Genomic DNA, 57671 nt, shown 5'->3' with positions numbered 1-57671 from the left:
TGCCTAGTACACATTCGCAACTGGAAATTAAATTATTAGCCGAAGAGATAATAAAAACTGAATTAATATGTTAACTTTATTTAAGCAAATTTTAAAAAATAGCATTATGTCATTAAAACCAGGACCAAAACCGAAAGCTGAGTCAACCGGAAAACTTGACCAAAGACGTCGTGATAATAAAAATACGCCAGGGAATACAACTAAGTTGAAACCGTCAAAGAATTCTAAAAAGTAGTTCTAATAGTCTTTTTGGAAGTTGATAAAAAAGAGGGGTAGAAATTAGGGCACTGAAAAAGTCTCTTAAATAAAAAAAAGCAGTAAATAATTGAATTAATCAATTGTTTACTGCTTTTTTTACTTATTAGTAAACTTCACATAGATTAATCACATATCCCTGTAGCACTGCTCAATACATATTTTATGTCATCAAGTTTACTCAATGCTTTTTTTGTGTAATCATATGCTTCTTCTAAAGAGTCAGATGTATTTACATTAACAAAAAGATAAGTTGCCTCTCTTGCTAATGTTTGTATCCTTTGAGAATAATCCTCTCCATCACTACAATTGCAGTTTGATGCATGAAATTCTGATAGTGTTGCACAGATTTCAATTCCAATAGTGTTTTCCATATTCTGACTAGCATTAGTGTATAGTCTTTGTAAGTCATTTGATTCACATGCCCTATATGTTATTGATTTCGCCAAGCTTATGTAAGATGAAACTGTACTAATAACCTGCTTATAATTCATTGATTCAATAGTTGGGTTAATTTCATTTGATATTGCTTTATCACAGATATATTCAGCACTATTTAAAAAATATTTAATATCATCTAATTTACCCATTGCTTCTTCAGAATATTCATACGTTTCGTCAAATGAGTTTGAAGCATTAGAGTTAATAAAACTATATGTTGCTGCTCTAGCTAAGGTTTGAATTCTTTGAGAATAATCCACTCCATCACTACAGTCACAATTAGAAGCATATATTTCTGATAAAGTTGCACTAATTTCTATTCCAATGGTATTTACAAGATTTTGATGCGAATTAGAACATATTCTTCGAAAATCATTTGAATTATATGCATTCTTGGTTATAGATTCTGATAAATTGATGTATGATGAAATTGTATTAATACTATTCTTATAATTATATGATTGACAGATTGAGTTAAAAGCAAAAAGGCAAATTAATATTAATGATAAAATTATTTTCTTCATAACTGGTGTTTAATTTAGATTTTATATTGTTCTTTTAAAATTCATGAGATTTTTCAATTCATCTTTCAAATTAAAGATTCTCTATGTTATAAATATTCAGAGCAACCTAGTTTTAGATAAGCTAACGAAAGAATTAGTCTTTGTATTTTCAGTATTTTATTTTTCACCGTATGCCTAATATATTAATCGGTCTAAGGCAAATTGCATATAACTAGTTAATAACAAGCATATGGCTGTTATTTCTCCTATATCTTTATAAAAGGTCTTGTTATACCTAAGTTTTGTAGGGCTAGGAGCACCTTATTATGATAGGAAACAAAGCTATGAAAACTAGTTTAATATTTTCACTGTTAGTTAGCATGATTTTTATTCAGGTGCATTCCATCTTATGGCTTAGAAACAAAAAATCCTCCTAAGAATGAACTCAGGAGGATTATTGCTTTGGCTGACTTGAATCAGCTATTTCTTAGTTGATTCCACCTTTTTGTTTCACCAGCTTTGGCCACCACTATAAAGTAAAAGGGCTGATTCCTTTGGAGAAACAGCCCTTTATTTAATTTTTAACAGCTCGGCTATGCGTAGTATGTCTGTGATGTGCCTGCGGCAAGCCTATGCTTTATGAGCCTTTGTTATGCTTTTGTTCTTTTTTACTACATATTATTTTCAACTTCGATAATTAAAGATTTTAAACAATTATATCCATCTTCATATGAAGTAATTTTCCAACCATACCACCAATCATTATTTTCAAAACCTTCTATTAATGATTCTACTTTTGAAGATACAGTTTTAATTATATCATTAGATGCATTATGAATACCAATTCCATATGTTAATTGAGTTTCTTCATCTTCTATTAATACAGAAAATTTTGATTTTCTATTTAACTCAATAATCACCCCAATTTTCTTTAATTTATCATCATCTGTGTTATCAAAAATTTTATGATCTGGAAATTCCCTTTTGAGAGTTTCGATCCAATTCTTCCAACATTTTTTCTGTGTTTTTTGTACAAGTTTATCTATTTGTTCATTAACTTTATTTATGTCTTCTAGTTTATTTGTCAATAGAGATAAATTATTAACTGGGTCAGCATTAAAATCAAGTTCTTGTTCTATATAATTTTGTAGTTGTAAATTCATATTATCTTGTATTTTTCTTTGATTAAACATCCCATCTAAATAATCTATATATTGTTCTAGTGCAGTTTCTAAATAGTTATCATTTCCCTTATACTTTGGTTTAATTTTTGCTTTCAACCATGGCAAAACATCTCTCTTGTATGATATCTCAAAATATCTGTCTTCAAAATCTTTTTTGTAATTTCTTTCATTAAAGTCCCAGCTAATATCTTCACATACTTTATTTCCATCACGTGTTAGATAGGCAATAAAAATTTGTGCTTCTTTATAACCTTTTTGTTTGACCTTTTCTATATAGCTAGCTATTTGTCCATTCCGGTCTGATGCATTATGAATTTTATTCTCAATTATTAATGCATATTTTTCATCTAAAACCAATAAATCTATTCGATTTTTTTCTGATGTTATTGTTGGCTTTATTAGTTTTAAATTATGTGTTGAATCTAATCCTAAGTATTCAAAAAAGCTTTCTAAAATCTCATGTCTTTTGTGTTTTTCTTGCTTTAGGAGCTCTGTAAATATACGAGAATGAGCATTTTCATTTGCCCATAAAATATCTAGTAAATTGATATGATAGGGTAGTTTATCATTTTCGTTATTATAAATTTCCTTGAATTTATTAATGAATTTAATATTTCGATCAAATATTTCTTCATTATTTGTAATCGAATCATCACTTAGTAAAAGTGTTTCTTCTAAAACTTGATTTTTATCATCCATATTATTTTATTGTTAGTTTATCTTTTTACACCAGTATTTCAATGAAGTCTCCGAATAAAGCATAACTAGTTAATAACAAGCATATGGCTGTTATTTCTCCTGTATCTTTATAAAAGGCCTTGTTATACCTTAGTATTGTAGGGGTAGGGCACCTTATTATGTTGCAGAGTAAAGCTATTAAAATTAGTTTAATATTTCTACTGTTAGATAGCAGAGTTTTTATTCAGATGCATTCCACCTTATGGGTTTAGAAACAAAAAATCCTCGCAAGTGTGAACTCACGAGGATGATGTGTTTTGCTGATTTGGATCAGCTATTTCTTAATTGATCTATCCCGAAAGCTTTCGGGATCAAGCTACTTGTCAGCGCCCATGAAATTCAACTTTTGTTATAGGCTTTATTTTGTTTTCCTTTTCTATTCATCCATATTTTCATGAAAAAACCAAAACCCAAGCCTCCAATAAGCCAGATTGGAATTCCTATTAACATGCTCTTTTGTGAAATTTCTTCTTGTTCAATGAGAGGGAGTATAAAAATCATGAATACATACATGAACAATCCCCAAAAAAAGCCCATTTTCAACCAATCTTTCGTTGTGTTTTTCTTCTCAATAATTTCAAGATTTAAGTTTTTATATCTTTCAGGTTGCTTGTCTAACCACTTTTGTTTTATTGATTGTTTAAACCACCCCCAAATAGGAAAAGTAATTGTCAATATAATTAATGAAGTCAGATTTCTCTGAACTGGAATTATTTCTTTGCAATTGTCACAGTAAAAACCAAACCAGTTTTTAAACGCGGTCTTGTTTTGTTCAGAAAATTTTAATCCTGAATGTAATTCTCCACAGTGAGGACATGGAACTAATGAACGTTGGTAAAAAGGTTTGTTTCCTTCTCGCTCAATTAACATCACTTTCGGAATTGTTTGTCCTAAAATCAGCTCATTAATAACTAATCCTGGATTAATGATCCAATGTAAAATCACTGGACTTTTCCAATTCCAAATTTTGTATTTCGTTTTGTCGTAGTTCATCTTTTTTTCTTTTTCAATATTGCCCATAACTCGGTTAAAACAACCACATGCTTACTATTTCTTATATATCTTTTGAAAAGGTGTTGTTATACCATCATATTGGAGGGCTAAGAGCAGCTTATTATGATAGGGAGTAAAGTTATAAAAACCAGCTTAATATTTTTACTGTTAGTTAGTATGGTTTTTATTCATATACATTCCACTTTATGGGCTTAGAAATAAAAAATCCTCCTAAGTGTGAACTCACGAGGCTTATTGCTTTGGCTGAATTGAATATCGCTTTTTTTTTAAAGCTTGAAAGTATACGGTTCTTTATTGCATTGTTCAACTTCAGGATTTTTTCCATATATCTGTAATTTTCATAAATAAGGTTTTGTTATGATAATAAAAAGTCTTAACTTTTTGGGCACCAAAGAATTCTAAGAAAACCCAAACCCTAATAAACTTTTATATGAACAATGAATTTTCAAGAAGAGACTTTATCCGAACAGGATCTTTCTCTCTAGCGGGAATGGCAATTTTGCCCTCATTCTTAAGTATGGGATGTAATCGTATTACCGAACAATCGGGCTTAGAAGAGTATTACGCTCATTTTAATGTTGACAGAGAAATGCTTCAAAAGGTACTTGCTGAAGCCTTATCAAGAGGAGGAGATTATTGTGATCTGTATTTCGAACATTCTCTTTCAAACAATGTTGCGCTTCAAGATAAGCAAGTAAATCGTGCTGGATCCAACATTGACTATGGAGTAGGAGTGCGTGTATTGAAAGGGGATCAGACCGGTTATGCTTTCTCAGAAGAGATTACTTTGGATGCTATGAAGAAAGTAGCAAAAACGGCAGCAAGTATTGCAACTGAAAACAAAAAGTTTCCACCTATTAATTTGCAAGAAAGTGTACATCCCGAATTCTGTAAAATTAAAACTTCTTGGGAGGATGTATCTATCAAACAAAAAATACCATATCTCCAAAAATTGAACGATAAGGTGTTCAGTTTGGATGATAAAGTGGCTAAGGTTCAGGTTTATCTCAACGATAGTTCTTCATATATTCTTTTTGCCAATTCAGAAGGCGTGGTCAGTTTTGATTATCGCCCTATGGTTAGTTTTGTTGCAGTTTGTGTTATGGAAAAAGGAGATAGACGAGAAGATTTCTTTGCATCACGTTCCATGAGAAAAGGATATGAATATTTGAATGACGAGCTAATAGATGAAATAGCGAATGAAGTTGTAGAGGGAGCCAATAGACAATTTGAAGCTGTGAAACCGAAAGCAGGACAAATGGAGGTGGTTTTGGCTGCCGGAGGAGCTGGGATTTTGTTACATGAGGCAATGGGGCACGCATTCGAAGCTGATTTTAATCGCAAGGGAACATCAATCTTTAGTGATAAAATGGGGCAAAAGGTTGGAGAAGATTTTGTGACCATAATTGATGATGGAACTAATCCAAATTATAGGGGAACTCTGAATGTTGATGATGAGGGAATTCTTACCCAGAAAACAAAAATGGTGGAAAATGGTGTGTTAACCAGTTATCTGCACGATAGAATTAGTGCAAAACATTACAATGTGGCGCCAACAGGAAATGGGCGTCGTGAGTCCTTCCGATATGCACCAATTCCTCGTATGAGGAATACGTACATGGAAGCTGGCCCTCACAGCAAAGAAGATATTATTTCAAGTGTAAAGGAAGGTATCTATGTCGATACATTTACAAACGGACAAGTTAAAATTGGAGCCGGTGATTTTACTTTCTATGTGAAATCTGGTTATTTAATTGAAAATGGTAAACTGACCCAACCGATAAAAGATGTCAATCTGATTGGTAATGGGCCTGAAGCTCTTCGTCAAATCTCAATGGTAGGTAATGATTTGAAAATTGATTGTGGTACAGGAACTTGTGGTAAGGGAGGACAGGGTGTTCCCGTTTCTATGGGATTGCCAACAGTTAAAGTAACACAGCTGACTGTTGGTGGTGTTAATGCTTAATGAAGCATTAGAGTTTACTTTTAATCAATTAAAAAGAAGTTTCGATGAAAGACAATAAAAAAGTGGAATTGGCCCAATGGGCTTCCAAATATGCCAAAGAAAATGGCGCAAAAGAAGTTTCAGTTTCGGTTTCTGATTCTAAGGAATCGGAAGTAGAGGTAAGAAACCAGAAAATAGATAAAATACAGGAATCAATTCAAAGTGGATTAAGCCTTAAGCTTTATGTGAACGGAAAATATTCGACACATTCCACTAATCGACTTGATAGGAATGATCTTGAGAAATTTATCAAGGAGGCTATTCTAGGAACGAATTATTTAGCTGAAGATCAATATCGTTCTTTACCAGATCGTCATCTTTGTTATGATGGGACCGAAAAGGATTTGAAACTATTTGATTCACGTTATGACTCAATTGATCCTCGTCAGAAAATTGATTTGGCAATGCAAGTTGAGGCTGAAACTACAGGTATGGATGAAAGAATTATTAGCGTTTCCGGATCTTATAATGATGGATTTTACCGTAGTTATTTAGTGTTGAGTAATGGTGTTGAGGGTTTCAAAGAATCAACATCATATTCTGTTAGCGCAAGCGCATCTATAAATGGTGGAGATAGCCGTCCAAGTGATTATCATTATAATGCCGCAAGATTTTGGGATCAATTATCAGGAGAAGGTGTTGGGAAATATGCTGTTGAAAGAGCTTTAAGGAAAATTGGAGCCAAGACAATTAAGTCGGGAAAAATGGAAATGCTGATTGAAAACAGATCAGTAGGCCGTGTACTTAGTTCTCTTCTTCAACCCATGTATGCTTATAATATTCAGCAAAAAAGATCCTTTTTAGAAGGAAAGATTGGTCATAAAATAGCTTCTGATTTATTGAGTATTACCGATAATCCATTTATTGAATCAGGACGTAACTCACGATTGTATGATGGTGATGGTTTGGCTTCCCGTAAAATGACGGTCATAGAGAATGGTATACTTCGAACTTATTATATCGGTGATTATTACGGTAAGAAGTTAGATATGGAACCAACTACAAGCTCGACATCTAATCTGATTTTTAAACTGGGAGATAAAGACTTATCAGCCTTGACCAAAGATATGAATGAAGGTATTTTGGTAACTGGTTTTAACGGAGGTAATTCAAATTCTGCAACCGGCGATTTTTCAGTTGGAGTAGAGGGCTTCTATGTTAAAAAAGGAGAAATACTTCATCCTGTATCAGGTATGAACATTACCGGAAATCATAAAGAAATTTGGAATAATCTAATTGCGATTGGTAACGATCCATTAAAAGATCGTGCGTGGCAAACACCAAGCATGATGTTTGAAGGTGTTGGTTTCAGTGGATTATAATATTTAGATAATAAGTTTAACTGAGCCCTGTCAATTTGATGGGGCTTTTTTGTTGCTGATAAGGTATGTATAACAGCATTATTGATCTTATTTCTGATATCTCTAAACAAAGGGTGTTCTTACACCAGCATATTGGTGAGGCTAGGGCAGTTTTTTATTCAGGTGCATTCCACTTTTGGGGCTTAGAAACAAAAAAAACCTCGAAAGTGTGAACTCACTACGTTTTGTTTGTATTGTATGATAAATAAAGGAACGCGATATTACCGAAACGTAGTGGAGATCAGGGAAGCTAATCGCGGACCAGCGTGGAGTTGCAATCGCGCATATGCCTGGGCTCATGTATAAAGAAAAAGGGCTGATTCCACAGAGGAGTCAGCCCTTTTCCTTTATGGTATAATTTTAAGGGTTTTGCTGGTCCTTGCTTGCGGGATTAATTGTACTATCCTGATCAAACTACTCATCAGCGCCCATGAAATTTAGCTTTTGTTAGCACCAGTTTCTACTTTTATTCTTCACGCAAAATTTTCTCCATTTTACGACCTCTTGCTAATTCATCAATCAGCTTTTCCATACGTCTACATTGTCTATACAATTCAAATTCATCCTCTATTTCTTCAATTCGATAACCACAAACGACTCCTTTAATCAAGTGTGCGTTTGGATTTATTTTAGCTTTTTGAAAAAATGTTCTAAAGGTTGCTTTTTCATCAATAAGTGCTTGTAAAGCATCTTGATCAAAACCAGTGAACCATTTAATTACTTGATTGAGTTCTTCTTTTGTTCTTCCATTTTTCTCCAATCTATTCAGGTAAAGTGGATAAATGGATGCAAATATCATATTGGCAACCTTTTCATTTTTTTCGGCTGTAACTTTCATTTTTATTTGATTTTGAATTGATTGGTGCTAACGAATGGCGCTATGCTTATGTTGCCGATTGCGGGCTTCTTCTCATTCAAGTTGCAATAAGCTTAAAGCGGGTTACAAGCCTTGATTTTACAACTGAACCGGCAATTAACTATGAGCGCGTGTTGGCAAACGTTTTATTTTGTATTTATTTTAAACAATTGATTCTTATTCAGTTTTTAGAATTCAATATATAGATTCATCATTAGTTATCAGTCTTTTTTGTTTTATTGGTTTCAGTTAATTGTTTTTCATTCCCTAATTCAACAATAAAGGAATGCAAAAAATTAGCTGCCACAAGTAAATGATCAAAATCGATCAGCTCAATTTTATCCTTTGTTGTATGATGTTCCGGAAATCCGCCTGACGAGAGCATAATTGCCGGGATTTTCTTTTGGTAGTAAGTCCATAAATCAACTTGATTTTTCAGATCATCTATAAAATTCTCAATCGAATCATATTTAAAATTCGTTTCGCTGTATGCTTGACTTACCTTATGAAATGATGCCTTAAATCCTGGTGGACTCATAATCCAGATGCCTTCATAAGCGCGGTTTTTACTGCCAATTTGTTCAATATTAATATTAAGTGAAATTTGATCCATTGGAATTGGAGGTTTTCTTAAAAAGTGCTTTGAGCCAATTAAACCATGCAACTCTTCTGCTGTATAAAGAATAAATATCACGGACCTTTTAGGTGGATTTAACGCAATTGCTTTGGCTGCTTCGAGTATAATAACACAACCACTTGCATCATCGTTTGCTCCATTATACACCTTATTTCCAATTTTACCAAGATGGTCGAGGTGTGCGCCAACAGTAAGATATTCATTCTTTAATATCGAATCTGTTCCAGGGGCAATTGCTATAATATTATAACAATTAATCGGTTCCTTTTTGCAATTAATGGTGGCACTGAGTTTTGTATTGTCTAAAATATATGAGTGATATTTACCTTTATTAGCAATAGGATCAAAGCTTTGTCCGGAAAAAAGCGGTTTAAGGATCTCCGGGCCTATAAGTATAACAGATAAAACAGGTTCCGGTGTTTCTTTTCTGTTCATTTCATCATCAACGTAACTGAAATGATCTATGTAACTGCGACGTATAACATGCTCCCAGTTGTCAATCTTATCTTTATTAGGTATAATAATTAACCCGGCAATTTTATGTTCAATAAGAACTTTGTTTCTGAGTGAATCACGTGTCTTCCAATCAGCATATTTTTTACGTAGATTATCCGGGAATGCTGGATTTGAGTTTTCCGGAGGTAAACCATCTAATAGAATTACCCACCTTCCTTTAATATCCATATCTGCATAGTCGTCCCATCCCTTTTCCGGTTCACTTATGCCATAGCCAATGAAAGCAAGAGGCGTAATTTGATTATTTTCGCTGCCCTTACCAATATTTAAAATAACGAAATCATTGGTCGAATGGTCAAAAGTATTATTCTTTCCGTTTTTTCGGATTGTTAACGAAGTAGATTTATAATAATTTCGTAAGAATGGTACAGGCTGTAAGAAAGATTTTTCACCCTTTTCATTAATCCACCCCGGTTTTAATCCTGCTTCCTGAAAAACAGTCACAGCATAATCTGCCGCTTTTCTATACCCGGCTGATCCTGTAAGACGACCTTCTGTTGCATCAGATGCGATAGCATCCATATGTTGTCGCAGGTTTTTTATTGAAACGGATTCTATATTCTGAGCAAGAATATTTCCTTCGGTGAAGAAAAATAGAATAGAAAATATCCCAAGTAAGTAATTTCTAATTAGTATGTTTTTCATTTTATCTTTTTTGCAGTCCAGTCGATGTTTCCAGCACTGATTAAAATAAATGAGTCACTGGTTGTAAATTCAAACTGAACATCGAATCCTTTAAGAAAAAACTTATTCTCCGATTCGGGATATAATATTACATTAGGCAATCCGGTACCTGAAAAATTCAATACGCCCTCACCTTTAACAATTTTATGCTTTCTACCATCCGAATCTAGCCAATCCCCAGTATATCTTTCCAAAACCTCATCAGACACAGTCACAATTTCACGGGGAGTTACTCCCATTATGTAATTGATAATCGTTTCTCCTTCATCAAAAGCTTCTTTAATAATATTGCTATAAAGAAGAACCCCATTATCACCATTTGTCAGAACTACAATACCCCGTTGAGATTTAGGCAATATAAAAGACATAGACCACATTCCTGTATTTGTGCCTCCATGTTCTATACCATATTCACCATTTGGCAGGTCTTTTATAATTTCCCAGCCTAATCCCCTTGGTAAATGATCGTTACCAGTTATTTTTTGGTTTAGCATTTCATCATATAGATTTTGTGAAAGTCCGGCACCATTCATAACATAAATCAAAAATTTGCAATAATCTTCAGCAGTAGAAAGTAGGTTGCCTGCGGCCAGCACACTGGTTTTATAAGAAAAATTATAGTCATTCCCATTAGCATCGTGACAACGTGCAAGTCTAAGCGTATCAATACTCTCGTTCCAATATTGAGTGTTTTCCATTCCAATTGGTTTAAAAATTAATGAGTCTAATAATTTTTCCAATGGTTTTTCAAACTTGTTTTCCAATGCTTTCCTTAAATATTCAAAACCTTCTCCGGAGTAATGATATTGAGTTCCGGGTTCAAAATCGAAAGTAAGTTTCTTAGTGGGATGTCCAGATCTCCAATTTGTAAATCCCGTCTGATGGTATAAAACATGTCGAGTAGTAAGTGTTTTATGGTAAGGTTCATCCTTTACATCTGGGTCAACCCAATAATAAAATAGAGGTTCATCGAGCTTCCATTTACCTTCGTCAACTAATTTTAGAGTCAGCATTGTTACAACCGGTTTGGTCATGGATGCTATATTAAAAATTGAATTAACTTCTGCCGGCACACCTTTTTGAATCTCTCCAAATGCTTTAACATACTTGATTTTACCGTCTTCAATTATACCGACACTAACTGCTGGTACATTCTTTTCGGTCAGCCAGCTTTGTACCTTATCCTCAAAGTCAGTATTTACTTTAGTATTAACTTGTGCTTGTAAGCTTATCCCAATAAAAAGTATTGGAATTAATTTAATTAATAAGATTTGTCTTTTCATAACTCTTCCTTTACTAGTTTTATTATTAGACACAAAAACTATTGCTAAGGTTACAGGGTTTCTTGGAAAAATATTTGCTAACTAGTTAATAACAAGCATGTGGCTGTTGTTTCTCCTGTGTCTTTATAAAAGGTGTTGTTATACCTACACATTGGAGGGGTAGGGTACCTTATTATGATATTAAGTAAAGTTATAAAAACTAGTTTAACATTTTTACTGTTAAATATCAGGGGTTTTATTCAGGTGCATTCCACTTTATAACCTTTAAAAACAAAAAATCCTCGTCAGTGTGAACTCTCGATGTTTATTGCTTTGGCTGAATTGAATCAGCTATTTCTTAATTGATTTCACCTATTTTGTTTCTCTAGCTTTAGCTAGCAATATAAAGTAAAAGGGCTGACTCCTATGTGGAGTCAGCCCTTTCTTTAAGTTTTAACGTACATATATAGTGTTACCTGTTTTGGTCTTTTGTCAATTTGCCCCTTATTTTTTCCTGCAAGAACATTCGTGATGCTCATTAATGTATTTAATTGATTCTATACTGAGTTCTTGTAAAATTCTAATATTGATGTCAGAAAGTTTTTTCACATAAATGCAGGCTTTACCCATTTTGAATTTACCGAGCTCAGCTAACAATAATTTACTTCTTTCTGTATCAGAATAAACGTAGAGTGAGAAGGCTGCTTTTCTCGGAGAAAATCCAAGAACTGGCGCATCTCCTTCGTGTCCGCTTGCATACTTGTAATGGTAGTTGCCGAATCCGATAATGGTCGGTCCCCACATTTTGGGTTCAGACTCAGACCATTCCTGCATCAATTCTATCAAACGGAAACTGTCAGCTTTTTTCTGTTCGTTGTCAACAAATGAGTTTATAAAATCTATGACGCTTTTCCCTGAGTAAGTTGTCTTTGCCATAATTCCGATTTTGATTACTGTATTAAAATCTTTTCCATCTTTTTGCCTTTCGCCAATTCTTCAAAGGATGACTTTACAAGCTATCGCGATTGTGCTATTGTCTAGGATTGCTGCTAAGGCTTAGTATAAAGAACGTTTCAAAGCCTTCTGTATATAATTATGAGCTTGTTTGCCTTTTCAATATTTTAACAATTCTATTATTTATAATTTCTGACAAGTTCCAATTGTACAGTTTAGGATCAGTTGTACTGTAGAACTCAATAACAACAGCATCAAGGTCTTTGTGATATTTTGCAAAACTTTGGTATCCCGGAACCCAACCTGCATGTTCATACTCATAAATGGAAGCATAAATTTCCTGTTCTCCTGGTTCAAACAATGAGCCATCGTTCAATGCCCTTAGGAAAGTACCCACGTCTTCTGCTGTGGCCAACATGCCATGTTCGTCTGCCTTTAAATCGAAGGGATGTCCTACATGATAGCCACTCATCACATCGTCCATATTCACTTCACTTAGCGAACCGAAGGTATTGTTAAGGTTTAGCGGCTTTAGAATTTCTTCCTGAATGAATTGAAAGTTTCCATACCCTAGTTCATTATCCATTATCCTATTGATTAACAGGTAATTTGTGTTGCAATACTCATAGTCTTTACCGGGTTCAAACTTGGCCGGTTTATCCAGAATTAATGCAAGACTTTCTTCATAGGTCTGTGTTGGAGCTGCCCAAAAATTCGGAGCGTCCGTAAAATTGGGCATGCCACTTCTATGCTGTATCATCAATCTCAAGCTAATTTTATCAGCGTTTTCAATTCTACCTACAAGCTCCGGTAAATAATCGGCGATGGTTTTATCCAAAGAAAGACGTTCATCACTGACTAATTTGGTGACAGCCACAGCATCATATAACTTACTGATGCTGGCAATCTTAAATAGAGCTTTAGGTTTGGCAGGTATCTTCTTTTCTCGGTTATGCCAGCCTGCGGCATAAAACGCTGGTGGCTTCCCAGCTTGGTCTACATAAGCAATCATTCCGTCAAAACCATGACCAGTGGCTTCATCCAACTGTTCTTGAACCGTAACTGGTAGTGGAAGTATCCACGCCTTTACCAAAAGCCATGGTACAAAAAACATGGAGGATATACTTGCTATAATAAGTACTATTCTGAAAATTTGTTTTATTTTTTTCTTGGCCATACTACTTTAGGGTTTTGATTTTATAAGGATGCATTACATCTGACGGATTTAATATCAAAAAAACTCGTAAGGGTGAATTTACGAGTTTTTTCTGTAAGCTGAATTGAATCAGCTATTTCTTAGTTGATTCCACTTTTTTTGTTTCACTAGCTTTGCCTAGGATTATAAAGTAAAGGGCTGATTTCACAGTGGAGGCAGCCCTATATTATTAGATGTTGTTCTTAGAACTTATTATTCTTCCTCTGCTTTTTAACTTCTCGAACCATCTTACCGAAGTTTTTATCTTTCTGTTTCTTTTCCACTAGGCTGGCATTAAAATGTGCCTGCTCTCTTTGCATTTTCTGAAAGTTAGAGTAAGAATCCGAATCAATATGTCCACTATCAACTGCCTCGAGTATGGCACAGCCTTTTTCATTAGTATGCGTACAATCTTTGTATTTACAGTCGTAAGTCAGCTTTACAATGTCATCAAAGGTGATTTCAAGCCCACTATTAGAATCAGCAAGGCCAACTTCTCTCATGCCTGGATTGTCAATTAGAATGCCGCCATTTTTCAGAACGACTAACTCTCTGTGGCTAGTGACGTGCTTTCCTCTATCAATACTTTGACTAATTGCATTGGTCGTCATTAATTCTTCACCTACTATTTTGTTTAAAAGGGTTGACTTCCCAACGCCTGACGAACCAAGCAAACAATAGGTTTTTCCTTTACTGATAATCGCTTCTAATTTATCCAAGCCAATTTGAGATTGATTACTAATCGCAATGAGTGGAACATCTTTGATGCGTTCTTTTATTTGAGTCAGAATTGTTTCTAAGGCTAGCTCATCAATCAAGTCAATTTTACTAAGAATGATTAAAGGCGTTACTTTTGAAGCGTTGCAGATTGTCAAATACCTTTCCAATCTGTTTATACTGAAATCTCTATTAACCGATTGAACAATTAAACCGTAATCGATGTTTGTTGCAATGATTTGTATCTGCCCGGTTTTTCCAACCGCTTGCCTTTCAATGATTGAATATCTTGGCAAAATGGAGTGGATCAATGCCTTATTTTCATCATATTCTGAAATAGCAACCCAATCTCCAACAGCAGGTAGGTCATAGCGATTATTAGCAGTAAACCTTAAATTTCCGATGAGTTCAGAATCATATTCTGTACTAGCTGTTTTAACGATATATCTATCTTTGTGTTCTGATATAATGCGACCAATATCGAAAGATTCAAGATTATTGTCCTTACAGTATTGTTCTAAACCCGTATTGCAGCCTAAATCATTGAGTGTTAGTTTTTTCATTTTGTATCAGCTTTTCATTCTCAATCCTGTAATGCAATTGAACTAATCCGGTAGAAAATGTTTGGTTGTCAAGCAATGTTAATTTTTTTCTCTTCAGAATATCCATAAACAATGGTTTTCCGCTTCCGAGAATTAGTGGGTGAACGGAAATGATTAATTCATCAACTAGATTGGCATTAATCATGTCGCTTACTATACTCGCTCCACCGAATAACCAGATGTCTTTTCCTTGTGAATTGATTATTGTTTCAACTTCCTCTTCAAGGTTCTCACTAATTATTTTAAGATTAGGATCCTCACTTTTCATGCTTTTAGAGAATACCACTTTCTTTTTATCAGAAAAGGCATCTGGCATTTCTCTAACCAATTGGTCATAGCTTTTTCGTCCAAAGAATATCGTATCCGTTTGGTTCAAAAAATCGGTCATTCCATAGTCTTGATCCATTAAACACCAATCAATTTCTCCTTTGGGCCCTTCTATATATGAATCCAGACTTGTACACAAGTTCAGAATTATTTTTCGTTTGTTCATGCTGCTTATTTATACGAGTAATCAATTTACAAAGTTTTCTCAAATTGAATTAACTATCAGTAAAACTGATATCAAAAATGATATTGGAGTAATAAAAGCCTGATTTCTCTATCATTTTCTTTGAAGCTATATTTTCCAATGTGGTAGAACAAATAGGTTTTCTTCCTAATTTTAACACTCGGTTTACTTGCATTTGCATGACTTGAGTTGCAATACCCTTACCTTGATAGTCTCTGTTAACGATAATTCCCAAATCAGCAATCCCAGGCTGCGAATCGCTGATTCTGCATTCACTGGTGGCAATTATCACATCTGATTCCTTGATCATGAAAATCTCTTTTCGTGAAACAAGGTTTTCGGTATAACCAAAGGTGTCATCCATCCCTAATTGTTCTTTCAAGAAGGCTTTAATAGCAGGAATATCTTCATTCGAAACGAGATCGATATTCAATTTTGAGTTGACTTCAATGGCTGTATTCGAATGCTCAAAACAGAAGGTATTTGCCTTGGTTGATTTTGAATGAAACAAACAAGCATTAAATGCTATAGGTTCATTTGAACTCAAGCTAGCTGATTTAATCAGTTTCGATTTGATTAATTCTTCAATGACTTGATCCATTTTTGAATTAAACGCTTCCAGGAGAAATATTTGTAGCAGGCTGTCCTCATCGTTTATGCAACAATAGCCCATAGTCGTCTTATCCTTTTCAATTAGATAATGCTGTGAGGAAGCTATGTATAGCAATTCCCACATGGCGTCGATTGGTGCTGATAGGTTTTGATATAGTTCCGATCGTAATTTAGTAATGCTGTCTGTATGATCTGTTTTTATAAAATTCATCGCTATGCGTATTTTTTTATTAGATGTTCTTTGATTTGCTTTAAGGGGAAATCTTCATAAATTCCTAAATAATTAAGTGCAACTCCATCCAGTTCTGCAATGAAAATATGGCTTAATACTCGTGAATTTTCAGCATCTATTTCGTCGAATATATCACGAGTAGCTTTCAGTATAAACGAAGACCTTTCGTTTATTAAATCATTCAATATCTCGCGAGTTTTAGGTTGAACAATCACATTCATGTTAAACTGAAAGAACAACTTATCTTTTTCCAATTGCGAAAAGAACGATTCCAAAAGTTCTGCCAGGCGTTCGTTAGGAGAAAGCTTCGTTTTATCATTTTTGTTAATTTCAACGATTAAGTTCGTTGTTTTCATGAATATCTCTCTCAGCAAGCCATCCTTTGACTTAAAATGGTGAGAAATTAGACCCTTTGAAACATTAGCCGTTTCGCATACCGCCGACAGTGGTGTGTTTTCATATCCTCTTTCTGAGAATAATTTGGTGGCTATTTTTATTAATTGTTCTCTCTTATCCATAAAACTTATATCCTTTATCGCAAACTGACCGCACGTGCAGTCGGTTCAAATGTATGAATAATATCTTAATCTGCAAGAGCTATGATTTATTTACGTTTGGAATTAGAAGTATTGGGAGGAGAGGAGCAGCAAGCTGTTTTCTGATTTACTTGGGATGGATACTTCGATTAAAACCACCACCACATGCTGCCGCACGATTATATACTGTGGTTATAATTTATAAACAAAGGAACGCGATGCTAATCGCGCAGTAGCATATGCAACGACTAAATAGAAAAGGGCTAACTCTTTTGTGGAGTTAGCCCTTTTTTTAGTTCTTACTTTGTTATGATTTAACGTCTTAGTTGAAATCAAGTCTAAGAGCTATAATCGATATCTAATTGGTATTTATGTAGTAAACCTTCAAGATTGAATGCTGAAAATTTGGCTTTCTTTAATTTATTAGATTCAGTATCTATCGAATAGTTTTTTGCAGTTCTAAAATCTACCTTTTCTAGTATGGTACTTAAAAATACAGCATTGCTTAAGTCACAGTCAGAAAATACTGAAGCAGATAAATTTACTTCAGTAAAATCAGTCTCTTTCAAAGAGCATTTATCGAATTTTGTTTTCATCAACCTTGTGCCATAAAACGTAGAATAATCTAAATGACAATTATAGAACGAAAAAGAGAACATAAATTTGTTGCACTCCGAAAAATCAACACCTAAAATCTTACACTCCTTAAAGGTCGCATTCCTAAAACCTGCCCCTTGAACTTTTGCCATCGAAAAGTCGCAATTTTCAAAAGTACAATCTTCAAAACTGTTACCAATAAGATCACTTCTTACGAAAATACAGTTCACAAATCTACATTTATAAAATTCTCTATCTCTTAAAACTTTTTCCGTGTAGTCAATACTTGTGAACAACTTTCTTTCGTGTGTTTTTATTTCAACTGTCATTGAATCTATCTTTCTCTTTTGTTATTTTAATTCTGTTTAACTAAGACGACTAATGGTCTTGCTAAGTTTCGTGGGTTCCCGATTTCGGATGATCTTAAGTCAAGGGATTTTTTTATGCCTTAAATCTCACTTTAAAAGAGCGTTAATCCGAATAAAAAGATAATACCGCCCGCCAAGAAGAGTAAGAGCGTATAGGGTAGAATATCTTTCGCTTTTAAGCCCGTAATTCCTAACAATGGCAAGGCCCAAAAAGGTTGAATCATATTGGTAAGTTGGTCTCCATATGAAAGCGCCATAATTGCTTTTGGATAAGAGACGCCCAATTCTTGTGCAGAGGCAATAATAATTGGTCCTTGCACGGCCCATTGCCCGCCACCACTTGGTACAAAAACATTGACTAAACCAGCGGAGAAAAAACTATAAATTGGAAAACTATCGGTTGTGGAAATGGCGACAAATACATCTGAAATTTGGCCAATTAATCCGGAGCCAATCATAATGCCTAATATGCCAAAATAGAGGGGGAATTGCAATAAAATACCCGTTGCACCTGAGATAGCATTTCCAGCGGCTTCTAAAAATTGGGTGATGTTTTTATGGAAAATAATGGCTGTACCTAATAAGGTGAAATTGATAAAGTTTGGAGTTAGAAATTTCAAACTCAATTCTTCTGGCAAAATGGCGGCTTTGTAAAAAGCATAGAATAAAATTAGCCCCCCAATAATCCATCTAAAAATGGAAGAGTGATCAAGTTTCTCGGCGCCTTCATGGTTTTTTTCTTCAAGCGTTTCTGCCATGATGGGTTGGGGAAGTTTCTTAAAGCTAAAACTGCGTTTTCCAATCCAGTACATAAAAAGAGGCACACAAATTAAAAGTAATAAGGTGACCGTGATATTCATACTAGAGAAGATGGTTTCATTCATGCCTACTTGATTCGGCAGTGCAGCTAAATCAATTCCCGGAACATTTTCAACTAAGTCTTTAAGATTTCCTTCTTCCGCAGCTTTTATTGGAGATGAACCCGATATGCCGCCATGCCAAACCATTAAACCAACATAGGCAGCTGCGCCTATCAAAGGATAGTTCAATGGTTTATTTTCACGGTGGAATTTTTCACCGACTTTGCGGGCTAATATGGCGCCGAATATTAATCCTAAGCCCCAATTAAAAAGGCTCACGACTATAGTCGAAAATGTAACGATAAAAGCAGTGTTTGCCGTATTCGTACAAGGGCGCAATAAGGTGTCAATGAGACGCGAAATAGGTTTGGATAAGGCAATAATATGCCCTAATACCAACATTAACATCATTTGATACGCAAAATAGAGGCCTCCTTTGCCGTCATTCCACAAACCGTTTTCCCAAAATCCAGCCAAATCTAGAATATAAGCGCCTGCACCAGTGTCAGTGGGTTTAGTAAAGATTAAAGCGAGTAAAAATGTGAATAGTGTGAGTAGAATCGCAATAGTAAAAGGCGTTGGGAGTAACTTTTTATAGATTGATGCGAATTTTTCTGTAAATGTCATGGATTTACATTTATAAAATTCTCGATCTCTTAAAGTCTTTTCCGTGTTGTCAATATTTCTGAACAACTCTCTTTCGTGCGTTTTTATTTCAATTGTCATTGAATCTAATTTTCTCTTTTGTTATTTTAATTCTGTTATGCTCAGTCGCCTAAAGTATGTATAACATCAATATTGATGTTATACCGCCATGTTGGAGGGGTAAAAGCATCTTATTATGATATTAAAACAAAGTTATGATAATTGCATTAACATTATTACTGTTTAGTTAGCGGGATTCTTATATGGATGCATTCCACCTTATGGGCTTAAAAACAAAAAAATCCTCGTAAGAATAAACTCACAAGGATTATTGGTTTGTCTGAATTGAACCAGCTATTTCTTAGGATTGAAATCTTTTTGGTCTTTTATTCTTTTATTCTTTTGGTTGCTGTTGGGTTACACAATGTATCATTCCACCATTCGCATATAGATTTCTGCAATCTATACCAACAACTTTTCGGTTTGGGTAAATGCTTTGTATAATCTCTAAAGCCAATTGGTCATTGGGATCCTTGTATATTGGAACCAAAACCTTGGTGTTTGCAATGTAATAGTTGCAATAAGAACCTTTGCCAACATTTTTTCCGTAAGTCGTCATCACATCATTTTGACTTAGAGGAACAATTAGAAATTCATAGGCTTCTCCATTCTTATTTGTGGCTGCATATAGTTTATTAATATCCGATTGCTTTACATCATAGTACTTTAAATCATTCTTGTTCATCGTTATAATGGTGCTTGAGTTTGCGAACCTGGCAAAACCATCGACATGCTGATCTGTAATGTCTAATCCGGCTTGACCGTCGAGCCAAATAAAATTAGTAACGCCATAATATTTAGTGAAAATCTCTTCAGCTTCTTTCTGGCTCATACCAGGGTTTCTATTGCTATTTAAAATAGAACTTTTACAGCCCATTAGTGTTCCGTGACCATCTGCCTCAACACTTCCACCTTCGTTAATCATTATCTCATTTAAATCTAAGACAGGTACGCCTTGGTCTTTAGCAATTTTACTTGGAATGGTATTACACTTTTTAAAATCTGTTTTCTCTCCCCAGCCATTGAATCCCCAATCTTGTATAAGCAATTTGCCATCTTTATCGCGAACATAAATAGGACCATTGTCTCTAGTCCAAAAATCGTCGGTTTGATAAATTTTAAAATCTATTTTCTCTAAAGGAATCTCATCAAGCTTCAAAAGCTCAATAATTCGATTTTTCTCTGTTTCATTATAGGCTACAATGTGTACATTTTCGCTAGTCGCCAATTCTTTAGTAATTGCCACCCAGGTAGCATCCAAATCCTTGCGGAAATCGATACCATATTGATAATGGTGAGGCCATTGCAACCATGTTCCTTCATGTGCTTCACTTTCTTCGGGAAAGCTGTATTGCGCTTCTAGCCTAGGCTCAGTATTATGAACTTCATCTTTGCTACAAGATGTTAAAACTGTCAAAACCATTAAACTTATATACATCATCTTATCCATCCTTTTAGTTTGCGTTAATAATATGACAAAGAAATGGAATGCCATTGGCATACACTTTTCCTAAAACGACAATTATTTTACGGGCACGTAGATTTCAGTTCGATAGCCTTCTTTATTTTTGATATCATTGTCGATTAAATAGTGTTCGACTATCGGCCCATTATCAATTTCATAGTTTAAATGGTAAATCCAATTGTAAAATATCTGTTGATAGGTATTTTCAATGGAATCAAAATCACCTGAATGAGAGAATTTGAGATATTTCTTTCCAAAAATATGTTTCGAGAGATAGTCCTTTGAATCTACCTGACTATCGATACATGCTTCGTACCTGCAGTTTGCTTTATCCGAAATAAGAGGTTGATCCAAAATAAGTCCGTAATAGTTTGTGCTATCATTGTTTGCTGTGTCATTCTCTATTGAATTCCAAAGGCGATTTATTGACTCATTACTGTAGTTGTAGGTCATGATGAGCTTGTAATAAACGAGTTTTAAGGGAATGTGAACCAATTCATAATCGATTCTTTTTTCATCGTCCTCATTTTGCTGAATATAGTTATCAAACAAAACCTTCTTTGTATTTCTGGCCTCAGTAGGAGTGATATCGAAATGTTTTACAAAGGCCTTGTTAAAGGACGATTGATTCTCGTAGCCAACATCGTATGCTATATTTTTAATGGATTCGCTGGTGTAAACCAAACTTTTATACGCATTTTCCAATCTTAGCCTTTTCTGACAATTACTTATGGTTTCATTAAAGAATCTTTTAAACAGGCGTTGACTATTTCTTTGTGAACAGCAAGCCAGATCTTCAATTTCACCTTTAGTTATGGTGCTATGATAATTTTCATCAATGTATTTTAGAATTCTTTCCATTTCAAGTGACTAGATAATTTCAAAATCTGAATTTGCTGTATGGTTAATTGCTACTTACTAGTTTATAACAGCCCTAAAAATGTTGATTCTCACATATCTCTAAAGGGTCTTGTTATTTTCCCATTGGGAGAGGGCATTATCTTATCATGAGTCTAAGTAAAGCTATCAAAACTGCATTAATATTCATATCCTAAGGATACAAAAAAACCTCGTAAGAATGAACTCACGAGGTTTATTTGCTTTGCTGATTTGAATCAGCTATTTCTTAATGATGAGAGCTTTTTAGAACAGCTTCTTAAATAAGTCTCTGGCTTTTTTTTCCAGATCTTTTTTGCCTTTCTTCTTCAGTTCTTTCAGTGCAGCATCCTTCGCTTGCTTAATCGCTTTGCTTAGGTCTAGGTTCACTTTAGGATCGTCAGTGGTTCCTGTAATCTTAACAGATACATCAAGTTTCTGAATACTTTTGTTTCCAGGAATATTAGCTAGAAATTTGTTGACATCGCCTCCCAATTCTTCTTTAGGCAGTTTCATGTCCATGGTGAAATCCAGTTTCCCATCAACTGATTGTGTTCCATAGATCGTTGCGTCGTGTCCGGCAATCTTAGTTTTAAAAGGTTTCACGATTATATTTCCGTCTGTGATAAGGAAATCCATATCGAATTTTGAAACTGAAATGCGTTTGTATTTATCATTCTTAAGCGCTTTAGCTAATGCAACAAAAGCCTTACTGTCTTTAATGATAATACCTCTTGAGTGGAATGCCCCATTACCGTTTAGGGTATTCATGACAGGAGCCATTTCTTGGTCCAATTGAGATTTAATTTTCAAATCAGAAGATACTTTTCCTTCGCAGTTTAATGCCATTGGAATCATCGCCTTAACCATACTTAAAGACTCGTAAGTCGATTTGATATCAAACTCGTTTACATCTAAACTAAAATCGAAGTTTGGTTTTTTAACATCCTTGGTGCTGTATGAGCCGTTCATGGTCATTTGCCCTTTAAGCATATTCATCGAAAGGTTGGTCAGTTTTGCAACCGAATTCTTAACAACGATTAAGCCTTTCACGTCTTCAATCAGCATTTTATCAAAAATGATTTTTTGCATGTTTGCAACAAATTTGATATCCAAATCAGCAGGAACAGGTATTACTGACATTGGAATGGTATCTGTCGTTTCTACTGCTGTTGTATCTGATTCAGTCATAAATTCATTCAAGTCGAAGCTTTTTGAATTCATGTTGAAGTTCCCCTTAAGTGTTTTCCCCTTTAAGGCATAAGGAATGTAATTTTCAAGTCGACCATTCAGTTGTACATCAGACTTTCCAATACGAGAATCGAATGAATTCAACTTGATAAACTGAGGTGTAAAGCTCAATACCGAGCTTACGATTCGAATACCTTGTGGGAAATCAGGTGTGGTGAATTCAAAGTTCTTAAGCTTAAGATCACCCTTAGCCATGAATTTTTCATATTCTTCCTTTTCGATAGCCGATAAACGACCTTTGAAACTGATATTAGAAGTTATTCGACCCGCTATCTTAATACTATCCATAGGAATGGCATGACGAATTTTTGCAAAATCGATAACACCTATACAAAGACCACTAATCTCAGGATCGCTCATTGGTGTTTTAATATGAATCTCAGCATCTATAGGGTTGTTAGCAATTTCCATGTGAAATGCATTCACATCAGTAACAAGAGCATCCAAATCGCCACCTGGGTGATTCACTTCAGCATCAATCTTAATATTATTGATGGTTTCGGGTAGGTCTGGGTATTTTATATTGCCATCAGCTACTTTTAGTTTTGCACCAAAGGCAGGCATGTGATCTTCTCTGTATTCACCCTTAACGAATGCATTCAGAACCAAGTTCCCCGTTGTTTCCAGTCCTTTGACATCTTTCAAGAACTCTTCTGGAACCATAGATAACAGAGATTTAAAATCTGTCTTTTTAGCATCCAGTTTTAGATCCATTTTATAGGCATCTTCCAACATGGCGAAACTTCCCATCATGCCAAATTCCAAATCGTTTAGAGTCAGCTTGTTTTCTTTGAAGTCGAAAATCATATTCTCTAAATCCGCACCTAAAGCAGCCTCTAAACCTAAGTCGGCATTCTTAAGGTATTTGATACCTTCATAATCGAACGTGATTCCAGTAGCCGTAGAATTAATATTTAGATTGGTTTCTTTAGCAGAAAAATCACCGTTAAGGCTTAAATCCAAATCAGCAAGAACCAAGTTTGCTTTTAAAGTGGCATCGTGGTATTCCAAAGCGAAATCTTCTACACGTACCTCTTCGAATATAATCTTGAAGTCAGAAGCTTCGGTGCTTTCTTCCTCAACAACGACTTCTTCGGCTGTAGCCTTAGAGATATCCCAATTGGCTTTTCCTGATTCAAGAACTAAAGCATTTACCTTTGTTTTGGCTAATACGATAGCCCCAACATTAAGTTGTTCACCTGAAATTGCCGAACCTAAATCGACAGCCGTATATAAACTGCCCACATAGGCCAAGGTGTCATTTTCAAATTCACCCTTACCAACGACAGAAATACCTTGTATCTCAACGAATAATTTGGGAAAATTTTTAAACATAGATAAGCTGACATCAGCAATCTCAATTTTTGCATCTACAGCTTTATCCATTTCTACTTTCACACGATCCATGATCTGATCTTTGAAAAGGTAGGGCAGTAGAGCTAATAGTAGTATCAGTACTAGAATTATTCCACCAAAGATTTTTAAGAATTTCTTCATTTCAGTATTTTTATTTTTACAAAGTTGATTTAACAAAAAGGGAAAATTGTTTCAAATATTAAAATTAGCCTTTTTTAGCTTCAGAACAATTTACCTGCTCATGTTTTAATGAATTTTAAGCATAAAAGCCCTCAAATTAAAAGTCTTTAAATTTTTTTCATTTTGTATACGGTTTAGATTCAGCTTCGTATAATGAATAAAGGGCTTTCTGTGTTTTTTTGCAGTGAAAACACTTGCAGCATTCGAAAAAAAAACCCTATATTTGCATCGCAATTAAGAAAAGGACGTGTAGCATAACTGGATAGTGCACCTCGTTACGGCCGAGGAGGTTGGGGGTTCGAATCCCTCCATGTTCACAGAAACTCGCTTCAAGAAGCAAATCGATTTCATTTATTGAATGACGTTTTGAAGATTAAAGAGGGTGAGAATCCAATAGGGTTCGTAATATATTAATGACGAACGAAGTGAGGAATCATCCCTCCATGTTCACAATAAGGACTTATACAGATAACGATTTGTATAAAATGATTCAGAAGGTAATCCGTAATTCTGATCGAAAAAAACATAATGGACGTGTAGCATAACTGGATAGTGCACCTCGTTACGGCCGAGGAGGTTGGGGGTTCGAATCCCTCCATGTTCACTTAATGAAGAATGAATTTCCCACCAAGTTAGGAGGGATGAGAACCCAAAGGGGTTCGTAATATATTCATGACGAGCTTGTGAGGAATAATCCCTCCATGTTCACTTTAAGATTTTCACAAAGTGATTTGTGTAGATTAAATCAGAAAATTCCATTAATCTGATTCAAAAAAAATATACTGGACGTGTAGCATAACTGGATAGTGCACCTCGTTACGGCCGAGGAGGTTGGGGGTTCGAATCCCTCCATGTTCACTTATAAAAAGAGAATCTTCCATATTACTTGGGAGATTCTCTTTTTTTATACAAGATTTTGGGGATGAGAACCCGTTGGGGTTCGTTACGAAGTACTCGACGAGGAACGAGGAGTCATCCCTCCATGTTCACTTATAAAAGAGATCTTTCATTAATTTGATTGATCTCTTTTTTGTTGCACTAGATTTTGGGATGAGAACCCATTTAGGGGTTCGTAACATGTTCATGACGAATGAAATGAGGAGTCATCCCTCCATGTTCACTTAAACTCATCAAGAAATTGGTGAGTTTTTTTTGTGCCAAATTTTAGTGATTCCCTAAAGGATGAGAACCCATTTAGGGGTTCGTAACTTGTTCATGACGAATGAAATGAGGAGTAATCCCTCCATATTCACTTAAACTCATCAGGAAACTGGTGAGTTTTTTTTGTGCCAAATTTTAGTGATTCCCTAAAGGATGAGTCCCGATAAATCGGGATTGGGATTCGTAACATGTTTATGACGAACGCAGTGAGGAGTAATCTCTCCATGTTTTTTCGCTCAAGCCGCTAGGCTTCAACTTTTTCTCCTTAGATGAGAAAAGTAGACTACCCCGAAGGGTTCATGAGCACTTGAAATTTAATCAGCGAATAAAAAATCAAATCAGCCTGATCCTTCTCTATTCTATGTGGATGTAAAAGTAGCACGCCTCACGGCAGGCTGACAAGGCCCGATCAAAGCTTTCTTTTTCCATTTCCTAAGATCTCAAATATTTAACTCTCTATGTCTTAACTTGCTGTCTATATAAATGTAGCAACTCCAGTTGGGGTCACAAAGAAAATCCTCCCAAGCTGGGCTTAGGAGGATTTTTTGCTTAAAACCCTTAAATGGTTTAATGCTCAAGGGGAATTAACCCATCTATTGGCATTTTGTAGGTTTTTGTTCTTTTCGGACTCCAGAAGGAATTGGAGAAATAGAGGTATCCATTCAATTCGAAAATATGGTAGTTACGACCGTCACCAGGAGGTGGAACAAAGCCTTCCCACTTATCATTTACCGGGTTATACATTCTTAATCCGATAAGTCCATATTCGCCATGGTGTGCCAAATAAGCCTTTTCCTTGTAGATTATTGTAGCGGCTTCTGTTTTAATATTTGCTGTGAATCCATCATGTTGAATCCATTCATCATTGTCGAAATCATATTTGTAAAAATCGGACATTCCATTATAGCCATTTAGGCCCCATTCAAAGGCCAGATAGCCTTGATTATTGATGGTAAAACTAACTGTTTTGTTTTCAGATCTGAATTTTTGAGGAGCCTTACTTTTTTCTGACCAGGTATGATTATCGAGGTTGAAGCAGATAAATGTGCGATATGATCCAATATAGAATTCATTACCATTTAAAAAAGTGAAAATATTACCATATAATTTTTCTTGCTTCTCATCTCGTTCGATCCTAGTAAGGGTTTTATCCGACATCGAGTAAATAGCAAGTTCGTGTCCATCATTATAATAAGATAATATGAGCTTATCTTCATAAACAGTACTTCCCATAAAGTATGCATCAGAAAGATCTAATGAGGAGAAGAACTCCCAGCTTTCATTGTTGCTATTGAACTGGTATATTTTTTCACCATTATCAATCAATGTTGGTTTTCCTTTACAAATGCCTAAATAATGAACATTACCTTCAAAATTGGTTTCACTTACATATTCCCAAGGCTCAACAAAATTTAATGTTTCAGGGTATTCAAGCTCTTGCACGCCATAGCCTAAGGTCATTTTCATATTCGCAGCCATCGGTTTGTCGATCTCGAATTGAACAAGGAATTCATCGCCATTTCGTTCCAGCACTTTGCAATAATGGTTTTCTATTTTAAACTGAGCATATTGGTCAATGGGGTTGATGTTTTTTGCTGTCACCCGAAGTTTCTGACCACGCATAAAGGTATTGGGGGAGATGTCAACAATTTCAGCCTTTAATACATCAACTTCAATATCTGTTAAGGTATCGAAATAGTTGGGGTATTCATAGTGCAGTGATAACTTGTGCTTACCGGCTTTAGCCTCCACCCAGTATGTTATGGTGTTTTCATCTACTACGTTATACGAATTACTATTTTGATCTCCAATTTGTAATTCTGTTCCCGTAATAAATTTCTCTCCTTTAATGGTGATTTGATCTCTCCCGTAAATTGTTGCTTTTTCAACTGAGTGAATGCTTGGGGGTATCCAATAAAGTTTCGATTGGGATTTAACCTCAATGCCATTATAGTATGCTACTAAAGTGTCATTGGGAACAAGATTTCGAACGAGAAGTTTGATAAGGGTATCCGACTTGGAAAGAACACTCGTACTGGTATAGGTTAAACTGGGATGTTTAAATGTGTAGATGGCATTTAAGTTCTGACCTTTAATCTTGACTGTATCGTTGTACCACACCTTGTGAGGAGAGAATGATTCGATTGTGGGTAATATACCTGTTAATAAGTTGTCGAAGCTGCTTGTGTTTTCTAAGTATTTAATTTCCAGAAGTAAGTCTCCTGTTTTAATACCTCTTGGGATTGTTATTTTAATTATGTTATTCGATTCAACTTCAAAATCGTTATAGTATCGCTTTAATTTTTTGCCATCAATAGATATTTCATCTATCAGGTTCATATATTTGCCGTAGAGTTTAATTTTTTTACCACTGACGACATATTTATCCGAAACAGAGTTGATAACAGGAGGTTTTATATGAAGGTCCTTCTCACTCTGATAATAATTGCCAGCCACATTGATAGTAAGAGGTAGTTGGAGCATATTAATACTATTGGGGACAGTAACTTTTAGAAGTGTGTCGGTGGCGTAGAAAGCTTTTTGTAGTGAATTACCAAATCCCACCTCAGCGTATGAATAGGGCTGTTTTAAATATTTTCCTTTAATGGTAATGGTATCTCCGATACCAGCCAATTGTGGTTCAAAGCTAAGCCAACCATCAATTTCTCCACACTGACTGATAAACTTGAAGAGTTCGCCATACATGATTTCACTATCAGTTTTGACATAAGAACAAACAACGAATTCTTTGCCTTTGATAAGATTCTTGTTTATAGTTCCGAAGAATTCCAATTTATTTTTACTGCTTTCTCCAAGAGAATACTTATACATACTTGTGAAATCGGGTTTCTCTTGATAAAAGTAATTCGACAAATAATAAATGAATCCGTGATCTACAATATGAGTTGTTTTTGGAACGATATATTCTCCATGTATATAAGCCCCTTCTTCTGTTACCATTTCTACACCAATAGTGATAACCTCAGGTACAATTATTTTATGATCGTCTTTACTGCACGAAAATAGAATGGCAATAAGGGTAGTTAGTGTAAATAGTTTGTGTTTCATAAACTAGTAGAGCAAGGCGTTTTAGTAAGTAGAATTAAAAACATAAAAATACTTTAATTTGTGTGATTATGAAATGCATTATTTCTATAGAACAGAGCAATATTCTATTTAAACTAAGTCTATATTTAGAGGAGAAACCTTAGTTTTTATTATGTTCTTAACAGAATTGTAAATCAACTTTGTAGTTTTATGATATTTTTATAAATAAAAATCAGAATAATCTTTGATTTTTTAGGATCAGCTTAGTTAATAATAAGTCTAGTCGAGTTTGTTGTTTAATAAAAGGAATTTCATCATATGAAAAGTAGAATATTATTTTTTTTTACAATAATTCTAATCATTTATGGCTGTGAAAAAGACGCTGATGATAAGGATGATACACCTTCGGTAAAAACATTGAGTGTAGAAGTTTTAGAAGATGGAGGTGTTATTTTATCTGGAGTGTTAGATAATCAACAAGCGATTATAAATCATGGTTTTGTTTTATCGGGTGATAGTCTTTTTATGACTTATCCAACTTGGATATATTATTTGGATGCACCAGAAAAGGCAGGTGTTTTTAAAAAAGAAATTGGCTCTGGTTTAAAAACGAATCAGGTGTATTTTTTTAAAGCTTTCATTGAAACTGAAAATAGAAAAGTGTTTGGACTGGTAAAACCTTTTTTGTCAGAGGGCAGTAAAGTGCCTAAAATCACTGAAATTATTCCTGAAAAAGCGCATGTCGCTGATACAATATCAATTATCGGACACAATTTTGGCAGAGATGCACGCTATGCTTCAATATTTATGGGCGATAAAAAAACTCGAATCATTAGCTATTCCGATACCCTAATAAAATGTCAAATCCCAGAAGATTTAAGTGCCAAGGAAATGATCCTTAAGGTCAATTGCTTCGATAAAAAGGATTCGGTTTTATACGCATTGCATAAACCTGTTATTAAAAACTTTTCTCCAGCTCAGGCTACTTTTCGAGATACGGTTTGGATCACTGGAGAGCATTTCGATTTTTCTACACAAAGAAATAAGATTCACCTAGGAAGTGTTGAAGCAGAAATTATATCATCAAGCAGAAATAAAATAGGCTTTATTGTACCGGATGAGTTTGATAAGAGTAAGATTGAAATAGATTTATTTACTCAAGTTCAAAGGATACAAAGCACCAATACATTTAACTTGCTTCCTCCTGAAATTATATCAATACCAGAATCAGCTTATTCAAATACAGAATTGGTTATTGAAGGTAAATTTTTTCATCCTGATCTCCGTAAAAATAAAATATTGATAGAAGGTATCGAAGTTAAGCTTATATCTGGGACGGTTGATCAGCTAATAGTAAAAATACCTTATGGACCTTTCCCAAGGGGATATGCAGACATACAGCTTAATGTTGAAGTTTTTACTATTAAGGCAACGAGTGATCTCTTTATAAGTGACAAATGGTTGATGATTTCAAACAGCTTACCATTTGGGTATTACCGGGAGGTTGGGACATTTACACTTAAAGAAACTGCTTATGTTATTTCCAATTCGAAAGATTATACAGATGATAATACTTATTTGTGGGAATACAAGGATGACACTAATGAGTGGTTAAAGTATGATATCCCCTTTGAATTTAAAAATTTTGGAATTTGTTCCAGTGCCAATGACAAGGGCTATGTTTATACTGCTACAAAAGAAAATAATTTTTGGGAATTTGATCCTGACACAAAAAACTGGACACAAAAAACGAATTTTCCAGGTGCCAGAAGAGATGGTGCTGCTTCCTTTTCGATTGGTAATGGTATTTATATTGGCATTGGGGCTGATTTTGAACCTTATAGTGAAATTGTGTATAGGGACTTTTATTGTTTTGATCCTTTGTCGAATAGCTGGACAAGAATAGAAGATTTGGGCATAGAAAAATATTGGGGACGTACAGAAACTTCAACTTTTGTAATTAATGATGTAGCCTATTTGCTTGGTGGAGCAAGGCATACAGGAATGCATGATGTTTGGGCTTATTCAACAAATACAAAGGAATGGAGTCGGGTTGCTGACTTTCCAAACGCAATGAGTTATACAAGTTCTTTTAGCTTAAATGGTAAAGGGTATATTGCTAATGGGGCATCAGTTGGAGGTTCAGAGACTAAATATTGTTGGGAGTATATACCTGAAAATAATGAATGGAGTCGAACTGATAATATTGGTTATAAAGGTAGATTTGGAGGTTTTGCCTTTGTTATTAATAATACGGCTTATGTTGGCGGTGGCTCCGGAGGTAGCTATAATGATTTGACAGAGTATGAATTATATAGATTGAGTAAATAACAACTTACATTCGTTCATGACAGGCAAGCATTAGATTTTCAGGTGTTTATGTCTTAAGCGGTAATGATATAATAATAAAATATAAATTTACTAAGGTGTCTGAAGCACATAGCGCGGATCGAATATCTTAGTAACTAAGGGGAGTAAATTAGGGTATGTGTTTAAAAATACAAGTTTGTAAACTGCATATTTGTAGATGTTTATGAGTAAAGTCTTAAGTTCTGTTGGGACCTTACACATAATTTAGAAGATTCTCCTTGATGCGAGGTAACGTTTTAGCCAATAAGGATTATTCAATTTCGATTTCTTGAGGCCTTTCTTTGTTGAAACATGCATAAATTGGTTGTCGCCCATAAATATGCCAACGTGACGATAACGTTTTGAGGTTCTAAATAAAACCAAATCCCCAATTCTAAGCTGACTCTTTTTTATAGGAGTTCCTACTTTAAGCATGAGACGCGTTGTGCGTGGTAATCTAATGTTGAAGACATTCTTGTAGGTAAATTGAACAAAGCCCGAACAATCGAAGCCTTTTGTACTTGTTCCTCCATATTTATAGGGAACGGCCTTGTATTTGTTGTAGTGTGTCTCAAGTTTGTGCTTGACACTGGTCTTCTTTTTAGGGTTTTGAGTCTTCAGATTGTCAGTTGAGTCAAGCTGTTTTTTTTGCACCTGTACCTCAACTTTTTCTTTAGTTTTTATATGAATAGCCTTATCCGTGTTTTGCTTACTGATATGTCTTTTTGTAGAACAAGAGGCAATTGTAAGAACTGTTAGAATAAGGAAAAGGACTTGTTTAAACATAGAGTGGTTTTGGTTTTTTATTAGAGAGATAGCCTGTTGGTGGCAAACTATTTCTCTAATAAGATTAACCTTTATTCACTGTACTTATTGTCTGTTTTGTGTTTTATACCGAATATTAATTTGTATAAATCATTTGTGTGCTTCGTTTCAAATAGCTAACAAATTATATATCGGCATTATACCAAAATAATTATCAGGCTATAAATAGCCAAAATCTTTTATAAATGGTGTTAAATATGGTGCTAAGCTACCTTTCTATGCATACTCACGGCAAAAGTAACTGCCGATATAGCAAATATGCCTAGTATGGCTAGCTCTTTAAGGATATCAAAAAAACCAGAACCTTTTAGCATGATCATTCTGATAATCTTAATAAAATAAGCAATTGGATTAAGTATGTTTAATTTTTGTCCCCATTCGGGCATACTTTCAACCGGTGTAAACAGGCCGCTCATTAACAGGAAAATCACCATGAAAAACCAAGCTATAAACATGGCTTGCTGTTGGGTATTGGTTTGTGTTGAAATAAGCAAGCCAAAGCCTAAAATTGCAATTAGATATACAAAAGCGACTAGGTAAATCAACCAAACAGAACCTAACAATGGAATTTGAAATATAAATGTTGCTACCACAAGACCAACTCCCAATTCGAAAAATCCGATGACTAGGAAAGGGATTAGCTTGGCTAGCAGAAATTGTGATTTTGTTATCGGCGTTACATTGATTTGCTCAATCGTTCCAATCTCTTTTTCTCGCACCACATTCATGGCAGACAAAAACAAGCTGATCACAGTTACCAATAAGACAAGTAGTCCTGGTAACATGTAAGGTATATACTTCATCTCAGGATTGAACTGATGAGAATAAGTTGATCTCACAATATTGTGTTGATTGTCTTGTCCAACTTTTGCAAAATTCGGTTTTATATCTTGATTATAATCTTGTATAACAGAGTTGATATAAGCATTGTATAAACCTGCCGAGCTTGCATTTATGGCATTTACCAGCACCTGTACGGATGCCTGAGTTTTTAAATCAACAGATTTTCCGAAATCTTTATTAAAGACAAGAATCGCATCGATATTGTCTCTAAATATTTCCTTTTCCGCCTCTTCTTCCGAAAATCCAATCTCTTTAACCGTGAAGAATGGAGAACCATTAAACTTAGATATCAACTCTCTGGAATGACTCGAAAGATCTTTATCTACAACATACAAATTTGTATTCTTCATATCGTAAGTAGCCGCAAAAGACAAAACGCAAAGCTGCAGAATTGGCATCACAAATATGATGGGTAACATGCTCTTGTTACGAAAGATCTGTAGAAATTCTTTTTGTAATAAATATTTTAATATTCGCATAACTTTTTCTTTCTGTATTACTCCAATCTTATTTTAAACTTCTTCAAACTGAGCCCAATGAAACCTATTGTCATGGCAATTAAAATCAAGGTTTCCTTCCATACATATTCAATGCCAACACCTTTCAGCATAATATTTTTCAAAATCACGATAAACCACTTTGGTGGAATTAGATTACTAATAACTTGTAAGGGGAGAGGCATGTTTCGAATTGGGAAAATAAAGCCAGAGAGTATAATGGTAGGCAGCATTAAGCCAAACATCGAAAGCATCATGGCTACTTGTTGACTCTTAGCCACTGTCGATATATAAATACCTATGGATAAAGCCAGAAAGATGAAAAGAATACTCTCAGCCATCAGCAAGGCAAAACTACCAAGAATGGGAACGCCAAATATGAAATATCCCATGCCTATAATGACCAATGCATTGATAAATGATAAAACTAAATAGGGTGTGACCTTCCCTAAGATGATTTGTAGTGGATTTAAGGGTGATACAAGTAGGATTTCCATGGTTCCCAACTCTTTTTCCCTTGCGATTGATATTGATGTCATCATGGCTGAAACTAACATGAGTATGGTAGCCATGATACCTGGAATGAACATGAAAACACTCTCCAAATTAGAATTGAAATACATGCGTGTTTTAGGCTGAATAGAGAAGGGTGCTTTCTTACCACTATTGATTTCGACATTATAATTCTGAAGAATGCCTTGCAAATAATTGACTTCTAAATTCGCCATATTTGGATCAGTAGCATCCGTTAGAATTTGAATATTTGCTCTTGTGTTTTTGATTAGTTTCGCACCAAAATCAGGCTCGAAAACTACAATTAGTTTCACATCACCTTTCTTAAAAACCGCATCCGCTTCTTCTGCAGATTTGAGATTCTCAGTCAGAACAAAGTAACCCGATGAGGTTATTTTATTAATGATTTCTGCTGAATATTCATCCTTTGAGTGATCTAAGACAGCCATCTTTACATCTTTAAGGTCAGTGGAGATGACATAGCCAAAAAGCATGATCTGAACGATTGGCATTCCAAACAGAATAAGCATTGACCTCTTATCTCGAAAAATATGATAGAACTCCTTTTTTAAAAATCCAATAAATCGATTCATCTATATAGTTATTAAACTTATTCTATGTTAGTTGCTGTTCTAGCTAAGCTTAGAAAGACCTGATCCATATCGTCAGCATTAAACTGTTCTTTCAATTTTTCAGGTGTATCCAGAGCTTCAATTTTTCCATCTACCATGATGGATACCCGGTCGCAATATTCAGCCTCGTCCATATAATGGGTTGTCACAAAAACCGTGATTCCAGCTCGTGCCGCATCGTAAATCAAATCCCAAAATTGTCTTCGGGTTACGGGATCGACACCACCCGTTGGTTCATCGAGAAATACAATTTTTGGATCATGAAAAATGGCAACTGAAAAAGCTAATTTTTGTTTCCATCCCAAAGGCAAAGCACTAATTCTTTTATTTCGTGCATGCTCTAAGTCAAGTTTCTTTAGTAGATCATCTGCTTTAGAGTTGATTTTAGATTTGGATAAGCCATAAATACCCCCATAGAAACGGATGTTCTCAAAGACAGTTAAATCCTCATAAAGAGAGAATTTCTGACTCATATAGCCAATATTTCTTTTGACTGATTCTCGTTCCGTATAAACATCAAAACCGGCAACATTAATTTCTCCAGAAGTTGGGTAAGATAAACCACAAAGTATTTTGATGGCTGTGGTTTTACCCGCACCATTTGCTCCTAGGAAACCAAAAATTTCACCAGCTTCTACTTCGAAGGATAAATCGTCGTTGGCAGTAAATTCTCCGAACTTTTTGTACATGTTTTTAACACGGATCACCTTTTGCTTGCTATTCATGCGCTTCTGATTTTGTGCTTAATGCCATGAAACAATCTTCGATACTTGGCTTAATTTTTTCGATTACAATACTTGATCTTCCTTTGTTTTCCAGATAAGTTTTTAGTTCATTAATCGAAGCTTCATTTTGTATATCGGTGTAGTGTAAACTTTGTCCGAAAAGAAAAACCGAATGGGTAGATTTAAACTCTCTCAAGTCGAGCAATGTCTGATAATTATCGTTGCTCTTTATAGCATATAGCTCTTTCCCGAATTGCTCAACAATCTCAGATGGCGTATTAACTTGTAAAACCTCACCATCCTGAATTAAGGCAACACGTTCGCACAAATTTGCCTCGTCCATATATGGAGTTGCAACCACAATTGTGATTCCTCTCGCTTTAAGTCCCTTTAGCATCTGCCAAAACTCAGATCTGGAAACAGAATCGACACCCGTAGTTGGCTCATCGAGCAATAGAACTTTGGGTTGGTGGATTAATGCGCAACAAAGAGCTAGCTTCTGTTTCATTCCGCCAGATAGTTGCCCTGCCAAACGATCTTTGAAAGGTTCAATTTGTAACCAAATATCTCGGATCATATCCATATTATCTTCGATTTTGGTATTAAAAACAGTCGCAAAAAAGCGCAGGTTCTCAATCACACTTAAATCCTGATAAAGAGAAAATTTACCTGGCATATAACCCAACAAGCTTCTGATTTTCTTGTAGTCTTTTACGCTGTCAATTTCGCACAGTGTTGCAGAACCTTCATTGGGTAATAATAGGGTTGCCAATAATCGGAAAAGGGTTGTCTTACCTGCACCATCTGGTCCAATCAGTCCAAACAATTCTCCTGATTTAATATCTAAATTGATGTTTTTGAGAGCCTGCACATTCCCATAACTTTTAGATACATTATCTACTTGTATACTTGCATCCATATTTTTATATATCATCTAATTTTTAAATACTAATCGGTATTAGAATCTAATTTCGCCTGGCATTCCTATTTTCAGACGACCATTGTTAGCAACTTTTACTTTAACTGCATACACCAATTTTACTCTTTCCTTTTTGGTTTGAATAATTTTAGGTGTAAACTCCGATTGAGAAGAAACCCATGTTACTTTTCCTTTAAGGCTGTAGTTTTCTTCTTTATTCTTATCAATCAAAACATCAACTGTCTGACCAATTTTAATGGATGAAATTTGATCACCACTAATGTAAACTCTCAAATCAAGGCTTCTTAGATCAGCCAATTTGAATAGGGGAGTGCCCATGTTCACCATTTCGTATGCTTCATGATATTTCTCCAAAACGGTAGCGGCCTGTGGCACGATGATTTTACTTTTCTGAATCAGATCATTTAAGGCATCCATCTTTCGATCTAAACTTTCCAGCTCGGCAAATACTTTAGCATTTTCAGTTTTCACCGATTTGATTTGTATTTCGGCAATCTGTACGCCTCCATTAATATCATCAACCTGTTTGATGGTTGCAGCACCATCTGCATACATTTTATCGATTCTTACTTTATCTCTATTTAGGATAGAGATTTGCTCCTTATAAACAGCGATTCGCGATAGGATATTCTGAATTCCAGATGCCACTGCATTTTTTTGAGCTTTAAGTTGTTCTCTTTGAAGGAATAATTGAGTTGTATCTATAAGTCCGACTTGCTTTGCCTGAGTAAACACATCACCCTCTTCTATATTTAGATTGAGAATTTTACCGGAATTTTCAGCTGAGATCATGTATTCCGTTGCTTCAAAATTACCGTAAGCATCCGATTCATTACCATTCTGATTACATGCACTTGTTAGGAATCCTAAAGCTAAACCGATTCCGATTATTGTCGTGTTTTTCATTTTTCTAATGTTTAATGCTTTTATATGCCTTGAATTCTTTTGTATTCAGCAAGCGATTGCTGTAACTGTATGCTGTGATATTCTTTGTTTATTTTGGCTTGTATTTCCTTGTTTAAATCTTCCAGATAATCACTCGAGGTAATCACACCATTATCCAATTGAGATGCTGAGCTTTTACTGATTTCTTCTTGTAAGCCAATTATTGCTTTATCTTGTTCCAATAGAATCCCGAACTTGTTAATCTCGTTTGATTCTTTTCCCAGTTCGATCAACTGATTTTGAGTGAAGCTTAACTCTTTACTTACCACCAAGTCTTTTTGAATCGTGATTGCTTTTTGCTTTCGTCGGTTTGATTTCCAATCGAAAATATTCCACGATATTTTAGCACCCAACATATAATAAGTATCAAACTCATCTTTCAACTGGTTATAGCTTGGATTACCATATCCCACCTGACCAAAACCTGTAATCACAGGATATCTGCCTTTTTTCAAAAGCGCTTTTTGTGAATCAAGTAAAGCTTGCTGACCAGCATACCATTTATATTCAGGTCTATTTTTCGAATCGATTTTAATTTGTGTGCTTAAACCTTCGTTAATTGCGTATTCTTTAAGCTTCATTTGCGTGTCGATTCGACGTCCCATTAGTTGAGAAAGAACATTGAATGAGTTCAGTTCGTGTGCATTTAATTCCATAAACTGTTGCTGGATTAAAAGCAGTTCCGATTCTAATATTTTTAGGTTGGCAGGTAGAACGGCTCCATTCTCAACAGAGGACCTAACCTGATCGATACGTTTTGATATGGTTTTCTGCTTATCTATAAGAACTTCTTTGTTTTTTCTGACCAGCTGAATACCAAAATAGGCCATGTTTACTCTTTCACGAAGTTGGTACATTTGAATCTCCAGATTTTGAATTTCAAGCTCTGATGCTTTCTTTTCTATATCAACTCGATGTTTTGTTTTACCACCATCATAAATCAATTGCTCTACGTCAAGATTAAGCGCATATCGATCTTTAGGTGCTTGGGGCGTATTCATTCCTGGAAATGAAATGCCGGTTACATCCGATTGGTAGCTAATTTGCCCATTGGCATAAAGTCGTGGTAAATTGGCAACTTTTAAATTCTCAATATTTAAAAGAGAGGATTGATTTATGAGAGCTTTACCTTTCATTAAAGGAAAGTTTTTCTGCACTTCTATTTGACATTCCTCCAGACTCAGAACCTCATTCTGAGTATATCCGATTTGAATCTTAAAAAAGATTATCAGTAAAAGAATGTATTTACTATTTCTAAAAGCTGTCATATCTAAAACTTATAATTTTATCGATTGGATTACAAAATCAGCAACATGATCTGCTCTTTCTTTAAACATCTCATCCATATTAATACCTTTAAACATCAATTCCTGTGCTATTGGTCTACTGGCAAATGGGAACATGGATAAACTAATGATATTCAGAATCAAGTCTGGAGGCTTAATAGGGCGTATTTTTCCAGATGCTATTGCATCTTCAATCTGTTTGAATGTTTTCTCTCTTCCTACTAAAATACCCTCGGTATTCATTAAATGCAGAACACGTGAAGGATCTGTACTTACTTCATTAAGGATGAAATTTGGAAGAAATGGATAGTCAATTAAAACCTCATGATAGATATGACTGATATTCCTGATCTTCTGAAATAACTCAGAATCATCTGCAAGGAAAGAGCCAAGGGGTCTTAAGATTTTAATTAAAGCTTCTTGAAAAACTTGTTCGAATAACTTGTCCTTGCTTTTGTAGTAGTAATGTAATAAGGCCTTATTTATTCCAGCATTATCTGCAATTTCCTGCATTCGAGCACCTGCGTATCCTTTTGAAGCGAAAATATTTCTTGCGGCGACAAGAATATTCTCTTGAGTTTCAGTTGTTTGATTTTCCATAATCTTTGTTCTTAACCAGATGGTTAAATTAAATCCAAAAAATTAACCACATGGTTTAACCGTTTGGTTAATGCAAATGTAGAGCATTATTTTTAAGGAGCAAATTATAATAGATATTTTTTAACCAGATGGTTAAAGTTGATGAAGACATTCCTAATGTAATTATTCTATCATCCCTCTGACTTATACTGATGTGGTAACTGTAATCTAAATGGAAACATGAAGTCTGATATAATTTGTGTTTATATAGATCTTTAGATATAATAGAGAATGTGCTTTTATTTATTTGACTTTGGATCTGTTAATGATTAAATTTAGTGTTCTTCTACCATTCTGGTTTCGATTAAAGCAATTTGGATATTGTATTTTAATCTGATTTGTGAATCCTTAAACGACATTATTCATAGTTCTTAATGTATTACGTATGTAGTGCAGCACTTCTATTATTCAACTTTTTTCATTCAAAAAATGATTATTATGAAGATTAAATCAAAAGTTTATCTAATTGGGATAATGCTATTGTTTGTGTTTTTTACGGGTAACGTATTGGCATCAGTAATAAAAGGTATTCCTGTTACAACAAAGAGTCCTAAGGCAAAAGAATTATTGATTAAAGCCAGGAATGCCAGAGAGTTGGGTGATTTGTTGATGGCTCAAGAATTTTGTAAGAAAGCGATTGCTGAGGATGCTCACTTTGCCTATGCTTATGTCGAACTTGCTTATTCTTCAAACTCACCTCAGGCTTTTAAAGCAAATTTAGAGTTGGCAGATCAAAATAATAAATATTGTAGTGAGGCCGAACAATTGCTGATTAAAATTGGTTTGTCATATTTTAATACAAAATGGGAAGACAGATTGAGTTTGGTAAATAAGTTAGTAGGCTTGCAGCCTGAAAGCCCGCGAGTTTGGATTTACCTTGCTGATGTTTATGCCGAGAATAACCAGGTTGAAGCGGCTAGGACAAGTCTCGATAAAGCAATTAGTTTAGATGAGAGTTTTCATTACGCATATCAGCAACTGGGCTTTTCATATTTGAATTGGCAACCCAATGATTTCGACAAAGCCATAGCGAATATGAATAAAGCCTTGGAATTGGTTCCTAAGTCTGAACGAGCATATATTAATCTAGGGGATGCTCTAAGAGGTGGATCAAAATTAGAAATGGCTAGGGATAACTATACTAAAGCCCTTGAGATAGATTCTGAAAATGCATTGGCTTACCTTAAAAGAGCACATGCTAATCTATTTTTAGATGATTTTGCCAGCGCAAAAAATGATTATCACAAAGCGGTTCAATTAGCTGATGATATTAATCTTGTAATTTATTCAAACTACGCTGCATTTACTGAAATTTATAAGGGTAAAATGATGGTCGCATATGATGAATTGAATTTAGCCCTTGAGAAAGTTAATAATTTGGATATTACGGAAAGTCAGAAGCTGGGACAAAAAATCTTTACCCTTCAGAATATGATAATTTTATGCGTTCACAGTGAGCAATATGAAAAGGCAGAGGAGTGTCTTAATAAATACACAGATAATATTAAGAAAAGACTAGAAGGGATTCAATCCGAGAGATATACGCTTGGACAAAAGGCAGGTGTAGAATTGTATGAGATATCTTTTCTTGCTCAGAAAGGTGATTTTAATAAAGCGTATGAAAAATGTGAAGAGGTAAAAGAGATCTATAAAAAACTTGATAATGAAATATTGATGGAGAACTATTATGCTGCTCAAGGATATGTTTTGTTAAAAGAGAAAAAATATAAGGACGCTATTCTAAGTTTTCAGAAATCTGATATGAATGAAATTCTTAATAAATATTATTTGGGAATGGCTTTTGAAAAGACTGGGGAAATGGAGAAAGCAAAAAAACTCTTTAGGGAAGTTGCAGAATTTAATTTCAATAGTGTTGAATATGCACTATTGCGGAAAGATGCTATGAAAAAGATCAAATCGCTCTAATTTTCTGAATCAATTATTATAGACGTTCAATAAATTGAGCGTCTTTTTTTTAATACATTCTTAATGATATAAACTAGCCATCTAATGGCGACAGATACGATTTGTTCAAGTTGGTTATCATTATCTGATTTATAGAGGATCGTATACTTTTGCATCTTGCTATCAAAAGTGATAACTTGTATAAATGAATTGATTTACTGAAAAATGAATAATAATCGATAAAAGGGGGACCAAAGAATGACAACCAATCCAGCAAGAGTAGCTAATCCGGATGACCTGATTTTCTACGTGAAATATCATATCAAGCCCGAATGTGTTGAGGAGTTTCAGGAACACCTATTTGTGCTTGTTGACAATATGGCAAAGGAGCCAGCTTTTGTGAGTGCCTTTGTGCATCAGGATACCGCAGATTCCACCCGCTTTAGCATGTACGAACGCTGGCAGGAGGCTTCGAAAGAGGATTTTATGACCTACCAAATGGCTTCGAAGGCTTATCGCAGGATCTATGAACAGCGCTTACCAGATATGAGTGCAACTCCGCGAAAGATACATATCTTGCATCCTAGGGCTTCTTGGGAAAGCATCCAGTTCGAAACTGTAGCTAATGATTTGACTTTTTATACCAACTTTCAGATTAAATCTGACAGGCAGGCTGATTGGACGAAGGCAGCTATGAAGGTATTTGACAAGATGGTAGAGGAAGATCATTTTATATGTGCTTTTTTACACCAGGATGCAGAAGATCCAACTCGATTTACTATTTATGAGCGTTGGAACAAATCAAACCAGGTCGATTTTGCTGAGCAACACCGAAAGCTTTACGAAAGTATTCTGCCAGATTCTGTTCCAAGTTTGCGTAACTTTCGTATCCTTCAGCCCCGTGGGAATTGGGCTAAATAATAAATCAGAAAGGGCGTTTGTTTAAAATAGTCTTTTTAGTTTTACACCTTATATATTCAATAGAAAAATATGCAAAAGAAGATCTTCGAAGCGACTCGTATTGGTAATTTAGAACTAAAGAATCGCTTGTGGCGTTCTGCTACCTGGCTAAATATGGCTGATGAAAAGGGGCATTTATCTACTGAATTGATTACTTGTTATGAAGAATTGGCCCAGGGCGGTGTTGGTACAATTATTACAGGTTATGCAAATATCATAGAGGAGGAGCAGCCCAATGCAGGGATGTTGGGTATTTATTCCGATGATTTTATTGAAGAATACCGACCATTCGTTAAGCGAATCCACGAATTGGGTGCCAAGCTTATTATGCAGGTTTGCTACGGAGGATCATCAACTAAATATCAAGCTAAAGGACGGTTGATATGGGGCCCATCTGCAGTGAAAAATCCTGGTTATGGTTCTACGCCCACAGAGATGAGAACTGAGGATATTGCGACAGTGATTGATGCTTATGCTCAGAGTGCCAGACGTGTAAAAGAAGCTGGTTTTGATGGGGTGCAATTGCATGCTGCTCATGCCTATTTGTATAGTCAATTTCTTTCACCCTATTTCAATCGTAGGACAGATGCCTATGGTGGATCAATTGAAAACCGTGCACGTATTATTTTTGAAACTCTCGAAGCTGTTCGTAAGGAGGTCGGTTCAGATTATCCCGTGTTGATAAAAATGCACAGCACCGACGACTGGGGCGCAAACGGTTTGACCCCGAACGAGAGTCTTTGGGTAGCAAAAGAACTTGAGAAACGTGGTATTACGGCTATTGAGTTTAGCGGTGGTAATCGTGATTTTAGATATCCTCTAAAAAGACCGATAAGAACCCAAATTTTAAAAAGGGAAAAGCAAGCTTACTTCTTCGAAGCGACCAAGCAGATTGCTGCCGAGTTAACTATTCCTGTGATATCCGTTGGTGGTCATCGTAATGTTGAATTCATGGAAGATATTCTGAATGATAGCAATATCTCTTATGTCTCTTTGTCACGCACTCTATTCTCTGAGCCTGATCTGCCCAATAAATGGATGGAAGATCCGGCCTATGATCCCAGGTGTACATCTTGTGCAAAATGCTGGTCTCCGGGAGGAAATGTTTGCATTCTGGATCGTAAGAAGAAAGTCGGCCTGAAATAAAATGTATGAGTTAAAGTGATGTTACAAAGTCTTTGCTGCTTTAATCTTATAGGAAACTGAAGCTAAAAGTCCGCCTACGAGTGCTGGCAGCAACCATCCCATCTCGTAAGTGCTCAAAGGGAAGGATAATAGCCAATCTTTAACACCCGATAAGGAATCGAAAGATTTGCAGATAAACATCAGGATACTAAAGCATAAAGTACCGCTAACTACGCCGGTGTAAATCTCTTTAAAAGGGATGTATTTATCGAATAGATTCAGGATAACCAGAACCAGTATGACAGGATAGATGATACCTAAAATCGGACCTGAGAAGGTCACAATTTGTTCTACTCCAAAATTGGCAAGTACGAAGCTGAGCAGGGTGATTGCAATTACATTAAAACGATAGCTCAGTTTATTGTTGGTCAGTTCGCTAAAATATTCCGCAACTGCAGTTGTTAACCCCACTGTTGTGGTAAAACACGCAAATATAACGGTTACAGCAACCATCCAAACCCCATACTGACCGAACATTCTGTCAACAAGAGCCATAAAGCTTTCTGTTCTGCTCATGCCTTCGGGGATATTACCTGCACCACTGGCACCCAAATAAATTAAGCCACCATATACAAAGCCAATAATACTAAAAGCAACCAAGCCCGATTTGATCATCATTTTTACTTGCGATGAGGTATCGGTATAGCCTTTCTCTTTTAAGCTCATAAGAATAATGCCTGAAAAGATAACGGCGCCTAAAGCATCAACAGTTTGGTAGCCTTCCAAAAAAGCATAGGCATATACATTTGATATTTTCGCAGGGGGAAAATCTGTACCAGGCATCAGCATGTTCTTTAGGATGATTGATACCAATGCAATAAGCAATACCGGTGTCAAATAAACTGCAACCTTATCTATAATGCCCTTAGGGTTGATGACAAAAAGTAAGGCAAAGCCAAAATACACCAAAGTGAATGCTAATTGAGAAATCCCAGGGAAGAGTGGTATGATTCCCATCTCGAAACTGACCGCTCCGGTTCTTGGTAATGCTAAAAGAGGACCTAAGATGAGCATGAGTATAATTCCCATTACAATGCTAAATCTGTGACTAACCTTGGATAAAAAAGAATAAAAGGAGCCTCCTGATTTCGCTACTGCAATAATAGCAAGTACCGATAAGCTGACATCTGTGGTGAAGAAACCCATGATGGCTTCCAGCCACGAAGCGCCACTTACAACTCCCAATTGTGGAGGGAATATCAAATTTCCTGCTCCAAAAAACATGGCGAATAGTGCCACGCCAATCACGATAATATCCTTTAATTGTTTCATCGATATAAATAGATAATGAGAAGAGCCTAATCCTCTTTTATGATGTAGAAAACTCACTCGTAAATTGGTGAGCTTCTATTAATTTAAATATGTTGTTTGAAAATTATCGAGCTGCTTTCATCTTGTATGAGACTGAAGCTATAAGCCCACCAAAAATTGCGGGCAGCAGCCATCCCATTTCGTAAGAGCTCATTGGTAATGACAATAGCACGTTTTTAGCAACTGATAGGGAATCGAATGACTTACAGATAAACAATAGGATACTAAAGCATAGCGTTCCGCCTACAACTCCTGAATAAATTGCTTTGTAAGGGATGTATTTATCGAATAGATTGAGGACGATTAAAACCAGTATGGCAGGGTAGATGATACTCAAAATTGGACCGGAAAAGTAAACGATCTGTTCAACACCCAAATTGGCAAGGACGAAGCTGACTAAAGTGATAGTAACGACATTAAATCGATAGCTTAGCTTATTGTTTGTTAATTCACTAAAATATTCAGCAACTGTTGTTGTTAAACCGACCGTTGTAGTGAAACAAGCAAATATGACCGTTACGGCAACCATCCAAACGCCATATTGGCCAAACATTTGGTCAACCAGAACCATGAAGGTTTCGGTTCTGCTCATACCTTCAGGGATATTGGCAGCACCACTTGCACCTAAATAGATTAATCCTCCATAAACAAAACCGATAATACTAAAAGCGACCAAACCCGATTTGATCGTCATTTTTATTTGTGATGAGGTATCGGTATAACCTTTTTCCTTTAAGCTTAGAAGAACAATACCGGCAAAGATCACTGCAGCCAAACCATCAACTGTTTGATATCCTTCAAGAAATGCATAAGTATATACGTTTGTTATTCTCGCTGCAGCTAGTGTTACATCAGGTAGTATCATGTTTTTTACAATGATGGATACCAAGGCAATTAGCAATATAGGTGTCAGATAAAGCGCAATTTTGTCGATAATACCTTTGGGATTGATGACAAAGAGTAAGGAAACACCAAAATAAATAAAGGTGAAAAGGTATTGAGGAATACCTGGGAACAGAGGTAGTATACCCATTTCGTAGCTGACTGCCCCTGTTCGGGGTAGAGCTAATAGTGGACCAATAATCAGCATGATGATGATACCCATGATGATGCTAAATTTGGGACCAACTTTTGAAGCAAAAGTATTGAATGTGCCTCCTGATTTTGCTATGGCAATAATTGCCAGTATCGATAGGCTCACATCGGTGGTGAAAAAGCCCATGATGGCTTGTATCCACGAATCGCCACTCACAACACCCAACTGAGGCGGAAATATCAAATTCCCTGCTCCAAAAAACATAGCAAATAGAGCTACACCAATCACCACAATATCCTTAAGCTTCTTCATTATCACTTATCATTTAAAAATAGTGCGCGAATGTATTAAATGATTGATGAAAAAAAACAAACAATTATCATCTATTTTAAATTCATGTGGAAAAATATGCGTTTTAAAGAGGTAATAGATGCTTTTAACTGATGTTTGTGTAATTTACTTCTCTTGTTTATGAAGTGTAGCCTGACTTTTAGTGCAAAAATACACCTCTACATTTGTACAAAAAAAAACTCACCAGATCATGGTGAGTTTTTTTGTTTTCAAGCTATTAGGCTTATAACAATTCTAAATCAAAATAAGTAGGGTGAAATGCCGAAAGATATTTGACAATCAATATCACTCCGAAGGATCGGAGTGCGCAGATAGGGATTATCTCAAATACAAATCGGTATTAATTACCGTAGTAAATGCCGATATATGAATCGCCATTCGATTTGATATAGCCTCTGTACATACCATCTGTATTGAATTCCATGGCAACATTCCCTTGTTTGTCTACAGCAATAACACCTCCTGTACCGTTTAAATCTGTCAACTTTTGAATCTCAGATTCACAGGCTGCCTTCACTGTTTTGTTAAGATATTCCATTTGTGCTGAAATATCTCGGGCGAAAGCCAGACGGATATAATATTCTCCATGACCGGTACATGAAACGGCACAAGTCTGATTGTTAGCATAGGTTCCCGCACCTATTATTGGTGAATCTCCAATACGACCATATTTTTTGTTGGTCATACCACCCGTTGACGTTCCTGCTGCCAGGTTGCCATAGCTATCAAGAACAACACAGCCTACTGTACCGTGTTTATCACTTTGTGTTGGCTTGCGTTTCTTGTTTTGTAACTTCTTTAAAGATTCCCATCGCTTTTGGGTATAGAAATAAGAGGGATCAACAATTTCAAGACCTTGTTCTTTAGCAAAAAGTGAAGCACCTTTTCCTGATAACATCACATGAGCAGATTTCTCCATAACCTCACGGGCTGCACTAATTGGATTACGAATATCACGAACGCCTGCAACGGCTCCAGCATTTAAATCGGAACCATTCATGATTGAAGCATCAAGTTCATTGTGTCCATCATTCGTGAAAACAGCACCTTTGCCAGCATTAAATAGTGGTGAATCTTCCATCACATGAATAACTTGCTCAACGGCATCCAAACAGATGCCTCCATTTTTCAAGATGGAATCTCCTACATGTAAAGCTTGTTTTAGTTTAGCCCGATAGGCAGCTTCCTTCTCAAAACTCATATTCTTTTTTAGAATGCTACCAGCAGCACCATGAATGACTATGGTATAATTGCCTGTTGTTTGTGCCTGAGTATTTAATACACTAAAAAGAATGAGAAGGATTACAGTAAGCTGTTTCATAGTTGAACTTGAGTTTTGATTTGAAGAGTTAAACCTTACATCAGTCGATATATCTCCATGATATCCTTTAGAATTTTATTGAAATCAATTTTCATATCAATGATATGCCCTGTATGAATATCGAAAACCCAACCATGAACAGTAATATGTCGATTGCGTAATGCTTTTTGCACATCAGCCGTTTTAATTAGATTCACACATTGTTCTTGCACATTCAATTCAACCAGACGGTTGTATTTTTGTTGCTCATCATCAATGGCATTTAACTCATCTTTGTGTAAGCGATAAACGTCGCGAATGTTTCTCAGCCAGGGGTTTAGTATTCCCATATCTTCTGCCTGCATAGCCGCTTTTACACCACCACAATTGTAGTGACCACAAATTACCACATGCTTCACCTTAAGGAAGCTAACGGCGTAGTTAATAACCGACATGGCACTTAAATCTGTGTTGGAAACCATATTGGCAATATTTCGGTGAACGAACATATCACCAGGTTTTATACCCATTAAATCTCCGGTAGTAACTCGACTATCAGAACAACCAATGTATAAGATTTCAGGACTTTGATCTTCAGTTAGTTTCTTAAAGTATTCAGGATCTTGATTGAGCTTTTCACTAATCCATTTCCGATTATTATTAAATATGTGTTCGATATCCACTTTTGAGTATTTTGGTTAATATGCATAAGTCAAAAAGAGTATGATCGTTTACTTATTCCAAAATGGATGTAGAAAACGAGTGGTTTATACTCTTATGAGATTAAATATAGTAAAGTTCTTTTTTCCTTGATGTAGACTTGAGAAATAAAAAGAGGAATCTATTAATTTTTATGCTTTCCAAGCTTCTAAGTTCCAGGCACTGTTCCAAAATAGCCATTCCATTTTCGAGGCCATTAAAAAAGCTTCAGTCATTTGCTCTTGTTGAAACTTGGTAGAGTTTTCAGCATATTTATCACAAATTTGAATGGCTTGATTCACTGCACCCGCAAATTCTTCTCCTCCGTAGGTATCGATCCAGACTTGATATGGATTGTCAGAAGAAGTTTGATTGGCAAGGATATAATCACCTACTTCCCTATATATCCAGAAACAGGGCAATACCGCTGCCAGACTGATTTCGATTGGAGCTTGATTTAATTGTTTGTGTAAATACGACGTATATAAAAGACAGCTTGGTGAAGCTTGTTCTGCTTTTTCTTTGAGGAAAGTGCTGTGTAGGCTTTGCTCAACTATCATGGTATCACAGGCGAATTTATAAAATGCTTCGCTATCAATGGCTTGTTTTAATTTACTTGCAATGCCTGCAAGTACTTTCCCAAATTCTGCAAGATAAATGGCATCCTGTTGGATATAAAAATTGAATCGTTCTTTTGAAAGAGTTCCATCAATTAAGCCCTTTATAAAAGGTAGATCAAGAATTTGGGTGTAGGTATCTTTATTTTGTTTCCAGGTGTTTTCGCTCCAACTCATCATTATTTTATTTTAAAAGATGCAGGCAGGGATATGGGCGACAACAGATTGAACTAAATGTCTAAACTAAATATCCATTTTCCTACGCTGCTATTATGCATTTCAGGTTCCAGGGTTTAATCTCAGCCCAATAATGAGCACCCCTAACGGTCATTATTATTATTATTAATCTTCGTCGAGAATATTCTTGACACGTCCCACTTCGCCTGTTTCCAGTTGCACTTTTATGCCATGAGGGTGATTGGGAGATTTGGTGAGTATACGCTTCACGACACCATCTGTTAAATCGCCACTTCGTTGATCTTGTTTTAGTACAATTTCAACTTCTAATCCCACTGTGATATCTTTTCTTTTTTTGCCATCTGGCTGACTATTCTCCATCGTATTTTGTATGCTAATTTTTAGATCAAAGGCTATTTCTATTTGCTTCGACAAGATAAAGCTTCTATTGTTTACTTCAAATGTATTTTTTGTTTTAAGAAGTTTTGACATAGAATTAGGCTGCTTCAGAGATAGATTACCTGAAAAATGAGGTGAAATCAATATAAAATCGGATAAAATTGTGAGAAAATGGAAAAGAAGCCTTAATCTTTTTCGAAATCGATTAAATTTGTATTCAAATCAGATTTATGGGATCCTTACAATATATAGAAAGAAAGAGTGGAAGTCTAGTTAAAGAATTTGTTCCAAGTGAAGGAATGTTAAGATGGCTTTATAATTCTTCTCTGGGTAAAGTAACACTTCACACTCTTGTTAAACGAAAAATGTTAACCATGCTTGGTGGCTGGTATATGAGTAGCCGTTTATCCAAGAAGAAAATTGATAAGTTTATTGCTCAATATCAAATCGATCTATCCAATTATAAGATAACCGATAGTAAGGCCTATCTAAATTTTAACGATTTTTTCTTTAGAAAGATACAAGCAGAGAAGAGACCAATCGGGAATGGTGTTGTTTCACCTGCTGATGGTAAATTGCTTGCTTTTCAGTCTATTACTGATGCTTCTTCATTTTTTGTAAAAGGATCTGAGTTTACGATTAAGTCGTTTCTTAAGAATAAAGAACTAGCTGAAAAATACGCTGACGGATCAATGCTTATTGCTCGTTTGGCTCCAACGGATTACCACCGTTTTCACTTTCCTGCAAGTGGTCTTATTTCAGAATCTAAAGATATAAAAGGTCGTTATTTTTCGGTTTCACCTATGGCTCTAAAAAAGAGTTTGGAGATTTTCTGTCAAAACTACAGAGCATACAGCACGCTAGTTACGGATGATTATGGCGATATCCTTATATCAGAAGTAGGTGCTACCATGGTCGGTAGTATCATCCAAACCTATCAGGATAATTCTCAGATTCAAAAAGGAGAGGAGAAGGGATACTTTGCTTTCGGAGGTTCAACACTAGTCCTATTCTTCGAAAAAGGAAAAGTGAAATTAGCTGATGACCTTCTTGAGAATACTCTTAAAGGTTATGAAACATCCGTGTTTATGGGTGAAAATATTGCCAGTAAAGCGACAGTTTAATTTATTGAGCCAGTTCTAAAAGCTTCATAACGGTTTTCCAATTTCGTGTTGTGGCTTTGCAATCGAACTTCTTTTCGAAAAGTCCATTGGTCATCTTCGTTTTGCTGTATTTATCTGTACAACAAAGAAAAACATGATGACCTACCACTTCGAACTGATCGGTACCAAAATCTTTCTTTTTCAAATCTATAATTCTATCTAAATCTGGTTCTTTATCCAAAAGAGTCAAATGCAGACGGTCAATGCTTATACTTTTATCTTTAAAAAAGGGATTGTCCAATATCACTTGTTCCCATTCAATATATTTTCGAACCATTACAGGTACTTCGAGTTCATATTTGGCAGATATTGCTTGTTGAATTTTGTTGGCAAGCGTTTGATTCGCATCGTCTTTGAGCATTTCAAAAATAACATTACCACTTTGGATATAGGTGATGCAATTTGATAACCCTAATTTGGCAAAGAGGTTTTTCAAATCAGCCATAAGCAGCTTGCGTTTGCCACCTACATTTATGCCTCTTAAAAGAGCGATATATTTAGTCATGATATTTTTTATTTAATAACCAGCAGCTTGTCCATCTTTACGGCTTTCGGATGCTGCTCTGTAAACTTTGTTTTTTTTATCCCACATAATGGCTTGATAACCACCGAACACACCTCTGGCAAAACCAATTCGGTGTTTTCTGTCCTTCAAAGCTCTAATCGTTTTATCTGAAATGCCTAATTCCATTCTGATTTCACCACTTCCTTCAGCTTCTATTCCTGTTGGGGTAGAGGTGCCTATATGATCCCAACGTGGCGCATCTCCAGCTTCTTGTAGATTCATCCCGAAATCAATTAGGTTCATTACAATTTGTGTGTGCCCCTGTGGTTGAAAATCACCACCCATAACACCAAAACTCAGCCAAGGCTCGTTGTCTTTGGTAATAAAGGCCGGAATGATGGTATGAAAAGGTCTTTTACCAGCTTGGTAGGTATTGGCTTGCCCTCTTTTTAAGCTGAACAATTCCCCTCTGTCTTGAAGCATGAAACCCAGTTTTGGTGGAACCATTCCTGAACCCATACCTCGATAATTCGATTGAATTAAAGAAATCATATTACCCTCTTTATCAGCTACCGTTAAATAAACGGTTTCGCCTGCGCTTATCTCGCCAGCACTGTATACTGATGCCTTGTCGCCAATAAGTTCTCTTCTTTCATTGGCATACTTGTCAGATAAAAGCCTTGTGACCGGCACTTTAGTAAAGTCCATATCGGCATAGTATTTTGCCCTGTCTTCGAAGGCTAGTTTTTTTGCTTCGGTAAATAAATGCAGATGTTGGGCACTACCAAACTCAATTTTAGAGAAATCATAAGCTTCTAAAAGCTGCAGCATTTGCAAGGCTGCTATACCCTGACCATTGGGAGGTAACTCCCAAACATCAAAGCCTCTGTAGTTGACAGACACAGGCTCCACCCATTCAGAATAGTGACCTGCCAGATCTTGCTCTGACAAAAAACCACCTTCTGCCTGAATGAAATCAGCTATGGTTTTGGCAATTTCTCCTTTATAGAAAGCATCACGACCACCATTGGCTATCTTTTTATAGGTGTCAGCTAAGTATGGGTTTTTGAAAATTTCACCCTCGTTTGGTAATCGGCCATTATTGGGTTCTATATAAGTGTCTTTAATATTGACGAAACCCTTTCTTTTGAAATTAGGAATCGACTTTTGCATGTACCAGGCAATAAGTTGAGTTAAGGGAAAACCATTTTCAGCATAGTTAATACTAGGTTCAAGTATTTTCTTCATTTCCATAGATCCAAACTTCTTGTGAAGCTCAAACCAACCATCAACACAACCCGGAACACTTACAGGAAGTGGACCAAAGGCAGGTATCTCAGTCATGCCTTTTTCTTCAAAATACTCGAGTTTTAAACTCTTCGGAGAGCGGCCACTGGCATTCAAGCCGTAGAGTTTTTTAGTTTTTGCATCCCATACAATTGCGAAGAGATCACCACCTATTCCACTGCCCGTAGGTTCCATTAAACCCAATGCGGCATTGGCTGCAATAGCTGCATCAATGGCATTACCACCTGCTTTAAGAATGTCGAGACCAATTTGAGTGGCAAGAGGGTGACTTGTTGCGACCATGCCATTTTGAGCGATTATTTCTGATCGTGTTGCAAAGGCTTTGCCAGTAACTCGATCTTGGCTATATAAAAAGCTTGTGCTGAAACAAATGATTAGACCGATAAGGGGGATAAGTCTCATGATTTTCAAGGATTAGGTTTTTGGAATTGGTAATTTAAGTATAATCCTTTAGAATTCAGTTTTGAGTTTTAGAAATTTGATGCTGTATCCTTTGAAGAATAGGATGTGAATTTTGTAAAAAAGAAAGACGACCAATTTTCATTAGCCGTCTCTAGGAGTTATTAGAAACTTGGCTTTACCAAACTCCTGATTGTTTACCCGATAATTCTTTAATGTTCAGTTTTAGCACAAGAAGTTTATCCAACATCTTTGGTGGATATTGGTTATCCTCTTTGCCATGCTGTTTCATAATAATATCGAGACCTTTAACTTTTTCTTCTGGACTGTTCACTATTTCAATTTCACCTATGCCTATTAGTGAGCGAAATTCCGATGTCCATTTACAAGAAACATCATCGCTTACAAGTCGATAGTCCGATTCAATCTCAAAGCAGACCTTATTGTTTTTCTTAATCAAATCAATTTTACGTCCTTCTGGTGCACAATGAAAATACAGGGCATTGTCATGATGACCATAGTTAAGCGGTAGGATATAAGGATAATCCGTATCCGAAAGACCAATTCGACAAATATGTGATGTGTTTAGAATGTTTTGAATGATAGTTTGGTCTTCGATATTTCTTTCTTTGCGTCTCATATTAATTGGCGTGTATTATTAAATGTTGAATTTTAGTTTTTAAGTAAAGAATTTATTGGCTGCGGCGTAAGAAAAAGGCTGATCTATCATTAAATCCAGCTTGCCTCTTTTATAATCGTCTCCTATATTCATAAGGTGATTGAAAACGGAGCGCACAGCACCTGATCCCATACTCAAGCGTTTCACACCAATTTTATTCATGGCATCAAAGTCGTTAAAGATTGGGTTAGCAATCATATTAAGTGGGGCATCAATTTCTTTCACAAGCTTTTTAACTAATTCCTCATTAAGAGGACCTGGAATAAAAATACAATCGGCTCCGGCTTTAGTAAAGGCATTGCCTCTCTCTATTGCGATAGCCAATTTGCTTTTTTCATCGGCAACATTTAACCAGTAAGCACAGGTTCGGGCATTAATAACAAAAGGAATATCTAATTCTTGTTTCAATTTAGAAATCGCCATTATCATACTCACTTGATAATCGAGATCTTCCAGATTACCATTTGGCAGACCATCCTCAATATTGATACCAACTGCACCCGCTAAAATAATTTGCTTGACGTTTTCTGTTATCTCTTCAATTGAATTCCCGTAGCCTCTTTCAAAGTCAACAGAGAGAGGAATGCTGATTCTCTTTGTGATTTGTTTCACAACCAGGCAAAGGTCATTCAAACTGATATCTTCCCCATCTGGATAGCCTAAAGAATAGGCTATTCCGGCACTAGTGGTTGCCACGGCTTTGAAGCCTTGCTTTTCGAACACCACCGCACTACCAGCATGCCATGCATTGGGAAGAACCAGCATTTCATTGGTATGATGTAGGTCTAAGAACGCTTGGGCTCTCTTTTTTTGATCTTCTGTAATCATTATATGTTTAGTCTTATTTTTTACTGTTTATATCAAAATGGTATTCATAGAACACAACTTGTTCTGAGGGACTGTTCTTAGGTGAAATTGAGAAACCTGTTTTTTCAAGGACCTTGATAGATCCAATATTATCGCATTCAACTCCACCAGAAAGGGATCTAATATCTCCAGCATCTTTACACCACATTATTAGACCTTCAATTAATTCAGTTCCGATTCCTTTGCCCCAAACACTTTCTGATAGGAGATAGCCGAAGCGCAGGTCATAGTAATTCTGATTTGGCTCTGATTCGTATAGAAAAATAAATCCTATAGTCTCATTTGTAGCCTTGAGCTGAACTGTCACAAAATGACTCTCTTGATCTCTGTCATTGATCCATACCTTAGCATCATTTATAGACTTAAGATTTTGCCATCCATCGGGTAAGGCTTTGGTCACATTAGGCGTTAAGATTTCAATCACTTTTTTTGCAAACGTATTCTCAGATTCTAAGTTTGTAATTTGATTCGTCCAAGGAATCACTGAAAGTCGCTGAGTCGTAAAATGACATCTCTTTTCTATGCTGCCTTTTTCCATCTTAATCAATTTTCTTTACACCTAGTAAATTGGCAATTCTATCCTCTAAGACTTTTGCTTTATCAAAATCATTTATTCTCAATAATTTGAATCGAGTTTTTTGTGTTTCCGAAAGTAACGTAATTTCATAAACAAATTCTTTTTCAGTCACACTTACAGGAGTTCTTCCTCCATAAGTTTTTCTTACAAAGCGTCTCTTTAGTATTGAAATATGAGGAAGGTCAGATGTTTCCCATTTTCCTATTTTGAAATGTAAGAGATAGAAGAAGTTTCTAAATCGACCGTTCTCTATTTCAAATCCAGCCTGATTAAAGCTTAAATATGAACCAATAATAATTAATGTAAAGCCGAGTAGGGGAGATTCAAATAGTTCTATGATACCAAATATAATGCCAATATATCCAATCAAATTCAGAGGTTTTGGAAAGTATTTACCGGTATGAATCTTTAATTTATTATGACTTGTCATCTTCAATTTGTCTTTGCCGTAAATTGTATGAGTATTGGTGAAATGCGTAGCAATTTCCTGTCAAACCGATATAATGTTTGATAGGAGCACAGCTTAACTTTAGAACTTTCCATGCCTTTATTCATGAAAATGTTAGTTGCCGTTTTTTACCTTCTTCTCAATATATTTTGAATTCATTATTCTAATAATCCCCATATAATCTAACTTAAATTCAACTAAGTCTCCAACCTTATATTTCTTTTTATTATCATCAAGGTCAATTACTATCATATCAGAACTTGCGCCTGCTATTTTTAAGCGTTTATCAACCAATTCAAGATGATCAGTTTCTACATCAAGCAGACCTAAATCAATAATTGCTCTGTATGAAGTTTCCCCTATATCAGTTTGGTCAAATTCATAACTTTCACCTTCAACATTTGTCCCCAATTCACCCATTGGAACAAGTGGTTTTTCGATTAATTCTATTATCTCAGAATACAAACTAAATACACCGGAGTGCATTTTTTTAAATTTTGTATTATTATAAATGTCTGTTCCAAGAAATAATGTTTCACCCACTCGAAAGTGATTGATTCCTTTTGGTAAAAGATTTTGAAAAATCAAAGGTATTGTTACCGAAGAACCACCTGAAACATAAGGAATTTGTTTGTCAAATTTTGCTTCGATTAATTGTTCATATAAACTTAACTGAATTAATTTATCGTGATTTGGCAAAACACCATATAAACAAGAAAGGTTTGTGCCAATTCCAACAACTTGCAAATTTTCCAATTTAAAAACACTTTCATAAAAAGCGATAAAGTCGTCGCCCAAAACACCCTCTCTGAGTTCCCCAAGCTCAATCATTATTATTATTTTATGAGTTTTCTTTTGCCTTTTAGCTTCTTTTGATAAAAGTTTAATCGTTTCAATTTCTGTATTCATACTAATATCCGCGTATTTAACAACACCTGATATTGAGCGTTTTGCTGGTGGTTTAATGTAAATCGTTTCAATTTTCGGATTGATTGATTTAATTTCTTTTAAATTGGACACACGTGAGTCGCAAATTTGATTGATGTCAAATTTTAGTAATTCTGTCAAGAAATTTTTATTACCGCTTAACATTTTTGACACGATCGACCATTCAATCCCATTCTTTTTAAAGAGATTATTAAGGAAATCAAAATTTAATTTTAGTTTCTTAATATCTAATGTTACAAATGCCATAATTATATTTTTTTAATAGTAGTTCGTCTAATTAATTCTGATAAATGAGCTAATACTTCGTAGTTAAGTTCATCACTTATATCGCTAAAAGCACTTACTTTTATTTCTAAGCTTTCTTGTTTTCCAATTATCACAACCTCATCACCAAGTTTTACATTGGGTATATTTGTAACATCAGCAATAATCATATTCATATTCACCACGCCAATTACATAGCAAAGTTGCCCTCCTATAAGCACTCTGCCTTTATTGCTTAATGAACGGCTATATCCAGATGCATATCCGACTGGGATGAGTGCTGTTTTCATATCTGTTTGTGCCAAATATGAAATCCCATAACCTATAAATTTACCAGTTTTAACTTCTTTAATTGACATGATTTGACTTTCCCAACCCAAAATTCGATTCAAGGGGTCAATTTTATTTTTTCTGTTATTAACATACTGAATAAAAACTTCACTGCTAGACCAAAAGCCATAAAGCATGATACCTACTCTCACCATATCCATCCGAGCTTTAGGGTAAATAAATGAGGCTGCAGAATTTGCGACATGTCTAATTTGAGGGCTTATACCATTTGTTTCCAAAATAGCTAAAATCCTCTGGTAACTCTTTAATTGTTTTAATATTCGTGAGTGATTCGAAATGCTTTCGGCACCGGCCAAGTGAGTACAAAACCCAGCAAGATTTATATATTGCTCATTTTCTTTAATTATCGCAATGGCCTTAATTAATTCCTCTTCTGTAAGACCCGAACGGTTCATTCCCGTTTCGGCTTCGAGGTGAATATTTACTTTCTTATTTAGCTGTTTGGCGCAATCAATTGCTAAGACTAGTCGTTCTATATTAAAAATATACAATTCAATTCCTTTTTCAATTGCATCAGTTAGGTCTGTATCCGAAATCCAGCCCATTATCATTATTGTACTACTTTCAGAAAGACTGTTATATACACGAATAGCCTCCTGGTAGCTAAAAACAGAATAGTGGTTTATGCCATGCTTTTCAAAAAGAGGAACAATCTGTTCAATGCCATGCCCATAAGCATTTGCTTTAACTACGGCAGATAATATGACATTCTTTCCCATTTTCTTTTTAAGAAAAGTCACGTTATTCCTTACAGATTGTTCGTTTAAAGTTACTAAAGAACTTTCAGTCATATAATTTATTGATTTTCTTATAAATACTATAAAACATGTTTATCCCGCTTTCAATTATTTCATCCGGAAAATCGTAATCAGGATTGTGGAGTGGGGGCTGTGATATTCCCGAACCCAAACCAAATAAACAAGACTTGTAATATTGAGAATAATATCCGAAATCTTCCGACCATTTGAATGGGTGTTCAATGGTTTCAATTACTAAATTATTTTGTCTTGCCGATTCTTCAACATAGTTAAGGCTCTCATTATTATTCACACTTGCAGGGAATTCTTCAGAATAAGAAATTCTGCATTCTAAATTTTCAGCTTTCGAAATTTCGTAAATTATTTTTTCGGAATGAGCAGTTAATAAGGCCATGTCTTCATTATCGAAAGAGCGTAAAGTGATTCTTATTTCTGCATAACCTGGTGATGTCCCAAATGAGATTTCACCCAATTGGATATGAATGATGGTTAGCAATGCCAAATCTTTAAATAGGCTTTTATTTTCTTTTAATAAATGAAGTTGATTAATAATCCTAGAAATAGCATTTGCAGGACTGATTCCGTTTT

General features: G+C 35.4%; 49 protein-coding genes, 3 tRNA genes and 1 riboswitch (1 of these 53 only partly in view). Of the genes, 11 read left to right on the top strand and 41 right to left on the bottom strand.

Annotated features, from left to right (window positions below):
• Nucleotides 1-106: 106 nt before the first annotated feature.
• The gene (locus ACXR6G_RS01475; RefSeq protein ID WP_458359621.1) at nucleotides 107-235 is read left to right on the top strand and encodes a hypothetical protein; all 129 of its coding nucleotides are present in this window, start codon (nucleotides 107-109) and stop codon (nucleotides 233-235) included.
• A gap of 145 nt (nucleotides 236-380) precedes the next feature.
• Here ACXR6G_RS01475 and ACXR6G_RS01470 read toward each other — a convergent pair whose 3' ends face one another.
• From ACXR6G_RS01470 to ACXR6G_RS01460, 3 genes are all read right to left on the bottom strand, one after another.
• Nucleotides 381-1220 (bottom strand): hypothetical protein, encoded by an 840-nt coding sequence (locus tag ACXR6G_RS01470; protein WP_458359620.1) that lies wholly within the window; start codon nucleotides 1218-1220, stop codon nucleotides 381-383.
• Between the two features lie 650 nt (nucleotides 1221-1870).
• Entirely contained in the window at nucleotides 1871-3082 is a 1212-nt protein-coding gene (locus tag ACXR6G_RS01465; protein WP_458359619.1) for a PD-(D/E)XK nuclease family protein, read from the bottom strand.
• A gap of 378 nt (nucleotides 3083-3460) precedes the next feature.
• The gene (locus tag ACXR6G_RS01460; RefSeq protein WP_458359618.1) at nucleotides 3461-4141 is read right to left on the bottom strand and encodes a hypothetical protein; all 681 of its coding nucleotides are present in this window, start codon (nucleotides 4139-4141) and stop codon (nucleotides 3461-3463) included.
• A gap of 424 nt (nucleotides 4142-4565) precedes the next feature.
• Between ACXR6G_RS01460 and ACXR6G_RS01455 the strand changes: the two genes are divergently transcribed.
• Both ACXR6G_RS01455 and ACXR6G_RS01450 read left to right on the top strand, forming a co-directional pair.
• Entirely contained in the window at nucleotides 4566-6101 is a 1536-nt protein-coding gene (locus tag ACXR6G_RS01455) for a TldD/PmbA family protein (RefSeq protein WP_458359617.1), read from the top strand.
• A gap of 44 nt (nucleotides 6102-6145) precedes the next feature.
• Nucleotides 6146-7462, top strand: a complete 1317-nt coding sequence (locus tag ACXR6G_RS01450) for a TldD/PmbA family protein (RefSeq protein ID WP_458359616.1) — start codon at nucleotides 6146-6148, stop codon at nucleotides 7460-7462.
• 505 nt (nucleotides 7463-7967) lie between these two features.
• Here ACXR6G_RS01450 and ACXR6G_RS01445 read toward each other — a convergent pair.
• From ACXR6G_RS01445 to ACXR6G_RS01380, 14 genes are all read right to left on the bottom strand, one after another.
• Nucleotides 7968-8339 carry a DUF2200 domain-containing protein gene (locus tag ACXR6G_RS01445; RefSeq protein ID WP_458359615.1) on the bottom strand — a complete coding sequence of 124 codons (372 nt, stop codon included), beginning with the start codon at nucleotides 8337-8339 and terminating at the stop codon, nucleotides 7968-7970.
• A gap of 232 nt (nucleotides 8340-8571) precedes the next feature.
• Nucleotides 8572-10155, bottom strand: coding sequence for a M28 family peptidase (locus ACXR6G_RS01440; RefSeq protein ID WP_458359614.1), 1584 nt, complete (start codon nucleotides 10153-10155; stop codon nucleotides 8572-8574).
• Nucleotides 10152-11477 (bottom strand): serine hydrolase domain-containing protein, encoded by a 1326-nt coding sequence (locus ACXR6G_RS01435; protein WP_458359613.1) that lies wholly within the window; start codon nucleotides 11475-11477, stop codon nucleotides 10152-10154. The genes ACXR6G_RS01440 and ACXR6G_RS01435 overlap by 4 nt, the downstream gene beginning before the upstream one ends.
• Nucleotides 11478-11960: 483 nt before the next feature.
• Nucleotides 11961-12392 carry a DUF1801 domain-containing protein gene (locus ACXR6G_RS01430; protein WP_458359612.1) on the bottom strand — a complete coding sequence of 144 codons (432 nt, stop codon included), beginning with the start codon at nucleotides 12390-12392 and terminating at the stop codon, nucleotides 11961-11963.
• Between the two features lie 157 nt (nucleotides 12393-12549).
• Entirely contained in the window at nucleotides 12550-13587 is a 1038-nt protein-coding gene (locus ACXR6G_RS01425) for a serine hydrolase domain-containing protein (protein ID WP_458359611.1), read from the bottom strand.
• A gap of 221 nt (nucleotides 13588-13808) precedes the next feature.
• Nucleotides 13809-14885 (bottom strand): ribosome small subunit-dependent GTPase A, encoded by a 1077-nt coding sequence (gene rsgA, locus ACXR6G_RS01420; RefSeq protein WP_458359610.1) that lies wholly within the window; start codon nucleotides 14883-14885, stop codon nucleotides 13809-13811.
• Complete coding sequence (locus tag ACXR6G_RS01415; protein ID WP_458359609.1) at nucleotides 14863-15417, bottom strand: dihydrofolate reductase family protein; 555 nt, start codon at nucleotides 15415-15417, stop codon at nucleotides 14863-14865. Before ACXR6G_RS01415 ends, rsgA begins: the two co-directional genes overlap by 23 nt.
• A 49-nt stretch (nucleotides 15418-15466) precedes the next feature.
• Nucleotides 15467-16258, bottom strand: a complete 792-nt coding sequence (locus ACXR6G_RS01410; RefSeq protein WP_458359608.1) for a GNAT family N-acetyltransferase — start codon at nucleotides 16256-16258, stop codon at nucleotides 15467-15469.
• A gap of 2 nt (nucleotides 16259-16260) precedes the next feature.
• Nucleotides 16261-16797 carry a TetR/AcrR family transcriptional regulator gene (locus ACXR6G_RS01405; protein ID WP_458359607.1) on the bottom strand — a complete coding sequence of 179 codons (537 nt, stop codon included), beginning with the start codon at nucleotides 16795-16797 and terminating at the stop codon, nucleotides 16261-16263.
• Nucleotides 16798-17153: 356 nt separating this feature from the next.
• Nucleotides 17154-17642 (bottom strand): pentapeptide repeat-containing protein, encoded by a 489-nt coding sequence (locus ACXR6G_RS01400; RefSeq protein WP_458359606.1) that lies wholly within the window; start codon nucleotides 17640-17642, stop codon nucleotides 17154-17156.
• Between the two features lie 230 nt (nucleotides 17643-17872).
• Nucleotides 17873-19366, bottom strand: coding sequence for a short-chain fatty acid transporter (locus ACXR6G_RS01395; protein WP_458359605.1), 1494 nt, complete (start codon nucleotides 19364-19366; stop codon nucleotides 17873-17875).
• Nucleotides 19367-19679: 313 nt separating this feature from the next.
• Nucleotides 19680-20786, bottom strand: coding sequence for an agmatine deiminase family protein (locus tag ACXR6G_RS01390; RefSeq protein WP_458359604.1), 1107 nt, complete (start codon nucleotides 20784-20786; stop codon nucleotides 19680-19682).
• An 81-nt stretch (nucleotides 20787-20867) separates the two neighbouring features.
• Nucleotides 20868-21671: an AraC family transcriptional regulator gene (locus ACXR6G_RS01385; RefSeq protein WP_458359603.1), complete on the bottom strand. Its 804-nt coding sequence runs from the start codon at nucleotides 21669-21671 to the stop codon at nucleotides 20868-20870.
• 282 nt (nucleotides 21672-21953) lie between these two features.
• Nucleotides 21954-24434 carry an AsmA family protein gene (locus tag ACXR6G_RS01380; protein ID WP_458359602.1) on the bottom strand — a complete coding sequence of 827 codons (2481 nt, stop codon included), beginning with the start codon at nucleotides 24432-24434 and terminating at the stop codon, nucleotides 21954-21956.
• A gap of 282 nt (nucleotides 24435-24716) precedes the next feature.
• Here ACXR6G_RS01380 and ACXR6G_RS01375 point away from each other — a divergent pair.
• From ACXR6G_RS01375 to ACXR6G_RS01365, 3 genes are all read left to right on the top strand, one after another.
• A tRNA-Arg gene (locus ACXR6G_RS01375) sits at nucleotides 24717-24790 on the top strand.
• A 213-nt stretch (nucleotides 24791-25003) separates the two neighbouring features.
• Nucleotides 25004-25077 (top strand) — tRNA-Arg (locus ACXR6G_RS01370).
• 180 nt (nucleotides 25078-25257) lie between these two features.
• Nucleotides 25258-25331: transfer RNA gene (locus ACXR6G_RS01365), tRNA-Arg, on the top strand.
• 870 nt (nucleotides 25332-26201) lie between these two features.
• On the opposite strand, the gene ACXR6G_RS01360 is transcribed toward ACXR6G_RS01365, so the two are convergent.
• Nucleotides 26202-28703, bottom strand: a complete 2502-nt coding sequence (locus ACXR6G_RS01360; protein ID WP_458359601.1) for an IPT/TIG domain-containing protein — start codon at nucleotides 28701-28703, stop codon at nucleotides 26202-26204.
• Between the two features lie 297 nt (nucleotides 28704-29000).
• Between ACXR6G_RS01360 and ACXR6G_RS01355 the strand changes: the two genes are divergently transcribed.
• A complete protein-coding gene (locus ACXR6G_RS01355) occupies nucleotides 29001-31013 on the top strand; it encodes an IPT/TIG domain-containing protein (protein ID WP_458359600.1) in 2013 nt (670 codons plus the stop codon).
• A 243-nt stretch (nucleotides 31014-31256) separates the two neighbouring features.
• On the opposite strand, the gene ACXR6G_RS01350 is transcribed toward ACXR6G_RS01355, so the two are convergent.
• The 8 genes from ACXR6G_RS01350 to ACXR6G_RS01315 all read right to left on the bottom strand — a co-directional run bounded on the left by ACXR6G_RS01350 (nucleotide 31257) and on the right by ACXR6G_RS01315 (nucleotide 38837).
• Nucleotides 31257-31817 (bottom strand): C40 family peptidase, encoded by a 561-nt coding sequence (locus ACXR6G_RS01350; protein WP_458359599.1) that lies wholly within the window; start codon nucleotides 31815-31817, stop codon nucleotides 31257-31259.
• Between the two features lie 242 nt (nucleotides 31818-32059).
• The gene (locus ACXR6G_RS01345; RefSeq protein WP_458359598.1) at nucleotides 32060-33178 is read right to left on the bottom strand and encodes an ABC transporter permease; all 1119 of its coding nucleotides are present in this window, start codon (nucleotides 33176-33178) and stop codon (nucleotides 32060-32062) included.
• Between the two features lie 17 nt (nucleotides 33179-33195).
• Entirely contained in the window at nucleotides 33196-34302 is a 1107-nt protein-coding gene (locus ACXR6G_RS01340) for an ABC transporter permease (protein ID WP_458359597.1), read from the bottom strand.
• A 17-nt stretch (nucleotides 34303-34319) separates the two neighbouring features.
• Nucleotides 34320-35066, bottom strand: coding sequence for an ABC transporter ATP-binding protein (locus tag ACXR6G_RS01335; RefSeq protein ID WP_458359596.1), 747 nt, complete (start codon nucleotides 35064-35066; stop codon nucleotides 34320-34322).
• On the bottom strand, nucleotides 35059-36000 hold the full coding sequence (locus ACXR6G_RS01330; protein WP_458359595.1) for an ATP-binding cassette domain-containing protein: 942 nt from the start codon (nucleotides 35998-36000) through the stop codon (nucleotides 35059-35061). The genes ACXR6G_RS01335 and ACXR6G_RS01330 overlap by 8 nt, the downstream gene beginning before the upstream one ends.
• 24 nt (nucleotides 36001-36024) lie before the next feature.
• Nucleotides 36025-36912, bottom strand: a complete 888-nt coding sequence (locus ACXR6G_RS01325) for an HlyD family secretion protein (RefSeq protein ID WP_458359594.1) — start codon at nucleotides 36910-36912, stop codon at nucleotides 36025-36027.
• Nucleotides 36913-36932: 20 nt separating this feature from the next.
• Entirely contained in the window at nucleotides 36933-38219 is a 1287-nt protein-coding gene (locus ACXR6G_RS01320; RefSeq protein ID WP_458359593.1) for a TolC family protein, read from the bottom strand.
• A 9-nt stretch (nucleotides 38220-38228) separates the two neighbouring features.
• Nucleotides 38229-38837, bottom strand: coding sequence for a TetR/AcrR family transcriptional regulator (locus ACXR6G_RS01315; RefSeq protein ID WP_458359592.1), 609 nt, complete (start codon nucleotides 38835-38837; stop codon nucleotides 38229-38231).
• A 477-nt stretch (nucleotides 38838-39314) separates the two neighbouring features.
• Between ACXR6G_RS01315 and ACXR6G_RS01310 the strand changes: the two genes are divergently transcribed.
• From ACXR6G_RS01310 to ACXR6G_RS01300, 3 genes are all read left to right on the top strand, one after another.
• A complete protein-coding gene (locus tag ACXR6G_RS01310) occupies nucleotides 39315-40802 on the top strand; it encodes a tetratricopeptide repeat protein (RefSeq protein WP_458359591.1) in 1488 nt (495 codons plus the stop codon).
• A gap of 237 nt (nucleotides 40803-41039) precedes the next feature.
• Nucleotides 41040-41702, top strand: a complete 663-nt coding sequence (locus ACXR6G_RS01305; protein ID WP_458359590.1) for a putative quinol monooxygenase — start codon at nucleotides 41040-41042, stop codon at nucleotides 41700-41702.
• Nucleotides 41703-41771: 69 nt separating this feature from the next.
• Nucleotides 41772-42887 carry an NADH:flavin oxidoreductase gene (locus ACXR6G_RS01300; RefSeq protein ID WP_458359589.1) on the top strand — a complete coding sequence of 372 codons (1116 nt, stop codon included), beginning with the start codon at nucleotides 41772-41774 and terminating at the stop codon, nucleotides 42885-42887.
• 21 nt (nucleotides 42888-42908) lie between these two features.
• Here ACXR6G_RS01300 and brnQ (ACXR6G_RS01295) read toward each other — a convergent pair whose 3' ends face one another.
• The 6 genes from brnQ (ACXR6G_RS01295) to ACXR6G_RS01270 all read right to left on the bottom strand — a co-directional run bounded on the left by brnQ (ACXR6G_RS01295) (nucleotide 42909) and on the right by ACXR6G_RS01270 (nucleotide 48909).
• Complete coding sequence (gene brnQ / locus ACXR6G_RS01295; RefSeq protein ID WP_458359588.1) at nucleotides 42909-44198, bottom strand: branched-chain amino acid transport system II carrier protein; 1290 nt, start codon at nucleotides 44196-44198, stop codon at nucleotides 42909-42911.
• Nucleotides 44199-44301: 103 nt separating this feature from the next.
• Nucleotides 44302-45585 carry a branched-chain amino acid transport system II carrier protein gene (gene brnQ, locus ACXR6G_RS01290; protein WP_458359587.1) on the bottom strand — a complete coding sequence of 428 codons (1284 nt, stop codon included), beginning with the start codon at nucleotides 45583-45585 and terminating at the stop codon, nucleotides 44302-44304.
• Nucleotides 45586-45964: 379 nt separating this feature from the next.
• Nucleotides 45965-46945 carry an isoaspartyl peptidase/L-asparaginase family protein gene (locus ACXR6G_RS01285; RefSeq protein WP_458359586.1) on the bottom strand — a complete coding sequence of 327 codons (981 nt, stop codon included), beginning with the start codon at nucleotides 46943-46945 and terminating at the stop codon, nucleotides 45965-45967.
• A 35-nt stretch (nucleotides 46946-46980) separates the two neighbouring features.
• Nucleotides 46981-47607 carry a carbonic anhydrase gene (locus tag ACXR6G_RS01280; RefSeq protein WP_458359585.1) on the bottom strand — a complete coding sequence of 209 codons (627 nt, stop codon included), beginning with the start codon at nucleotides 47605-47607 and terminating at the stop codon, nucleotides 46981-46983.
• A 168-nt stretch (nucleotides 47608-47775) separates the two neighbouring features.
• Complete coding sequence (gene tenA / locus ACXR6G_RS01275) at nucleotides 47776-48420, bottom strand: thiaminase II (protein WP_458359584.1); 645 nt, start codon at nucleotides 48418-48420, stop codon at nucleotides 47776-47778.
• A gap of 59 nt (nucleotides 48421-48479) precedes the next feature.
• Nucleotides 48480-48572, bottom strand: a riboswitch (TPP riboswitch).
• Nucleotides 48573-48582: 10 nt separating this feature from the next.
• On the bottom strand, nucleotides 48583-48909 hold the full coding sequence (locus ACXR6G_RS01270; RefSeq protein WP_458359583.1) for a YwbE family protein: 327 nt from the start codon (nucleotides 48907-48909) through the stop codon (nucleotides 48583-48585).
• Between the two features lie 137 nt (nucleotides 48910-49046).
• On the opposite strand from ACXR6G_RS01270, the gene ACXR6G_RS01265 reads away from it, so the two are divergent.
• On the top strand, nucleotides 49047-49940 hold the full coding sequence (locus ACXR6G_RS01265) for a phosphatidylserine decarboxylase (protein WP_458359582.1): 894 nt from the start codon (nucleotides 49047-49049) through the stop codon (nucleotides 49938-49940).
• 1 nt (nucleotide 49941) lies between these two features.
• Here the strand turns inward: ACXR6G_RS01265 and ACXR6G_RS01260 are convergent, their stop codons facing one another.
• The 9 genes from ACXR6G_RS01260 to ACXR6G_RS01220 form a co-directional block, all read right to left on the bottom strand.
• Entirely contained in the window at nucleotides 49942-50484 is a 543-nt protein-coding gene (locus ACXR6G_RS01260) for a DUF1697 domain-containing protein (RefSeq protein WP_458359581.1), read from the bottom strand.
• A gap of 12 nt (nucleotides 50485-50496) precedes the next feature.
• A complete protein-coding gene (gene ggt, locus ACXR6G_RS01255; protein WP_458359580.1) occupies nucleotides 50497-52194 on the bottom strand; it encodes a gamma-glutamyltransferase in 1698 nt (565 codons plus the stop codon).
• Nucleotides 52195-52369: 175 nt separating this feature from the next.
• Complete coding sequence (locus ACXR6G_RS01250) at nucleotides 52370-52831, bottom strand: pyridoxamine 5'-phosphate oxidase family protein (RefSeq protein WP_458359579.1); 462 nt, start codon at nucleotides 52829-52831, stop codon at nucleotides 52370-52372.
• A 39-nt stretch (nucleotides 52832-52870) separates the two neighbouring features.
• On the bottom strand, nucleotides 52871-53698 hold the full coding sequence (locus tag ACXR6G_RS01245) for an isocitrate lyase/PEP mutase family protein (RefSeq protein ID WP_458359578.1): 828 nt from the start codon (nucleotides 53696-53698) through the stop codon (nucleotides 52871-52873).
• Between the two features lie 13 nt (nucleotides 53699-53711).
• Nucleotides 53712-54275 carry a GNAT family N-acetyltransferase gene (locus ACXR6G_RS01240; RefSeq protein WP_458359577.1) on the bottom strand — a complete coding sequence of 188 codons (564 nt, stop codon included), beginning with the start codon at nucleotides 54273-54275 and terminating at the stop codon, nucleotides 53712-53714.
• Nucleotide 54276: 1 nt separating this feature from the next.
• Nucleotides 54277-54744, bottom strand: coding sequence for a hypothetical protein (locus ACXR6G_RS01235; protein WP_458359576.1), 468 nt, complete (start codon nucleotides 54742-54744; stop codon nucleotides 54277-54279).
• Nucleotides 54745-54876: 132 nt separating this feature from the next.
• Nucleotides 54877-55956 carry an alanine racemase gene (locus ACXR6G_RS01230; RefSeq protein ID WP_458359575.1) on the bottom strand — a complete coding sequence of 360 codons (1080 nt, stop codon included), beginning with the start codon at nucleotides 55954-55956 and terminating at the stop codon, nucleotides 54877-54879.
• Between the two features lie 2 nt (nucleotides 55957-55958).
• Entirely contained in the window at nucleotides 55959-57116 is a 1158-nt protein-coding gene (gene alr / locus ACXR6G_RS01225) for an alanine racemase (RefSeq protein ID WP_458359574.1), read from the bottom strand.
• Nucleotides 57109-57671: the end of an amidohydrolase gene (locus ACXR6G_RS01220; RefSeq protein ID WP_458359573.1), read on the bottom strand. 574 nt of this gene lie beyond the right edge of the window; the window shows 563 of its 1137 coding nt (coding positions 575-1137); its start codon lies off the right edge, out of view; its stop codon occupies nucleotides 57109-57111. Before ACXR6G_RS01220 ends, alr begins: the two co-directional genes overlap by 8 nt.

It is taken from the genome of Ancylomarina sp. YFZ004 (assembly GCF_054254355.1).
This window is presented reverse-complemented; position numbering and strand designations above follow the sequence as displayed.

Bases quoted from the DNA above. Each gene is read 5' to 3' on its own strand.
- ACXR6G_RS01385 (WP_458359603.1), bottom strand. From the start codon at position 21,671: ATGGAAAGAATTCTAAAATACATTGATGAAAATTATCATAGCACCATA.
- ACXR6G_RS01305 (WP_458359590.1), top strand. From the start codon at position 41,040: ATGACAACCAATCCAGCAAGAGTAGCTAATCCGGATGACCTGATTTTC.
- ACXR6G_RS01340 (WP_458359597.1), bottom strand. From the start codon at position 34,302: ATGAATCGATTTATTGGATTTTTAAAAAAGGAGTTCTATCATATTTTT.
- ACXR6G_RS01410 (WP_458359608.1), bottom strand. From the start codon at position 16,258: ATGAATTTTATAAAAACAGATCATACAGACAGCATTACTAAATTACGA.
- brnQ (WP_458359587.1), bottom strand. From the start codon at position 45,585: ATGAAGAAGCTTAAGGATATTGTGGTGATTGGTGTAGCTCTATTTGCT.
- ACXR6G_RS01310 (WP_458359591.1), top strand. From the start codon at position 39,315: ATGAAGATTAAATCAAAAGTTTATCTAATTGGGATAATGCTATTGTTT.
- ACXR6G_RS01285 (WP_458359586.1), bottom strand. From the start codon at position 46,945: ATGAAACAGCTTACTGTAATCCTTCTCATTCTTTTTAGTGTATTAAAT.
- ACXR6G_RS01300 (WP_458359589.1), top strand. From the start codon at position 41,772: ATGCAAAAGAAGATCTTCGAAGCGACTCGTATTGGTAATTTAGAACTA.
- ACXR6G_RS01250 (WP_458359579.1), bottom strand. From the start codon at position 52,831: ATGAGACGCAAAGAAAGAAATATCGAAGACCAAACTATCATTCAAAAC.
- ACXR6G_RS01380 (WP_458359602.1), bottom strand. From the start codon at position 24,434: ATGAAGAAATTCTTAAAAATCTTTGGTGGAATAATTCTAGTACTGATA.
- ACXR6G_RS01265 (WP_458359582.1), top strand. From the start codon at position 49,047: ATGGGATCCTTACAATATATAGAAAGAAAGAGTGGAAGTCTAGTTAAA.
- ACXR6G_RS01435 (WP_458359613.1), bottom strand. From the start codon at position 11,477: ATGAAAAGACAAATCTTATTAATTAAATTAATTCCAATACTTTTTATT.
- ACXR6G_RS01240 (WP_458359577.1), bottom strand. From the start codon at position 54,275: ATGGAAAAAGGCAGCATAGAAAAGAGATGTCATTTTACGACTCAGCGA.
- ACXR6G_RS01245 (WP_458359578.1), bottom strand. From the start codon at position 53,698: ATGATTACAGAAGATCAAAAAAAGAGAGCCCAAGCGTTCTTAGACCTA.
- brnQ (WP_458359588.1), bottom strand. From the start codon at position 44,198: ATGAAACAATTAAAGGATATTATCGTGATTGGCGTGGCACTATTCGCC.
- ACXR6G_RS01325 (WP_458359594.1), bottom strand. From the start codon at position 36,912: ATGAAAAACACGACAATAATCGGAATCGGTTTAGCTTTAGGATTCCTA.
- rsgA (WP_458359610.1), bottom strand. From the start codon at position 14,885: ATGAAAAAACTAACACTCAATGATTTAGGCTGCAATACGGGTTTAGAA.
- ACXR6G_RS01470 (WP_458359620.1), bottom strand. From the start codon at position 1,220: ATGAAGAAAATAATTTTATCATTAATATTAATTTGCCTTTTTGCTTTT.
- ACXR6G_RS01460 (WP_458359618.1), bottom strand. From the start codon at position 4,141: ATGGGCAATATTGAAAAAGAAAAAAAGATGAACTACGACAAAACGAAA.
- alr (WP_458359574.1), bottom strand. From the start codon at position 57,116: ATGACTGAAAGTTCTTTAGTAACTTTAAACGAACAATCTGTAAGGAAT.
- ACXR6G_RS01345 (WP_458359598.1), bottom strand. From the start codon at position 33,178: ATGCGAATATTAAAATATTTATTACAAAAAGAATTTCTACAGATCTTT.
- ACXR6G_RS01430 (WP_458359612.1), bottom strand. From the start codon at position 12,392: ATGGCAAAGACAACTTACTCAGGGAAAAGCGTCATAGATTTTATAAAC.
- ACXR6G_RS01230 (WP_458359575.1), bottom strand. From the start codon at position 55,956: ATGGCATTTGTAACATTAGATATTAAGAAACTAAAATTAAATTTTGAT.
- ACXR6G_RS01455 (WP_458359617.1), top strand. From the start codon at position 4,566: ATGAACAATGAATTTTCAAGAAGAGACTTTATCCGAACAGGATCTTTC.
- ACXR6G_RS01440 (WP_458359614.1), bottom strand. From the start codon at position 10,155: ATGAAAAACATACTAATTAGAAATTACTTACTTGGGATATTTTCTATT.
- ACXR6G_RS01320 (WP_458359593.1), bottom strand. From the start codon at position 38,219: ATGACAGCTTTTAGAAATAGTAAATACATTCTTTTACTGATAATCTTT.
- ACXR6G_RS01355 (WP_458359600.1), top strand. From the start codon at position 29,001: ATGAAAAGTAGAATATTATTTTTTTTTACAATAATTCTAATCATTTAT.
- ACXR6G_RS01450 (WP_458359616.1), top strand. From the start codon at position 6,146: ATGAAAGACAATAAAAAAGTGGAATTGGCCCAATGGGCTTCCAAATAT.
- ACXR6G_RS01390 (WP_458359604.1), bottom strand. From the start codon at position 20,786: ATGATGTATATAAGTTTAATGGTTTTGACAGTTTTAACATCTTGTAGC.
- ACXR6G_RS01445 (WP_458359615.1), bottom strand. From the start codon at position 8,339: ATGAAAGTTACAGCCGAAAAAAATGAAAAGGTTGCCAATATGATATTT.
- ACXR6G_RS01350 (WP_458359599.1), bottom strand. From the start codon at position 31,817: ATGTTTAAACAAGTCCTTTTCCTTATTCTAACAGTTCTTACAATTGCC.
- ggt (WP_458359580.1), bottom strand. From the start codon at position 52,194: ATGAGACTTATCCCCCTTATCGGTCTAATCATTTGTTTCAGCACAAGC.
- ACXR6G_RS01330 (WP_458359595.1), bottom strand. From the start codon at position 36,000: ATGATATATAAAAATATGGATGCAAGTATACAAGTAGATAATGTATCT.
- ACXR6G_RS01235 (WP_458359576.1), bottom strand. From the start codon at position 54,744: ATGACAAGTCATAATAAATTAAAGATTCATACCGGTAAATACTTTCCA.
- ACXR6G_RS01270 (WP_458359583.1), bottom strand. From the start codon at position 48,909: ATGTCAAAACTTCTTAAAACAAAAAATACATTTGAAGTAAACAATAGA.
- ACXR6G_RS01475 (WP_458359621.1), top strand. From the start codon at position 107: ATGTCATTAAAACCAGGACCAAAACCGAAAGCTGAGTCAACCGGAAAA.
- ACXR6G_RS01465 (WP_458359619.1), bottom strand. From the start codon at position 3,082: ATGGATGATAAAAATCAAGTTTTAGAAGAAACACTTTTACTAAGTGAT.
- ACXR6G_RS01415 (WP_458359609.1), bottom strand. From the start codon at position 15,417: ATGAACAAACGAAAAATAATTCTGAACTTGTGTACAAGTCTGGATTCA.
- ACXR6G_RS01260 (WP_458359581.1), bottom strand. From the start codon at position 50,484: ATGACTAAATATATCGCTCTTTTAAGAGGCATAAATGTAGGTGGCAAA.
- ACXR6G_RS01335 (WP_458359596.1), bottom strand. From the start codon at position 35,066: ATGAATAGCAAGCAAAAGGTGATCCGTGTTAAAAACATGTACAAAAAG.
- ACXR6G_RS01405 (WP_458359607.1), bottom strand. From the start codon at position 16,797: ATGGATAAGAGAGAACAATTAATAAAAATAGCCACCAAATTATTCTCA.
- ACXR6G_RS01395 (WP_458359605.1), bottom strand. From the start codon at position 19,366: ATGACAATTGAAATAAAAACGCACGAAAGAGAGTTGTTCAGAAATATT.
- ACXR6G_RS01425 (WP_458359611.1), bottom strand. From the start codon at position 13,587: ATGGCCAAGAAAAAAATAAAACAAATTTTCAGAATAGTACTTATTATA.
- ACXR6G_RS01360 (WP_458359601.1), bottom strand. From the start codon at position 28,703: ATGAAACACAAACTATTTACACTAACTACCCTTATTGCCATTCTATTT.
- ACXR6G_RS01315 (WP_458359592.1), bottom strand. From the start codon at position 38,837: ATGGAAAATCAAACAACTGAAACTCAAGAGAATATTCTTGTCGCCGCA.
- tenA (WP_458359584.1), bottom strand. From the start codon at position 48,420: ATGATGAGTTGGAGCGAAAACACCTGGAAACAAAATAAAGATACCTAC.